This window comes from Anaerococcus kampingae, assembly GCF_046365475.1.
In the GTDB taxonomy this organism is placed as follows: domain Bacteria; phylum Bacillota; class Clostridia; order Tissierellales; family Peptoniphilaceae; genus Anaerococcus; species Anaerococcus kampingae.
The window spans coordinates 1-57,671 of record NZ_JBGMEF010000001.1; the positions used below are offsets into that span (position 1 = coordinate 1).

Here is a 57,671-nt window from a genome sequence, read left to right on the forward strand (position 1 = left end):
GGCTAGATCTTAGCCCCTATTCGATTGTCAATTGTAAAAAAATGATAAAATAAATTTATGTTTATTGGTTATTTAATAAATAATAATAAAATACGTTTTGTTTTACACCTAAGATGTGATTAAATATAAGTTAAGAGATATTTAAAAATGAAGAAGACATGGATTCTATCAAGCAGGTTTTTAAATAAATTTAGCTAGATTTATGCCTAGGGATGTTCGTAAGTAAGTAGCTTACGAGGATCCCTAGCTTTGTCTTGTAAAAAAACACTTAGATAAAAATCAATAAAATTTAGGCTGATACCAAACTAATAAGGCATGTGAAAGATGTTGAAATAAACGCTTTTTCCTTGATTAAAGAGCCTAAAAATTATATAATAAGTGTAAGATAATATGATTTTAAATATAAGGAATATATATAGATGTAAAAGGAGTGTTTTGTGATAAAACTCAAAGAACAATTTATTAGAAATTATTTTTATAGACAAGAAGTCTTATCAAGGAAGGGAGGGTTTTATGAAAGGAAAGCTTAGCACATTTGCTAGAAAAACCTTCGCCCTAGTCATAGCCATATCCATGTCATTTCCGACAGGGGTTATAGCAGCAGGCGAAGAAACGAAGACCTACGACAAGGCCACGTCAATAATGGGCCTAAATGAAAAACCTAATGAAGAAATACACCAGACAGGACAGTCAGACAACACGGACAAGCTAGAAACTGATGCTTACATATTGCAAGCTAGGGCAAGCTTATCTGATGACTTAGAAAAGATATCCTATCAGGTTACAATTTCAAACAAGTACAAAGATACAAGTGATAAGGACCTAAGCCTAAAATTTACCCCAAATCCAAATTCAAATATTATAGATATTAGAGTTAAATCAGCTAAGGCCAAGATTGAAAACAAGCTAGCTGACATTGACATCAAAGAAAGGTCTAACAAAGGCGAGATATCAAGCCTAACAGTGGACACCAAAGCCTATGACGAAATAATCATGGAAGTGGAAGCAAATGTTAGAAAGGCAAAAGATGCCAGGACCTATGAGACCTTGATTGGTCTTGATGATGGAGAAAATAAGCTAGACTTAAACTACAGACTCATCACAAACAAAGAGACTGTAAGAGAAGAAAATCAAGACAAAGAAGTCATAAGCCTAGATTTAAACAAAGACCCTAGCCAAAATCTAAGGGGAGAAATCGAATCTGGCGAATTCTTAAGCTTCTTGCAGAGTGCAGATACTATAGTCTGGACAGACTATCTAGTAAATAGCAAGAGAGAATCTGAAAAGATTGCCTATGACCTAAAGCTAGATGACAAGCAAGATACTAAAAATACCAAAATCACCCTAGACTACTTTGAAAATAGCAAAGATGGATTCATCTTAAAAAAGGAATTCTCACAGGCAATAGACTATTCAAATAAGATAGAATTTGAAATTCCAGCTGGCTACATAGCCAAGCTAAGCCTAACAACAAGGGTGGACAAGAAAAACACAAAAACAAAATCTTACAGCCTAAATAATAGACAAGTCAAAAACCCTATATATATAGAAGGAAATAAAGAAACTTCTAACGACGACGATGAAGAAGGCGGGGAAGATAAGTTAGATGACCACACCCACAAAGATGCAAAGGTCACAACAAAAAATGAAGACGACAATAAAAAACAAGTAGAGAAAAAAGAAGAAAATAAAACTCAAACACAAATCACAGCTAAGGATTCATCCGGTAATGATATCCAAGTTATAGAAAAAGACAAAAAAGACGAGAAGAAAATTTCAGCCCTAGCCCTAAACAAAGACAGCCTAATCACTAGACTATCTGGCCAAGGCAAACTTACACAAGAATTAGAAACTGCAATAGAAAAACTTGCTAGTAATCTTGACTTATACAATGATGGAAAGATTACAGACAGAGAGCTAAAAGACTACACCAAGGCCCTAGCAGAAAAATACAATATCGAAAAAACTGACCTAAAAATTTACCTTGAATCAATCCTATCTGGAGTAAACAAAGAAAAAAATAAGGCAGCAAACCTAAACTACGATGAAATAATCACCTATGCCTATCCAGAAAATAAAGAAGCAAGTAAAAAAGAGTTAGTAGATAAGGAAACAAAACAAAAGGCCCAAGTAGAAAATAAGTCAGAAAACAAAAAAGTAGAGCCTAAAGAAGATGCTAAGGAAGAAACGAAAGAAACACCAAAACAAAACCCTACAGACAATACATCTTCTAAACTATCAAAAGAAAGAACAGACAAAGACCAAGCACTAAAGGCCTACAAAGAAGACCTAGCCAAGCTAAAAGAAGCTGCAAAAAAAGAAGAGCCAAAAGGCGGAATCATCGAAGGCATCAAGGGTCTATTCGGTCAAAGCGACCTAGCCAAGGCAGATAAGGAACTAAAGGCGGCCCTAGCCGATGATAAAAACGGCATAGAAGAAATCCAAAATCTCCTAGATAGCTTTGAGAGTAAATACAAACTCTCAAGAGCTGATCAAGCAAGATTAATGGAAAATAACAACGCCGCAATATTAGCCCTAGTAGAAAAAGATAGAAACAATAACTTCAGACCACATATCTTTGCGGATACAGGCTCAAATAAACTTAACCTAGAAGGAAAGAAATTCCATATTCTTACTCGCTTTGATACATCAAATGCGACCGGACCAATCCAACCTGGCCAATTCTTTAATATCCACTTAGACAAAGAGCTTACAGTAAAAGAGGGAACTAAGCTTGAACCTATCAAGTATAAGGGAGAGGTGATAGCAGAGCCAAAATACAACTCTAAATACAATATCATTGAATACAAGATAGTTAAGGAAATTAAAGAAAATACCCAATTCCCACTAAATATACCTGTAGACTACAATGCAGGAAATGTAGAACTTGATAAGGATGGGACCTTTACAGTTATAAACAAGGTATCAGGACTGGGACTAATTAATCCACCTAAGGACCTTCTTCCACAAAAGGTAGATGTAAATGGTAACCCAGCAGGCTCTATCATCGAGCCAGGCAGGAAAGATGTAACCCAAATCATCGAAGCTGCTGACTCAAACTACAAAATGGATATGGATGCATTTGCAAACCCAGTTATCAAAGATGGAGAGCTTCAAGGATATAACTGGACTGTAAGAATATCATCAGACACTGACCTAAGTGAATTAGGCTTTAAGGCAAACTTTACAACAGTGAAAGGATCTGGTCTTGGAGAAATCTCAAGCAATGACCCAAATATAAAATTAACTGACCAACTTGAAGGAGCCTTTGGTATCCACGATTCTAAACACCACGCTCCAGATAAAGGCCAAAGGGAAATCACCTATAATCTCTACACACCAGTCAAAGGTATGCAAGAAAAATACATGATGGATATTTCTGTCATCCTTACCAATAAGAAGGACAAGGAAGGTAAGCCTAAAGTAGGTGCCAAAAGAATAGTTATGAACGGTTGGCCACTTGATAAGGTAAAAGAAGCCACACCAACAAGAGCAGGTATGAACAACAGGACAACAATCCTTGGTGAATTTACAGCAGAAGATGCTGCTAGATGGACAGTAACAGATGCAGTATCAACTGGTGATGTAAATGAAGGCCTACCTCTTGAAACAAGAACTCTCGGTGGAAATCAAAAATATAATGACCCTGCAAATGGAAAAATTGGTATTTATGAAATAGATGCTGAGACTGGTATTATGAAAGATGTATCCCCTAAAGGTTATTCAAATGGATTTCCAGATGCAAAGCACTCTCCATCAAAAAAACAAGCTGTGGGTACTATAGTAGCATATCAATACGATACTAAAATTAAAGATCAAAATTCAAAAGAACCTCTTAGCTTAGCAGGAGTAGCAATTTCCAAATACCAAGATGTAAACGTAGAACAAAACTGGAACCTTGGAAGTGGTCTAAAAATGCCAGCTATGACCTTAAAGGCAGTAGCATCTCAAGACGAAAAAAATGTTCTAGGTGAAACTACAACTAATGAGTCAAAGGAAAACCCAGACCCAGCTAGTAGACGAGTAACCATACCAAATGTAAAAGTGTGGAATATTGCTGATGGTGGAGAGTTTTCTAAAAATGATCTAAAGATCAAACAAGTATTTCCAACTGGAAACACTTATAACGGAGACCCAATAAATTATTATGAAAATAATAATTTTTATGACTTTAACAAAAAAGGATACTACATCCACAACAAGGCAACAGTCCAAAAAATACCAAAATTTGCAAACTTCACCCTTATCAAAAAAGATGAAAAAGGAGATCCTCTACCAGGAGCATCCTTTAAGCTCCTAGGTCAGGGTGAGGCAGAAGTTGTTACAGATAAGGAAGGTAAGGCGCAGTTTTCAAATATAGCCCCTGGAACCTACACCCTTTTTGAAACCAAGGCTCCAAAAGGCTATAAACTTAATCAAGAAAGAACTACAGTAAGCGTAGATGATGATGGAAGAATATCTACAAGTGGTTCTAATGCAAAATTATCAATAGGAACCAATCCTACAGTCACAGTAGCAGATCCAACTTACCCTGACTACATGAATGCCATGCAATATGCTACAAAAGATAGTGATGGCAATGTTACAACTTATATCTTCCTAAAGGCTAATGCAGCAAGATCTGGTGGATCTACAAATAGGGACACCAGAATCAGTCTAAGGGTAAATGGTGGGGAAATAGCAAACCCAGATGACGTAAAGGTCTATGACGTAAACCCTGACTATTATAGGGATTCTGTAAGAGATGCCATGACCCAACAGACGGTTAATCAAGACCTTATAGACCAGCTTGGATCAAGTGTCCTAAACGCACCTAATAACAATAGGGTAATCAGGGGCACCCCAAATCATCCAGATCCTTATACAAAGCAAGTTGGTTACGAAGTTACCTTCCCTCAAGAAAGATTTGCAAGAGATTGGGGATTCTTGGTTGTAGCAAAATCAAAACCGTTAAATGGTGGCACAAATACCCTAACATATGACTGGTTCACTAGCCAAGATACTAGAGACAACGCTAAGTTACAAAACCAAACTGTTAATCCAACATCAATAGCAGAGGCATCAAAGGGGACAACAATTACAGTAACAAACGAAGCCTTTGAAACTCGACCAGTAGAAATAAGAAAAATTGACAAGAAAGAAAATCCTGTAGTCGGAGCAACCTTTGAAATAAAAGATGAAAACGACCAGGTAATTTCTACAGTCACATCACAGCCAGCTGATAAGGAAGGCAAAAATGCAGGTCTCGCATCCTTTGGAAAACTTCCGGAAGGAAAATACACTATAGAAGAAATTGCTGCCCCAGAAGGCTATGTTAAATCAGATGTAATATTCGAAGTGACAGTAGATGATTCTAAGCAAGTAACCTATAAGCCTAAATTTAAAGATGGATCAGGATCACCTGTAAATGGTGAGGACTACTTGATAACAGATGAAGAGCAAGCTCAAGAAGAAGCTACTGCTAAGATCAAAAATGTAAGTCAATCTTTAGTAATAAACGAAGGTGACTCAGGAGATATAGGTGTTAGACCACAAGTATGGGAAGCCTACAGGCTAGAGTCCCTTAAGTACAACGCTACAATAGACCTTGAACAATCTTCACCAGGCCAAAGATTTTCTATCCAATTTGATAAGAATTTAGACTTTACCCAATACTTCGGAGAATTTCCAAAGCTAAATATAGGTGGAAGAGATGTAGCAGATCCATACTTTGACTACACAACCAACAAATTGACCTATGTATTTAACGATAATTCAATAGGTGGAAAGACCCAAGCCAAAATTGAACTTAAGGGTATTATCCCATCTAAATATTTTGCACAAAACGATGGAACCTATCCATTTACAGTAACCGTAGCACCAGGTCAAAAAGGTGTTACAGGTCAACAAACTATTACAACAGATGTACCAGCAGACTACGAGCAATACGACTACGATGGTAAAAACGCCCAAGTACCACAGTCCTACTACTTTAGGGATGTATACCAAGGCGATGATGGCAACTGGTATGTGGCAGTACTTGCTTATTACAACCCAGTTCATGTTAGATCAACAGGCCAAAAAGAGCTTAAGTTCAACTGGCTGTCAACCAACTACCAAGGAGCAACTAAGAACTTCTTTACATGGGAAGGTAATGGTAATAAGCCAGCCTTCTCCCTAAGAGATGTTAAGATTTATCGTACTTCACCAAATATGGGCAAAATAAAAGCAGGAAACTTTGAAAAAAGAGTCAACTACAACATGCCCCTATCCTACGGTGTAAGGCCAAGCCAAGACCCGGCTAAGTACAACTTGGTATATTCAAAGGCAATTGACCCAAGATATGCTGTAAATAATGATAGACAAGGATCAATCACCCTTAACTACGACCCAGGTCAAATCCAAGACTTTGGTGTCATCACAAAAAATGCACCACTAAAAATCAAGATGCCAGCAATTGATGACAGAAGCAAGGATGGTTATATCATAGAGCAGACCTTTAAGATTGATGACCTTTATAAGTTCAACAACCTATGGAGAGTCTTCTGTATGACAAACAATGACTTTAAGTCATCCTTCATAACCAGAGCCAACTACAACAAGGCAACAGGTGACCAGGCAGGTGGCGAGCTACCTAAATTCTTTAGCCAAAAGGTAGCCCTAATCAATAAGAAATACACACCAGGTTCATTTAAAATCAAAAAACTTGATGAATCTGATAGGAGTAAAACTTTACAAGGAGCATCCTTTAGATTGACAGATGAAAATAAGAATGTTATTTATAGGACATCTGGCAGTGATGGTATAGTAGAATTTTCTAAATTAAAACCAGGTATCTATACTCTTCAGGAAGAAAAGGCTCCAGCTGAGCATATCAAGTCCGACAAGACTTGGAGAGTAAACGTCGGTATTGATGGTTTTGTAACAATAATAGAAATAGGTCTTGGATCAACAGGAGAATCCCTAGTTGGAAAAGATACTATAGTATTAGAAGTTACAAATAAACCAGTTGCTACAAAGTTTACAGTTTACAAGAAAGACAATGAAAATATCCCATTACAAGGAGCGAAATTTAAGATAACAACAACTGATGGCACAGAAGTTACCACAGGAACATCTGATAAAAACGGTCTAGTTTCATTTGGTAAAAAACTTGAAAAAGGAACTTATTTATTAGAAGAAGAAACTGCACCATCAGGTTTCAAGAAACTTGACAAGAAGTGGGTAATAGAAATAGGTTCTGATAGCAAAGCAAGAGTCTATAACTATATAGAGGGACCTGAAACAGGAACTGATGCAAATGTAAATAAGTCTATCCTAGGAGTAGAAGGAACTAAATGGGTAGAAGTTGCAAAAAGACCTCTTACAGGTTGGGTCTTAGGAGATAACAGGCAAACAGGTTACTACAACAACTGGCCACAACCATTCAAACTTGGTACAAGAATTGTAGGTAAAAATACTGATCAAAAATATGTAATTCAAAGATATGTAATAAACCCAGAAGCTGATACAGTAACTTTAAATAATGCATCCATCCATAGAGAAAAACCACAATTTAATAATATGAATTGGTATGCTGGAAACGAAGCTTACAAGATTTTTGAACTTGATAAGGCAGTAGATGGAAATGTAGAAGATATCAGACTTGAAAACTATAGTTTGACAGATATTACAAAGGATACAAGTAAAGTCAGTGTAAAAAGCCAAGTTATTACTGGTCAACCAAGACTCTACTTGGACTTTAAAGGCAGACAAATTACAAAACCTATAGTAATAGATGTTAAAATACCATACACATCAGAAGACGGTGGAGTAGGTACAGGAATGGACCTATATACAAATAAGGGTTCATATTGGAAATCTGACTACTACGATATGGCAAACCAAATCGTAGAAGGAGATACTGTAGTAACCAAAGGTGAAGGGGGAAATATCAAGGGAGCCTATATATCAGAAGGATCACTTGATGTTAACAACGAAAAAATCGTCCAAGAATTCTCCTTCCAAAAGGTAGACGACGGTGGAAACCAAACAGATGCTATAACAGGTGCAACCTTTAGCCTAAAGGGACCTAAGAAGTCAGATGATGACCCAGGTAAGGAAGTTTGGAAGAAATCTGGCAAAGACGGTATGGTCAAATTCGACAACCTAACCCCAGGTATCTACAAGCTAACAGAGTCAGGAGCCCCACAAGGTTATGAGAAATCCAACACCGATTGGACAGTAACAGTAACCAAAGATGGAAAAATCTATATCAAAGATAATAACCCAGGATCCACAGTCCCAGACCAAGGAGCGGTTTGGCAAAAGGTAAAGGCTGGTACAAGTGGTAATAAGCAAGCAAATTCAGAAGTTCAAGGAACACCTGTTGCAAATAGACTTGATACCAGGATCACCGAAGTAAACAAAAAAGAAAATAAGTTTAGGCAAGTTTTCATAATAAATAAACAGCCAGAAGAGCTTAAAAACGCCTACTTCGATATCCATTCACAACCGAACGATAGACCAATTAATAAACAAAATACAAGTGTAGTATCACTTGTAAAAGTAGGAAGTGGATCTACACCGGATAATTTAAACAGTTCAGGAGCGGCTGTAGAATATGACGTAGCAGAGTTTGATGGAGACAATGGTCAAAAAAGAATCAGAATCACACCAAAAAATCTTGCAGGAAACCAAGCCTTAGCCCTCACCATAGAGTCAACCCTCGGTAACTCTGGAAGTATAGGTACAGGAATAGACTTTGTAAACTATAACGGCTACAACAAATACTGGATGGCAGAATCCTATGATGACTTTAGCAAGATTCAATTAGAAGAAGGCACATCTACTAGGTCTGCTGATAAAAACGCCAGAACCTATGTAGGAAATACAGATGCCTCAGGCAGACAAACAGTAATGTATGCAAATCCAACATCAAAACCAGTCCTATACTCAAATAGTGGACTAATGGAAAGATCTCTTGGAATTAATAAACTAGAATCTGAAACTACACTAAGTAGAACCAAAGCTCCAATGAGATTTAGGTCAAGAAGCATAAACACCTTCGCAGATGGCTTAGAAATAGGAGATAATCTAGCAGGTAATGCTCTAAGAGCTGGTAATGGTTGGGAAACAGTTGTTCCTGATAAATCAGAAGGAAGAGCAAAAATAGCACACAGCAATTCTTATATGGAAACTAAAGTATCTGAGATTAATAAAGATGCTGATAGATTTAAGCAGTTATTCCTATTTAAACCAAAGAGTGGCGTAAACTTTAGTGGTTTAATAGAAATTCATAGGCAACCGGAACCTGGTAATGAGTTTAGACTAAACAATGGACCAAGAAACATTATCTCAACCATAAATTTCTACGAAGTTGATGCTGGTTCTACATTGGATAATATAAGAGGTAAAAAACCTATTAATATAACTGCAAATCAATTTATACCATCAGGTAAACCTATGAGAGTTAAAGCAACTCTTCCAGCAGGAAAAACAATATTGGTAGAAGTTGAAACACCTTATGCAAAAGACAAAACAATTGGTCTAGGAGCTGATTATCAATATGATACAAAATCAGGAAGCGGTCCGTGGGGAACTAAAGATTACAATACCTGGGCAGGTGACTCTTATTCTAATGAAGATGGAGTTAATAAAAATAAATCACAAGAACCACAAATAACTTTCAAAGAAAGGAAAGAAGAAACTAAAATTCCATTTGGAAAACAAACAGTTTACTCTGACCAATACCCAGAAGGTTCAAGTCAAGTTATCCAACAAGGTAAAGATGGTAAGGAAGTAAAAACCTATAGACAAAAATTTGTTAATGATAAATTTGAAAGTGAAGAGCTAATTGACACTCAAAGAACTGAGCCTATTCCAGAAATAACAACAATAGGAACAAAAAAACAGCAACAGACTTATTCAGTTTGGGTTAATAGTACAAAACTAAGCGCTAGTCCAAACTCAAATGTTGCTCCTGGAACACCAGTTGAAGTAACAGTAACACCAGGACCTAACGAAGAGTTAGACACCTTAACTTATAGTGATGGCACAAATACTGTTAATATTGATAAAAATACAAAGACATTTACAATGCCTTCATCAAATGTAACAGTAAATGCCACATTTAAAGTAAAACAACAAGTTAAATCTTTCTACGTAGGTAGCGAAAACCATGGTTGGGGAAGCGTAAGCGTTGACCCTACAGAATCTAGAAATAAATATGCTAAAGTAGGAGAAAAAGTTACATTTACTCTAAATCCTTACCCTGGCAATACTGCCACAGGAGCTACAGTTACCAAGAACCTAGGCGGATTACTGGATGGTGTTGTCTTTGACCCAACAACTAACAAGGGTTACTTCATCATGCCGGATATAAGCCCATCAGATGCAGTTACTGTACGTGGAGTATTTAAAGAACTCCCTGCAGGAACAAGGTATGAAACAAAACAAATAGAAGAAACTCTAAAACACGAGGTTGAAACAACTGTAGACGAAAGTCTTGCACCAGGTGAAAAAGTTGTAGACCAAAAAGGTTCTGACGGTAGGGTAACATATAACTATAAGATAACTATAGAAAAAGGTACAGAAGCTGATGCGGCTTATCCAGCAGACTGGCCACAAAACTTATTAGCTACTTTCCAAGGAATGAAACAAACTGGAGAAAGAATAGCAGCCTACAATAGGACAGAAGTTGAAGGTTCTAGGATAAACCCAACTGTAGAAAAAGTACGTGTAGGAAAATCTGACGACCCAATTGATAAGTTTGTTCCATCAGATGAAGATAAGCTAATCAAAGATGGAGATACTCAAGAACTTGTTAAAATTACCAACAAAAAAGCTGGTATTAGTCCTAAGATTCTAAAGAGATCTCCGGGTGGTAAAGTCCTTCCAGGTGCGACCTTTACACTTAACAAGATGACTGATAGCACCTACTCGAAAGTCGACACAGGCTTTGGAACCCTACCAGCCATATCTAATGAAAAGGGTGATGTAACCTTTAAGGATGCAGGTGGTAATGAAGTTAAGCTTCAAAAAGGTTACTACGTTCTAAAAGAAACAAAAGCCCCAACAGGCTACAAGAAAAGTGCAGCTGATTGGAAGATTGAGGTCAAGGATGACGGCGGTAGAATGTATGCCGAATACCAAGGACCAGAATCAAGCCCATCAAGCTTTATAAATGATAATAAGAAGTCAAATGCAGGATATTCAGCTGATAATGCTGGTATCAAGTATAAGTCAAGGCTCACCTTTATTGATACAGAGTCTAAGACCTATATCCAAAGAATCTATATAGACACAAGAGCATATTCTGGAACAGATCCTCTAAACCTTCAAATCACACCGAAGTATAAGAGGGAAGAAATAGATGCTCCAGGAAAAGCTCCGGTAACTATAAAAGATGGTGTAAAGACAGCTTATTTCACAGCTTATAAATTATCAAATCCAAAAGATTTCACAAATATGAATGACACTGAACTTGATAAGATTTTAAGAACCTACGATCTTTCAAATGATAATATGTCTATGATAAAGACAGCTAGATGGAGACCATTTGACTGGGGCTTTGATGAAGACCAACTAAACCTAGACAAGGGTGTCTATATAGTAGATGTAGAAGGATTCTATGATGATGTAATAATCACAGGTAAGTCTGATAAGAAGGATAAGTATGATATCCCACAAGATGACTTAGGTAAGATTGACCTTCACGTAGACTTCTACAGTGGAGCAAGACACTTTAAGCAAATAGTATTTGATAAAGATCAAAATAAATTTGTTTATAAAGCCTTTAAGGGTGCTTCTTACCAAGGTGGCGCTGCTGCTCTAAGACAAAGATATGAAGACAAACTTGTCGCAGCTGGTTACTCAAAAGAAGAGGCTAAGAAAAAAGCGGATGAGTGGTCAGGTAAAAAAGATGAGGGAGCAAAATATGCTAATTACGTTGGCAAAGAAGTTGAATTAAATGGTACTAAGTACAAGACTGGTATTATAGATCCAGAGCTTGGCAAGCCAGCTGTCCATGCAGATACAAGAGTCGACCTAAACCCACTTTATAACTCAAAGGGCCACAAAGAAATACCAAGGGAAGGTCTTGAGTTTATAAATGAAGAAGAAACCTTCAACATTACCTTCTCGAAACACGGTCGTAAAAATCCGAAAGACGACATCAACAGTGGAGCGGTAACAAACAACAGACTAGAAGGTGCAGTCTTTAAGCTTCAAGTTCGTGGACCAGGTGGTGAATACGAAGACATACCAGGTACAACTGTAGCATCAGCCTTCAACGGCTACTTCGGATTTAGGGGACTAAAACCAGGTCGTTATAGACTAATGGAAGTAAAGGCTCCAGAAGGCTACAAGGCAATCAAAGACCCTGTACTTCACTTTACAATATCCTATGAAAAACCTAAAACTGACGTACAAACTGGTGAAATCACAAAAGGTAGGGGTGTAGTAACTCTCGAGTATGACGAAGGTAATGGTATCTTCGAATATGCTCCAGATAATCCAAAGATTACTCCAGAAGAAGGTAAGCTAGTCGATTATGTAACTAGTGCCACTGCCAAGAACATGGGTAAGATTATAAACGAAGTTCCTGGTAAAGGTAGTGTTAAGATTAAAAAATTTGATGACAATGGATCTACACTTGAAGGAGCAGAATTTAAGCTAGTAAGAACTAGTAAAGATGGAAAAGTAAACGAAAAAGATGTTACATTAACATCTACAAGTAAGAATATAGTAGAGAAAGTAAAAACTACTGTAGGTTCAAATGATACTACAGTAGTAAATACTACTGAAACAAAAGCTTTAACTACAATCAATCCAATAAAAGTAGAAGCTAAAGAAATTTCAGGTACTACAATAGGTAATTCAAAAGTTACATTAACTCTACCAGGTAATTCAACATTAGAAGCAATATCTGATAATACTGGTAAGTTTGTTGCAAAATTACCTGACGGAGTAACTCTTGCGAATGGTAACGAAATAACAGCATCAATCAATGAACAGGGTGTTGTAGTCTTTGATAACCTCCCAATAGGTCAATACGAATTAGAAGAAACAAAAGCTCCAAAAGGCTACCAAAACAAGGGTAAAAAATGGAGATTTACAGTCGGTGGTGTGGGACTAGATCCATACATCAATGACAGTGATGTCGGAGATAGAGATATTTCTAAGAGTATAGAAATGAAATCAGTTATGTCAGTTCTAAGACCTGACGGAGATGATGGTACAGAAAATGAAGGAAACAAGAAGATTCACCCACACAAGGGTCACGCTCTTGAATTTAAAAATACCTTCAAGATAAAAGATACCACATCTATAAAAGCTGGTGACTATTTCACAATCAAGCTTAGTGATAATATCGACCTTGAAGGAATAATGAGAGAAAAATCTCAAAACCTTGATTTATTCGCAGATGGAGTCGGTACAATTGCCAAGGCTAAGTATGATAAGGAAGCAGGAACCCTAACCTATGTCTTCACATCTTATGCTGACCAATACAACAAGACAGATTTTGCAAATACTATCACAGCCCATATCAACCTATATAAGGTTCAAAACTCAAGTGCAAATGAAGAAGTTGGAATGGGAATAAAGGATACAGAATTTAAGAAAAATAAGATTGCTGTAGACTATGAACTTAATATGGCAGAGATTTATGGTCTAAATATGACATCAAAGATAGTAAGCTTTGATAGGGAAAGCGGAGAATTTGTTCAATACTTCTATATCAATAGAGATATGAATCAATCAAAGGACCCTGTTACATTTAGGTACAAGCCAAGTGAAGATGTCAAAAACCTAAGAGTAGATGTTATAAACCTAAAACAAAATGGTTATAACTACTACGATTACACCACTCGTCAGAGATCAACAACTCAGGATTTTGTAAATCGAGATATGCCAGAATCCTTTGGTGTAAATGAATCAAGTGACAACCTCAACTGGCACAGCTGGTATGGTTATTACCAACCAAAGGCTGATGAAAATGTAGATATAACCCTAAGACCATATAACCAGTATGACTCCTTTATTCTAAAGGTAACAGGTCAGGTAAATAAGAAAGATATCGCATCCTACGATACCTATGCAAAACTATTTAATAAAGTTTACACTTACGATTATTATGGTAATGTTACAAATATATATGAACAACCATATGTAGAAAGAACAAATGGGGTTCGTATCTTTGAAAACAAGACCTCAGCAAGTGCTAAGCTTGAAATAGATGCAATCAACCCTAAGAATGAAATAAACTTCAAAAAAATCGACCAAGAAGGTAAAATCCTTCCAGAAGCTAAGTTTAAACTTGTTAAATATTATGAAAAACCAAGTGACGGTAAAAACTGGATAGAAGTTCAAGGTTCAGAAAGAACTTCTAACAAGGAAGGCCTAGTTAAGTATGAAGAACTAGAAGCTGGTAAATATGCCCTAATAGAAACCGAAGCCCCTGAAGGCTACGGAAAAATAGAAGGACATATAGTAGAATTTACCGTAGGCGAAGATGGAGTAATAACAAGAGAAGTCCTTAAGGAAAAACCAGTAGATACTGCTAATGGGTCTATGCTATCAAGCTTGGCAAGTTCATTCGGATCAGCGCTTAATGCTCTAACAGGATCTGACAATACTGAAAAAGTAATAGAACCTGTAAGCAAAGAGCCAATCGATGTTGTAAACTACAAGGAAATCGAGTTTGAAAAAGTTGATGCAAATAATCACGAGACCAAACTTGAAGGTGCAGTCTTTGAAGTTCATTACAAGGAAACTGAAAAAGCAGACTATAAAGCTCTTAAGGTTAAAAAGACTGTTGAAGGCGAGGAAAAAGAAGTAACCATGACAGTTACATCTGGCAAAGATGGTAAGTTCAAACTTCCTATCTCCAAAGACGGCTACTATGCCCTTGTAGAAACCAAGGCGCCAGATGGTTATACCAAGGTACCAGGCAAGATTAGAGAGTTTAAGCTAGAAAATGGCAAGGTTAAAATTCTTGAAAAAGACCCAATAAAGGCAAGCCATAAGACAAGCTCTAAGGGTAAGATTTCAAGTGAGATTATATCTGTAGATTTGAAGAATAATACGTTCAAACAGAGAATAATCATCAACCCTAAACATGAAGAAATGTCCATCCCATCTAATCAGTCATATATCCGTATCAAGGAAAATGACTGGAAGATAACACCTAAATACAAAGAAGCTCTAAAGAAACAATCTGGTATAGGTGGATTAGTCAATGTAGCTGTTCTTAAAAAAGAAGGAGGTAAAACTCTAGCAGACTTAAAGGAAAATGACTTTAAGAAATTTGATGCAATAAGCTTTTCAACCGCTGGCAATATCACAGGTTCAAGATATGGACTAAAAGAAATGCTTGGCAAAGAAGATGTACAAGATACATCAATAACCACAACAGATTCTATAGTTATGGAATTTACTGGTAAGCTTGATGAAAATAATACAACAGGCACAGCTGATCAACTATTTGAATTAGTCTTTGACTCAGGAATAGATGATTCTGTAAATGATAAGCTAGATGTTAAGGCTATAGCAGAAAATAAACCAATCTATGCAGACCATGATTCAAAAGCCCCAATCCAAGTAGAAAATAAAAAGGCAGAATACCCATTCACAAAGAGTGTGGGAACAGCAATTTTCACAGCTATCGGATTGTTCTTCATGGTTCTTGGAGGGTATTACTACTCTAGGAAGAAAAACAAAGGATTAGAAATTGGAAACAATTTATAGTCTGAAATAAAAAAATATTTTTACTGACTCCAGTCTGGTGCCTGCCAGATGGGGTCAGTTTTTTGTTGGGGGCTTTGATGAATGGGAGATTTAAAATAGGGGGATTTGAATTTATGGGATTCCTCCTCACTGCGTTCGTCGGAATGACGTTAAGAAGATGAGAATATTGTTATTCCGATAGAAAAGCCCTAGGCTTTGACGAGGAATCACATGGTTAAGAGATTTATTTGAACACAAAAAAAGCCGTCAGGATCATTTCACACCTCCTGGCGGCTTTTAAATTTCTTATTTATTTTTATTTACTTTCTTCAAAAATTTTTCCTTTATCTCATCTACTCCATCGACTCTTAGGGCGAGTATTATGGCTAGGTAAATAGCTCCTGCTAGGGCTATAGTAACCATGAGCCAGAGATTGCCTGGTCTTAGTTTGTAGAAGAAATTAGCAAATATTCCAAGAGCCCCTCCTGCGATAGATATTTTGCCTATATTTTTCATTATATATTTCATATCAAGTCTTCCAAAGTATTTGACATACATAAGACTTGCAAGGCCTACTAGGACAAATTGGCTGAAGGTTGTGGCCATTGCTAGCCCCATTAGGCCATATCTCATTCCTAGGACATAATCTAGGATTACATTGCAGATTAGCTGGCAGAAGGAGATTATGGTTGGGATTTTAGTGTTTTGCATGGAGAAAAATGATAGGTACAAGAGATCTGCTATGGCTGGTCCTATAAGATAAATCGTGTAGGCAAAGAGGACGTCTGCTGTTCTTATCATATCCTCATAGGAGAAGGCCCCTCTCATGTAGACGAAGGATATTATTGGCCTAGATAAGACCATAAGGCCTACCAAGGATGGGATGAAAAGGATCATGATTTTGACCATGGTCTTTGATGTTATATCTTTCATGCCATCCAGGTCCTTATTTGCAGCTAGTCTTCCTACTATAGGATAGGCTGTGATTTGGAAGGGTACGATGAAGGTTGATGAGACTATCCTTAGAATTTTTAAGGCGTAGTTTATAACTGATACCCCGCCATCGTTTGCTACGATAGATGCAAAGGACTGGTCTACTATGGTTGAAATGTAGACTGCTGCCATGGAAAAAATCGTAGGTATGGATAGGACTATGAGCCTTCTTACATCTTCTGATATTTCAAATTTGACCCTGGTTCTTTTAAAGCCTACCGCCTTTATCCTTGCTGGAAAGATTATAAATTGGAGGAAGTAGGCTAAAAATATGCCCACTGCCATTATATAAATATTTCCCTTTGACAGAGCCACTGTGATAGCTAGGATCACATTGAGGATGAGGAGGGGAAGGGCTGGGGTTATGAAGTCTCCCTTAACTTGCAAATATGATGAGAAGATGGCTGCGTAGATATTTGGGTACATGGTAAGTATTACTGCCCTCATAAATAGGCTTGCTATCTTTAATTTGTCCCCATCATAGCCTATGGCAAAGATTTTGACCACGTAAGGTGCAAAGACTAGGCCAAGGATGGTGATGACTGTGCACAAAAATAGGGAGAAATTTAAGAGGTCATTGGTAAATTCATCTCCTGCCGACTCACCTCTTTCCTTGCTGACCCTGGAATAGGTAGGGATATAGGTTTTGGATAGGGCGTAGGTTATGACTGAAAATATGAGGGTTGCTGCCGTTGTAGATGTGTTGAAGGCATCTGTTATGGCGCTTGTCCCATAAAAGAAGGAGAAGATCATTTCCCTGACGAAGGAGAATAGCTTGCCCACTAGGTTTAGGACCATCAAAATCAGCGTATTATTCATATTTCCCCCTTCTTTTTTTAGTAAAAGATAGATAAGCAAATCCCTGCTTATCTATCATTCTTTGTCTTATTTTTTTCATCTAATTATCTAAGAATCTCTTCAAGAATTCCTTTGTCCTTTCGTTTTTAGGATTTTCGAAGATTTCTTTTGCACTTGCTTCTTCTAGGATGATTCCCTTATCCATAAAGAGAACCCTGTCTGATACATCTCTTGCAAAATCCATCTCGTGAGTTACTACTACCATAGTCATACCACTTTTTGCAAGACTTGTCATTACATCTAATACTTCTCCTACAGTTTCTGGGTCTAGAGCACTGGTTGGCTCATCGAAAAGTAGGATTTCTGGGTTCATACAGAGAGCACGGGCTATGGCCACTCTTTGCTGCTGACCACCTGATATCTGGCTTGGTTTGGCATTTATATACTTATCCATGCCTACAGATGCTAGATATTTCATGGCTGTTGCTCTTGCTCTTTCCTTGTCTATTTTTAGGACCTTTTCTTGGCCTATCATGCAATTTTCTAGGATATTTTTGTTGGCAAAAAGGTTGAAGTTTTGAAATACCATGCCCACCTGGCTTCTGTACTTTCTCCTGTCAAAGGAGTGGTCGAGGATATTAGAACCTTCATAGATAATCTCCCCGCTTGTAGGCTCTTCTAGGAGGTTTAAGCACCTTAGGAGGGTGGACTTACCAGATCCTGACGAGCCGATTATTGTCACAACCTCACCCTTGTTGACTTCTAGGTTGATATCCTTTAGGACTAGGTTGTCACCAAATTTTTTCTCTAAATTATTTACTTGAATTATTGACATTTGTTGCTCCTGTTGATGATTCTAGGATAAAGTCCCTATCATTAAATCTTCTTTCTATTAGAAGGAGGATTCTTGTGATTGTAAAGGTTAGTACTAGGTAAATTACCGCTGTTATGAGGTAAGTTGGGAAGTATTGGTAGGTTGATCCTGCTACAGATTTTGACATGAAGAATAATTCTGTCACAGAGATTACGTTTAGAACTGAAGTATCCTTGATGTTTATAACAAATTCATTACCAAGAGATGGCAAGATTGTCTTGATTGTCTGTGGCAAGATTATGTGGACCATGGCCTGAGAATTGCTCATGCCTATTGCCTTGCAGGCTTCAAATTGGCCGGCATTTACCGCATTTATTCCACCACGTACTACCTCAGATAGGTAGGCACCCGTATTGATTGATACTATGAGGATGGCTGCAAACATGGTTGAAAGGTCTATATCAAAATATTGTTTTAGACCGTAGAAGATGATTACAGATTGAACCATCATTGGTGTACCCCTAAAGACTTCTACATAGATTGAAAGTAGGGCATTGATGAATTTGTGGAAATAATAGCCGATTGGGTTGGTCTTTTTATTTACATCTATCCTTCTTATTACTGCCACTACTAGGCCTATGATAAAGCCAAGTATTGTTGAAATTATAGCGATTAGGAGGGTATTTACAACACCATTTAGGAAGAGGTCCTTATATTGGTTCCAAATATCCTTCACTTCCTCAAGGAAGGTTTTGTGTACTTCTTCTGCTGTGGTTATTTTTACCATTTCGGTCATGATTTCATCTTGGACCTTGTCTATGTCTAAGTCCTTGAGGTAGGCATTGATTTCTTCTGTCATAGGAGAGCCCTTGGCAAGGCCTACTGCAACTGTTGTGTCATCATCTGATGTCTTGAAGTTTTTATCATCGTCAAATTTGATATAGGTAAGCTTTGGATTGGATGAAATAGCTGATTGAGCACCGGCTTCTTCTGATACATAGCCATCGAGGGTGCCAGCATTGGTTGCAGCTATCATTGTAGGGAAGGAATCCATTGGCTCTTGCTTGTCCACTCCCTCCATTTGGTCGACTACATCGGCATGGAAGGTGCCAAGCTGGCCTGTAATTTTAGCTCCCTTAAAGTCATTTATAGACTTAGCATCCTTGTATTTTGAATCTTTTGGCACTACGACTACCATCTTTGCCCTATAGTAAGGTAGAGAGAAGTCGATTTGCTTGCGTCTTTCATCTGTTGGGCTCATACCAGCAAGGATTGCGTCGATTTTACCGCTTGTAAGGGCTGGAATTAGACCGTCCCATTCGATTTTGTAGATTTCAAGCTTCTTGCCCAAGTGTTCTGCAATTTTTTCTGCAAATCTCACATCGTAGCCGTTGGCATATTCTCCAGGCGAATTTGCTACTGGATAGCCGCCATTTTCGTCATTAACTTCTGAAAAGTTGTATGGGGCATAGTTTACCTCCATGCCAACTCTTAGCACATCCTCACTTGCAAAGCTGCTTCCTACAGGCATAAGTAGGATGGCTGCTAGCAAGGATAAGAAAAATCTCTTCATAATAAATCCTTTCATAATAATTTTTTGTACCATCAAAAAAGCCCCTATTATCCGTCTTGGATAATAAGGGCGAAAATCGCGTTACCACCTTAATTTATGTATTTTTCACAAAATACACCTCTGAAAGTACAAACATACTCCTTTGCTATAACGTGCAAAACTCGTTCCTGGATCACAATCCCCAAGAAGACTCCAAGTTTTTATTCATAAAAGCATCCGATACCCCTTCCCAGCTTGCAGGGCTCTCTTAAATCTTCCTCTCTTACTACTCGTCTTTTCAAAGTCTTTACACTATATTACATTAAATCCATATAAATGTCAAGGACACTTTATAAAGACTTACAAAAATTTTAATGGAAATTAATGGAGGATATAATATAATTACTTGTGAAGCTATAAGCTTTTTGCGTTTAAGAAAGGAAATTTTATGACAAATAGAAAAATGAACTTTGATAAGTTTAGAATACAAACTCAGCCAGGTACTGAGATTAAAAAGATAATTGCTGTTATGAGTGGTAAGGGAGGAGTAGGTAAATCATCTATTTCTAGCCAATTAGCCACACTTTTACAAAACAAGGGCCATAAGGTAGGCATCCTTGATGCCGATATCACAGGCCCATCCATAGCAGAGGCCTTTGGTATAAATGAGCCAGCTAGAGGAACTAAGGAAGGGATTATGAGTCCTGCCAAGGCAGATAATGGGATTAAGCTCATTTCTACCAACATGATCTTGGCAAATAAGACAGACCCAGTTGTGTGGCGCTCTTCAATTTTAACAAATGTTTTGAAACAATTTTATACTGATGTAAATTGGGGAGAGATTGACTATCTAATAGTAGATATGCCACCAGGAACAGGCGATGTCCCACTTACAGTCTTCCAATCCTTGCCAATTGATGGGGTAGTAGCTGTTGCAACTCCTCAGGGTCTTGTGGAAATGGTTGTTGAAAAATCAATTAAGATGGCAAAGATGATGGGTAAAAATATCCTAGGAATCGTAGAAAATATGTCCTATTTCAAATGCCCTGATTGCGGAAGCAACCATGCCATCTTTGGCAAGTCAAATATCGAAGAAGTAGCCCAAAAATATGACATAGACACCCTAGTCAAGCTACCAATTGACCCATCTATTGCAGAAAAAATTGACCAAGGTATGGCAACAGAGATTGAAAATACCCTTCTTAACCCAATTATAGAAAAAATCGAGGCGCTTTAATTATGAAAAAGAAAATTTTAAGCCTTGTGGCAGCCTGTTCTATATTTTTGACAAGCACTGCCTTTGCGACAAGTTTTAATAAGTCAAATGACGACATCATCTACGGTGTGGCCCTAAATGACCAACAAAGAAAAATCGTAGACAATGCTATCGGAATAAATACAGATGATTACAATGTGGGAACTGTAAATGGAGCTGACCTTAAAAAATACCTAGGTTATGGGACGGCAGATTCAAACATGATTTCATCAGTTACAGTCAAAAGACTTCCTAAAGGATCAGGTATTAAGGTAAATATCAAAACTCCAGGCAATATTTCTCAAATCACAGAGGCCCAATACACCAATGCTGCCATCACAGCAGGCATAACAGATGCAGAAATAAACGTGGCAAGCCCAAAGCCTGTCACAGGAGAATCAGCCCTAGTTGGGGTCTATAAGTCCGAAGAATATCACGGTCAAGAAATTGATGTGGAAAGAACAAAGACTGCCCAAGAAGAGCTAGCGACTGTAATAGAAGTGGCCAAGGAAAATGAGGGCAAGGATGGCTTTGATTCCAAGGACCTAGATAAGGCAGTAATTGAAGTAAAACAAAGGCTAGCCGACTATAAGGAAAAAAATGGCGAGACAGCTTCAAATGATCAGATTGCAATCTTTATCAAGGATGCCCTAAATAATGTAAATATGGGAGATATATTATCAAATAATAATATCAATCTTTTGGTAAATTATTTTAATAACTACCAATCTACTTCTGCCATAGATAGTAAGGAAGTAAGGGATAATCTTCTAAAACTAGGCAAGGACTTAGGATCTAAGGCAAGCAAATTCTACACTGATAACAAAGACACCATAGATAAGTTTGCAAAAGACAATAAAGAAAACATAGAAAAAATCGCCAAAGACGCCAAAGACTCAGGCCTGCTTGATAAGATAATAGCCTTTATTAGGGATATTATAAATTCAATCATGGGCGGAGATTCACAAGATCAATCAAATAATTAAGCATTTAAAAAACAGACTTTTGTTAATTCAAAAGTCTGTTTTTAGCTTTATTCTACTATTCTTCTGATAGAAATTGGATTTCTTATTGGGCTTATGATTATGCCGTATTTTGGAGATGAGGCATGGACCATGTTGCCGTAGCCATCTGCAATACCAACGTGGGTGATATTATTTAGGCTTGTTCCAAAGAAGACCAAATCTCCTGCCTTTTCTTCTCCAAATGGAATTTCCACACCGTATCTTTGCTGGCTTTGAGCAAAGTGTGGTAGGCCTACTCCTATAGTCTCATAGATTTTTTGGGTGAAACCTGAGCAGTCTATACCATTGTTAAGGTCGCTTCCGCCAAATACATAAGGGTTGCCTAAGAATTTGACCCCATATGAATAAAGGTCGATTCCTGTCTGGCTTCCTTGCATGTGGACTGTGACTTGTGGGAGATTTTCTGTAGCTTGGTAGCTTTCGTTATTTGCTAGGCTATAAACTGGTCCCTGGCTAAAGATTGGGGCTTCGGTGTAGGTTTTGGAGTGGTTGAGCTTGTAATAATAATTATAAAGTTCATCTATTATCTCCTGGCTCCTAAAGGATAGGGCTAGGTCTTTAAAATGCATGTAGCCGATTTTCTCGCCAGCATTTGCCTCGCCATCACCGACTGTGACAAGCTCTGGGCTTGCGTTCTTGCCGATTGTTTCGACAGGTACATCGATATTATTGGCTGATCCTGTAAGCATCCTATAAAGCAGGTCCTTGTCATTTTTCCTTTCTACATTTAGGAATTCATTGTCAAAGCGGCCTTGCTCATAAGAGACTTTTACATAGTCTCCAATATTTACAAATTCAAGGATTGTAACCTTGCTTCCTTCTTTTAGGGTGTAGGATGTGAGGTTTTCTGAATCATCCTTAGGGTCTTTTTTAATCTCAGCATCATTTATTAGGGAAGTGTGGTTTAGCTTATAAAAATTATTTTTATTTACAAAACCTGTCTTGCCCTTATATTCTATTTTATAGTAATTATCATCCTCGCTAAGCATGTTGTGGATATCAGTAGCTTCAATTGTATCTGTCGCATTTAGATTGCCATCTATTTCTTCATAGAAGGATGCAAATGAGCCTACTTCTTTGTTAAGCATGACACTATCTGCATAGGCTGGCCTTACAAAGGCGATTGAAGCTAGGATTCCTAGGCCTAGGAGAGTAAACTTTCTATTTTTAATCATTCTTACTCCAGTCTAATCTATTATAATTTTATATAATATTTAAGGATTAGTCAAGTTTATAGGAGTTAAAAAGCTCGTAGGCAAAGTCTACTAGATTTTTGGAATAATCATTTCTAAGATAATCTGGATCTAAGTGGTTAATCCTAACCCTGTCTAGGCCGTCAGAATCTTTAAAAAACTTGGCAAGCCTCATAGCCCTATCAAAGTCATCATCCTCATTTATAAAGTCTTTTATGACTTCATCCATTATCTTATCATCCTTGGCATGGGCTGCGATTACTGCTTGGAGGATTCTTTTATCCTTTGGATCAGCGTAGGAATATTCTATAGATTCTTTGGCTGCCCTCATCCCATGTTCAGTGTCCCAACCATCATTGACCCTTCTTGTATCGTGAAGGCTGGCTGCATTTCTTAAAACATCCATATCAGCATCATTAAGACCATAGTGGAAGCCCAAAATATGGACAAAGAGTATTACCCTTTCGATGTGGTCTCTGCCGTGGATGTGGGATTTAAAAAGTATATCGTAATTTAACCTGTCATAGCTATCTTTAAGCATGTCAAAATAAGAAGAATTTATGAAATCATCATAGAAATCATAGGCTCTAATCCATTCTTCATTTTCTAATATATCTATAATTCGCATAAGAGGCTCCTTTATTTTATATTCTGTTATATCATTATACCCAATTTTACGCCTTTTAAGGCGAAATATGGGTGGATTTTATAAAAAGTGTGAAAGGGGTATAAATATAAGAGTAAGGAAAATTACAATAAGATTTGTAGGAGGTCTTATGTTTTTTGATAGAAATGAAATAGATGTAAGAATCAGAAGAGCAATCATAAAAAGCGAGAAATTTATCGGACAAGGAGAGGTTGCAACATACATACCAGAGCTAGCAAATGTTGACCCTGATAGCTTCGCCCTAGCCATCACATCCATAACAGGAGATACCTTCCTTTATGGAGAGGTTGATAAGATATTTTCTCTCCAATCTATATCCAAAATCCTGGACCTTTTGGTAGCCCTTCATGACAATAAATTAGAAGATGTTTATAATAAGGTAGGCAGTGAGCCAACCAGGTATGAATTTAATTCCCTAGTGCCAATTACAGACAAACCAGCCAACCCCTTCATAAATGCAGGGGCCATCACAACCACATCCATGATAATGGGATCAACCATTGATGAACGCTTTAAAAGGTTGATGGACTTTTATAATATGATAGCAGGATCAGAAACATCAGTATTTTTAAAGGATGTATATGAATCAGAGATGGAAACATCTGATAGGAACAAGGCCATAAGCTACTACCTGAAGAGTAAGGGGATCTTTGATGCCGACCCAAGCGAGGTCTTAGATTTATATATAAGGTCTTGCTCCATAGGCACAGACATAGAAAGCCTATCCCACTTTGGGGCAGTTCTAGCCAATAGGGGCTACGGAATAGATAAAATCCAAGACCTAATCCCAGAATCAATTGTATCCATAATAGTAAGTCAGATGGCATCATGCGGTATGTATGAAAACTCTGGATCCTACCTTATGAATGTAGGTATCCCATCAAAATCAGGTGTAAGCGGGGCAATTCTTGGTATAGTCCCAGGAGTCTGCGGCATAGCAGTCTACTCACCAAGACTAGATAAGACAGGCAACTCAGTAAGGGGTAAGGAATTATTAAAAATCTTATCCTACGAACTAAATTTAAATATATTTGTAAAATAGGAGGAAAAAATGCCAACACTTTCATTAGCACTTTATCTAATAGGACTCATCGCCCTATATTTTGTAAAATTGCCAGCCTATGTATTAATAATACTTGCCATAGCAGTCTTCGCCCTAACCCTAGTTAAGCCAGAAAGAAAGGCCAAGGGTAAGGTCCTAGATTTAAAATTAACCCTAATAGGAGCAGCAATCTATGGAGTGACAATATTAATCTTATATTTTGTTAGAACTAAGCTAAATATAGTAGACCCAAACGCAGACATAAGTAGCCTAATAAAGATAATCTTTAACGGTATAGGTATCTATTCTATAGTAAATTTCCTTGAAGCTAGGAAGCTTTTTGAAAAATAGAATAATTTAGATAATAAAAATTAAGAATCTCGGGTTAATTCCGGGATTCTTTCCTTTAAAATTAAAATCTAAAGTATAATTATATCCAAGGAGCAAGTTATGACTAAAAACCAAGACTTTGGAAAGCTTTTAAAAGATATCAGGATAGGAAAAAGATTAAGGCAAGAGGATGTAGAATATCTTACAGGCATAAGCGTAAGAAGCCTATCTAGACTTGAAAATGGTAATATAAAGAGCCTAGGAGCAGATTCCCTTATCTTACTTTCGCAGGCTTATGAAGAAGATTTACTTGATATATATTATAAAAATCATTTTGAAACAGACTACCTTTATGAAGAAATATTAAATAAATTGGGAGTAGCAAGCATCTTTATCGAAAGAAACGAAGCAGAAATCCTATCAAAGAAACTTTCTACAGTTGAAAATGATAATAAGTTAATGATGGGAAAAGAAAAAAACATTAAACTTTTAAGACTATTTATGGATAGGGTACTGAATAAGGAATTTGATAAATTCGATTTTAAAGAAAGATATGAAGAGATTACATCAACAATATACAATAATTCTAATATTATTGATAGGAAGTATTCCACCATAGAAATGAGGATTTTAGTAAATATATGTAATGATTTTAAAGAATATAAATCATTTAACAATTATGAAATTTTAGAAAAAATATCTAAAGATTGCAATAATCATACTGTTAAAATGTTGATTTTTAATTCTATTATAAATAGACTTTATGTTGATTTCAGAAGCAAAGAAGCTCTAAGTTTAATTAATATAGCTATCAATGAAGCATCATTAAAAAAAGATGTAGAAGCTTTATCATTATTTTATTATGATAAATTTATATGTGAATATGATTTAGGATATAACACCTATGAAGAATCAATAAATTTGGCTAAATGGAGTGCCAAATTATCCGGCTTTGAGAGGTTAAATGAGATGATTGAATTTAAAAGTTATAATTTAATGCTAGATTAGCTTATCAATTGAATAAACTTCTATAATATCATCTTCTCTGTCACCAGATAGGTTGCTTGGTAAAATCAGTACAATTAATAATAGTGTAATATAAAAAGTTTTGAAAAATTTGTTCATAATAAATCCTTTCATAAAATCTAAACTAATTATATAATATTCATAAAATTTGTACAGGACACATGTGTCCTGTACAAATTTTTAAATTACAGTTATATTTATATATAAATCGATTTATTATTTACATTGTTATGAAAGGAGATAGAGTCCGTATAATTGAGTAAAAAAGAAAATGTCATTTTATAACCAAAATATTAAAATACATCTGCTAAATTGTATATTAGAAAGAAATAGTAAATATTGTACTAGTAAATTTTGCATAATATTTTGGAATGGATTGATGTAATAGAATATTGAAATAGATAATATAATATATAAAATTGAAGTTTTAATTTAAAGAAAGGAAAATTTTACATGAAGATTTTATTTAAAGGTCTAAGACAAGGTGCTATAACTATTAAAAGTTGCGGTACTAAAAGAACGCAGCAAACTAAAATAAGTATAATGTAAAAAATTAGAGAATTGGCATAATATTAAGATAGAAATATATACTCATATATAAAAAGAAATTAATAAATAATGCCAATTCTCTGTAAGAAATTATGCATATACACTATTTTGGAGAAGGCGCTCTTTTATTTGACAATAATAAAAAGATATATGTCGGTAAAAATGAGTTAAACGCTATTAATAATAAAATAAAAAAATATAAATCATTGAATAGAGAAAATATAAAATCTAATGATAAGTTAATATTGAATACAGAGAGTATTGAAGAAAGTGGAAGACAGGGATTTTACTATCCTGAATTAATAAATCTATTTATTACTAATAAATGCCCTCAAAATTGCATTCATTGTTTTAATGATTCTGATATGAATGCTAATGAGATGGAATTTAAAGATATTATAAGAATAATCAATATGATAAATAAGAAAACACCACAAATTACTTTAACCGGTGGTGAGCCTTTAGTACATAAAGATTTTTTAAATATTGTAGATAGTATAAATGGTTTTGATTATAAATCAATAGTTACGTCTCTTAATATATCAAATATAGATATTGTAAAATCATTAGAAAATTTTAATGAAATACAGATATCTATATATGGACATGACAGATTTTCTCATGATAATTTTACTAAAAATGTTGGGGCCTTTGATCGAGTTTGGAAAAATATTAAAAAGTTATCGTCTACAAATACTAATATAACGATTTCGAGTATGAATAACGAGCCTAATAAATTAGAAGATATAGTAAAATTGGCTATTGATAGCGGTGTAAAAAAAATACAATTTGGTGAATTAGTTAATATGGGTAGAGCAAAAATCAATGAAAATAAATTATGCTTTAAAAAAATAGAGCCTAGAATTATATTTAATTTAAAGTCTAAATATAGAAATTATATAGATATTATATATGATGAAGGGTGCTTAACGAACTCTATTTCAGTATCCTGTGGTGCTGGAATATCAAAGTTAGATATAGATTCCAATGGGTTTATTTATCCTTGTATTCTAAGTAACCAAAAGAGTAGCTTAAATATTTTAGATTATGATAACTTTTTTGAAAATAACATTTTTAATTATTTAGATGGTGTCTATTTTGAGAATATATTTTGTAAGGGTCTTGAAAATAATCCTTATGCAATTTTAAATTAACTCACTGGGGAAATTATGAATTATAAAAATAAAAATATTAAAATTATTTCACTTATATATATATTCATATCCATAATGCTAGCTATTTTAGTCTCTGTACAACCATATATACTTAAAAATATAATAGATAATTATAGAAATATATCTGTAACTAAAAATAACATTATAAAATATGGCGTGTCTATATTAGGAATTATTATATTTGAATATATTACAAAGATATTATTGATAAAATTAACAGTTAATATGAAAAGAATCATGATATCACAAATTATAGGTTTCGTTGAACAGGATGAAACTCTATTTAAAAATAATGATTATGTCGCCGATATAAATGTGGATATTAATAATAATGTTGAGGATTTTATTAAAGATTATTATATTAATAAGTTAGATATAATAATTCTTTTAGTTAATATGCTTATTTATAGCTTTGCGATAATAAATTTAGACTTTGTTCTTATATTGCTTATATTGATTCCAAATATATTAACTTTGAGTATACCTTATATTTTTAAATCTAGAGTTGAACTATACAAAAATGAAAATATAGAAAAAAACAAACTTTTTAATAGTATTATTTTAGATTATACTTTGGGGATAAATGTTATTAGAAATATGTTAGCTACTTTTGAATTTAAAAAAGTGGTAAATAAGACTATGAACGACAATTTATATACCGAAAGTAAATTTGGGTATTTAGAAAGTAGCTTGGAGATATTGATTGGGTGTATATCTTATATAGGTCTATTTATACTAATATGTTATGGCTCCGTATCTATATATTATAGGAGTATGACTTTAGGTGCATTTATAGCAGCAATACAATTTTCGGATATAATAATTTCCCCTTTAATTAGATTAATTACCTCTATAAATATACTCAGTTCAGGTAGAGCGTCATATAAAACTTTAGTAAAAAGATATTATGAAAAAGCAAAAGAAGAAACAAATTCAAAAAAATCATATCATGATCATGATTTTAATAACATTGAAATAAATAATCTTCAGTTTTCATATTATGATAGTTTAAATGTTGATTTAAGTAATATTATAATTAATAAATCTAATAAAATATTGATTAAAGGAAATAGTGGCTCTGGAAAATCAACGCTTTTAAGAATTATTACTGGGAAAATCAAAAATTATAATGGGGATATATATATAAACGGACATAATTTAAAAGAATTAGATAATGCTTATATCAATCGATATTTTTCAATTATACCTCAATTTCAGTATATATTTAATACTAGTGTAGATAATAACATAGCTCTTTATTCGTCAATAGATTTTAATGATTTTAGAAATGTATTTGATTTATTTCAATATGATAAAATATCAAAAAAAGATCCAACTTCTCAATCTCTTTCAGGAGGAGAAAAACAAAGAATTGCATTATTAAGAGCAATTATAAGAAATAAAGATATTTTGATTGTTGATGAAGGGCTTAATCAAGTGCAGAAAGAATTAAGGAATGAAATATTGGAGTTTTTACTAAATGATAAAAATTTGACTTTTATCTATGTAAGCCACGATATAGATGATTATATTGACAGATTTGATTTAGTTATAGACATGAACAAAGGAATGTGTGATGTATGAAAATTTAAAAGATAAGAAACCGATTGATACTATTAGAGATATTAAAATGATATTTAAAAAGTTAAATGTTGAACTTGAAGAAAATTGGTTGAATCCTATTGATGGTGTATATTCATTAAATCTTAGGATTATAGGTACAAATCTAGTTTCTAATGGTAAAGGTATAAATCCAGATTTAGCACTGGCTAGTGCTTATGCTGAAATGCTTGAGAGAGTTCAAGAGGGTATACCTTTTAGGCTCCTAGATAGTTTTAACTTATTTAAAAATGTAAATGTTAATTCAGTGATAATAGATGATGAAAAAGTAATTCAAGAATATATATTAAGTTATTTATATAATTATGATATTTTATCTGAATCAGGAATAGAAGTATTTTTAAAACATTTTATGGATCTAATATATCAAATGCCTGTACAAGAAATTATTAGCTACAAAACTTTTGAAGGAAGTAATATAAAATTACCAGGACTATTTGTTGATACATTTTATGGATCTAATGGTATAGCTGCAGGAAATACAAAATATGAATCCCTAAATCAAGCTATTTTCGAAATCATCGAAAGATATACTATCAAAAAAATATTGAATCGTGAAATGACAAAATTTTCAGATATTACTGAATTTATAAGAGATAATTATAATGATTTAAGTTTTAGAATCTCAGACTTAGAAGAATATGGTTTAAGTATTAAAATCATAGATACTAGTTTTGAATATGGTTTACCAACAATAATTGTTCTATTAATAGACAAGCATAAAAAAAGATACTTTGCAAGTTGTGGATGTCACGCAAATTTAAAAATTGCAATAGAAAGATCAGTTACTGAAATTTTTCAAGGTAGGACGATAGATGATTTGAAATCAACTATGACAAGTTTAAGTGCTAGTGTAAATGATAAATTTGAAGAAAATTATAATTCTATATTTATAAATGGTGAAGGAGCATACCCACATATTTTATTTAATTTTGAGTCAATGCATACTTATCCTGGGGATGTATGGGATAAATTATCTAATTTAAAATCTAATAAATGTATATGGGAATTTATTAGTAATATCCTATATAAACTAGGATATGAAATTATGGTAGCTAATCATTCTAAAACAGGATTTTTTACTTATCAAATAATTGTACCGGAAATGAGTGAAGTTACTAATTATTCTAACTACGAATTTATAAAAGACTTTAATGATACTATAAAAGTAAAAAAAATTTTATGTAAAAATAAAAATACAATAGATGATAACGAGGTCGAATTATTAATTTCCTATTTTACAAAATATAAATTTAAGAAAGAGTATGTGTTAAGCGAATTTATTATACTACCTATAGAAAATGATAAATTGACTAGCCTTGATGGGATAAATATTGATTTATTACTATCAGTTTGTTATGCATATAAAGAAAATTATGTAAAAGCTAGGGATGTTTTAAAATCCTATTATGAAGAAATTAGTAAATATTGTTATGATCCGCATATACTAAATTATTATGACATAGCTATTAATATCTATAATCTTAAAAGCCAGGATTATAATGATATAGAAATTACGAATATTTTGAAAAATTTTTACAGTATAGAAGAAATAAAAGAAGTAATTAAGGATTTAATTAAGGATAAATTATTTTTAAATATACCCTATATTCCATGTGTATGTTCATCTTTTTGTGATAAAAAGTGTCATTTATATAAGGAATGTAATATTAAAAATTATATAGATGTGTATAAAAAAATAAATTCTTGTTGTTAAATGATTAATCACGTGAATAATTTATTTTTTATAGTATTTATCATGTCTTAATAATACTTGCCATCGCAGTCTTTGGAATAACCCTAGTTAATCCAGAAAGAAAGGCAAAAGCCAAGGCACTATATTTAAAATTAACCCTAATAGGGGCCGCAATCTATTGGCTAACAATATTAATTTTACACTTCATTAGAACAAAGCTAAATATAATAAATCCAAACGCCGATATAAGTAGCTTTATAAAGATAATCTTCAACGGTATAGGTATCTATTCTATAGTAAACTTCCTAGAAGCTAGAAAAATACTTGAAAAATAGAATATTTTAAACAATGTAAAAATCGTCCCTCATAATAAAATATGAGTTGGACGATTTTTTTAAGATTATTTATTAGCTCTAAATTGCCTTACACTTAGGTATTCGTAGAAGAATATGGCAAAGAGGATTATATAAAATCCTATGAATGATAGGAAAGGGCTGGTGGGGCTTTTTAAGCCAAATATCTTTGTGATTAGGTTTAGGTAGATACTTGATAAAAATCCTCCTAGGTTTACTCCTACAAAGATGAAATTATTTATAAGCCTTGCTGATGAGCCTCTTACAAATCTTGATACTTCTGCTAGGATATATGGGGTGCAGAGGCTTTGGCAGAAGGCTAAGAGGGCCATGCCTGCTAGGTAGACTAGGAGATTTTCTCCAAAAGAGCCTAGGCTTATGTTAGTTAGGATGTAGATTACTAGGCCTAGAAGCAGGGTTTTGGACCTGAGTTTTCTATTTATATAGCCAAAGAGAAAGCCTGAGATCATGCCTGCTATGGGTAAGATTAGCATATACATATTTAGGTTTGCATCAGGACTTAGGCTTAGGCTTGCCACCTTGGCAAATCTAATTGATACTGCTGTTGTATTCATTATCATGATGCCTGCAAAGATTATATAAAAAATCATCTGGGCATTGATATGGAGTTTTTCATCTGATTCTTCTAGGTCCACTTCTTCTACTGTTTGGGAGAAAAATCCTAGAATAAGAAAGGCCAAGCTGTAGGTTAAAAAGGCATAGGTCCAAGACTTAGCTCCCCAAATTCCCGCTATAAAGACTAGGATCATCTGGCCTATGTATTCAAAGGAGTTTCTGATGCCGTGAAGGCTAGCTGCTTCATCTCCTTCATAAAAGGCATTGATGAGGTTGGGTGAGTGGCCATTATAAAAGCCCACTCCCATTCCTAGGATTAGCCTTGAGGCAAAGACTCCAGCATAGGATTTGAAAAATAGGGGAATTAGGCCAGATATACTCACAAAGAAAAGGCCGACTTGGACGGCTCTTTTCATCCCGATTTTCCTTGTTATTTTTTCATTTAATAAAATTAGTATTATTGTAGAAAAGGATGCTAGAGTTACTAGAAACTCTGCAGATGTAAGGGGGATGGCTAGATCATCAGATAATTTGATGAGCGAGCCGCTTATTACGCTATTTACAGATATAAAAAGGGCTAATGATAAAATCCCAGTCTTCCTAAAAATATCTTTTCTATTTGTATTCATCATTCACCTCAAAGATAAGAAATCATCTTAATCATACCAAGTATTTTAAAAAAGGTAAAGGCTAATACATTAGCTAAAAAAAGAGGGCAAGGCCCTCAAATTTTTATCTAGCATCCACATCCTTATATGACTGGTCTTTATCAAATTTCTTTGCCACATAAGGACAGGTTGGAATTATTTTTAAATTTTCATCTCTGGCATAAGCTACTACAAGGTCGACTAATTTGCCGGCAAGACCACGACCGCCATAGGCTGCATCCACTTCGGTGTGGTAGATATCAAGCTTATTTGCTTCTATCTTGTAATCGCATTTGCCAATTAGCTTATCTCCATCATAGACTTCTGACCTAGATTCTTTTTCGTTTAATGTGTATTTTATTTTATCCATATCATCACCTCGCTTTACTTATACCCATTTGTCATTATATTATGGTAAATTATTGTTAAAAGTGGTAAATTATTAGTAAGCAGATTTATTTTGCAGATTGGAGATTTTATGAAGAGAGAATATAAATTTTCGTCTATATTTTTAGTTAGACTTATATCCGTGCTAGCTTTGGGCCCAATAGCGGCTATTTTTGGCACAATCCTTGCTGATAAACCAGTTTTAGCTTTATTAATGAACATAATCATGTCTATTTTTGGCTTTGCCTTTAGCTTTGCCATAGCAGGTGGCCTTCTTAGAAATAGGATGGGCAAGGTGGGTGATTATCTAAATCAGATAAATTACATAAATTTCAGGGTGATAACTGTTGCCTTTATTATTGCGCTGGCAAGCAGTATTTTAAATTTTTTGATCCAATACACTGGTGGAACTCTTATAGGACAAGCCTTGGTGAATCCATCAAATAATGCTGTATTTACCATAGGGGCCTTCCTATTACCCTTTGTTGTCATAGTAATTATTGCAATTCTTGGACTTTTGACAGCCTATTCAAATCTTTATCTGGCTGATAATTATGATTTAGATGAGTCAGTCTTTACATCGATTAAAAATATTTTTGTCATTGGCAAGAAACTCATGGCTAGGTCCCTAGTAATTTATGCAATTTTTATAATAGGTCCTTCTGTTTTATTTACAGCATTTACCTTTGCATCTCTGGGTCTTAGTGGTTCAATCGTAATTTTTGGCATCGGTCTTGTTATATTTATCATTTGGATGGTAATAGCTATGATTTTATGCGATGTGAGATTTTCAGATGCTTATTTGGATTATAAAGATGAAATTAATTAAATTTTGGCTGTTACTTTTGTAGCAGCTTTTTTTATATTCCAAATTCAAGGCTATTTGTGGTATACTTTTTATAAAGGAAATTGTGAGGTGAATGATGGAAAATAATTTTGATAAGTACTCTGTCGTTTTGGATGGAGTCAGTAAGTTTTATAATGATGAAGAGATTTTAAAGTCTGTCGACCTTGAGCTAGAAAAGGGTAAATTTTATACCCTACTTGGCCCATCTGGTTGCGGCAAGACTACTATTTTAAATTTGATAGCTGGCTTTATTGAGCCTAATTCGGGCAAGGTCTATATAAATGGCCAGGATGTGGGCGATGTGCCTGCAAGCAAGAGGACTGTTAATACAGTTTTTCAAAATTATTCACTCTTTCCTCATATGAATGTTTTTGACAATGTGGCCTTTGGCCTTGAGATTAAAAAGACTGATAAGAATGTTATAAGAGAAGAGGTAAAAAAGGCACTTGAGATGGTTGAGCTTGCTGGTTTTGAAAAGCGTGAGGTAAGCCAGATGTCTGGTGGTCAAAAGCAGAGGGTGGCTATTGCCCGTGCCCTTGTCAATAAGCCTGATGTGCTTTTATTAGATGAGCCCTTATCGGCCCTTGATATGAAGCTTAGAAAATCTATGCAGGTCCTTCTTCGTGATATCCAGTGGGAGCTGGGTATTACCTTTGTTTTTGTAACCCACGACCAGGAAGAGGCCCTAGCTATGAGCGATTGGATTTTTGTCATGGATAAGGGCAAAATTGTCCAACAAGGCCCTCCTACAGACATATATGATGAGCCAATCAACCGCTATGTAGCCCAATTTATCGGAGAATCAAACATACTTAAGGCTAAGATGATCGATGACTACAAGGTAGAATTTGCTGGCAAGGTTTTTGATTGTTCTGATGCCGGTATTCCAAAGGGAGAAGCTGTAGAAGTAGTTATTAGGCCTGAAGATATAAGGGTGGTTGACATAAGTGAAGCTGATATAAGGGTAAATATTGACAATATCCTCTTTAGGGGTGTTTTTAATGAGCTTATCTGCTTTGATAAGGATGAGTTTAGGTGGAAAATCCACTCAACCAAGGTCTTTGAAGAGGGCGATGATATCGGAATAGCGATTGATCCGGAAAATATCCATGTTATGCGTTATAACGAGAGCGAGGATGACTTTGACAAGAGGATGGAAGAATTTTCGATTGGAGATGTAGATGGCTAAAAAATACCAAAAGCTAAGCTTTATCTACTATTTGTGGATTTTGATTTTTATCATTGCGCCAATCCTATTGCTTTTTTACCAATCATTTTTTGATATATATGGCAATTTCACTTTTGATAACTATATAGCTTATTTTTCTAATAAAAATTATATAATAATGACCCTAAATTCCTTTTTGACGGCCTTTTTGATAACAGCCTTCACACTTTTGTGGGCCTATCCTTTTTCATATTTTTTATCAAAGGCCAAGCACAAGGATTTAATTCTGCTTTTGGTAATCCTACCAACCTGGATTAACCTAGTCCTAAAGGCCTATGCCTTTATAGGTCTTTTTAACAAAAATGGGGCTATAGCAGGATTTTTGGGTCTTGCAAGCGAGGGTATTTTATTTACAAATCCTGCCTTTATCTTGGTTGCATCATACGTAGAGCTTCCTTTTATGATTCTTCCTATCTTTAGGTCAATTGACTCTATTCCAAAAGAATATGTCATTGCCAGCGAAGATTTGGGGGCCAGCAAGTTTCAAACCTTTAGGAGGATAATCTTACCTCTATCAATGGATGGGGTCTTATCAGGTGTCCAAGCAGTTTTCATACCTTCCTTATCCTTATTTTTGATAACAAGGATAATTGGAGGAAATAAGATTATAACCCTAGGTACGGCTGTCGAACAACACTACCTAGTTACCCAAAACTGGGGGATGGGTTCTACCATTGGCCTGGTCTTGATTGTTATGATGTTTTTAGTAATTAGCTTTCTAAATAAGAAGGGGGGAGATTATGAAAAATAAGAAGTTTTCTTTGGCAAATATTTATTTGATATTTATTTTCATAATAATGTATCTGCCCCTAGCCTATTTAATTTTTTACTCCTTCAATAGTGGGGGAAATATGAATAGCTTTGAGGGTTTTACAATGGAGCATTACCTGGCGGTTTTTGAGGATAAGAGACTTATAAATATTGTCCTAAATACCATAATCCTTGCCCTCCTTTCATCAGTGATTGCAACTGTGATTGGGACCTTGGGAGCCATTTCTATTTATTATATGAGAAGCAAGAAGCTTAAGCAGAGGGTTTTGGGCCTTAATTCAGTACTCATGGTTTTTCCTGATGTAATGATGGGGGCAAGTTTCCTAATACTATTTAGCTTTCTTTTAAAAATCCCTATGGGTTTTTATTCGGTGCTTCTATCCCACATTGCCTTTTCTATACCAATCGTAGTCCTTATGGTTTTGCCAAGGCTATATAACCTAAATGCCGACATGATGAGGGCTGCAGAAGACTTGGGGGCAAATGATATGATTATCTTAAATAAGATAATTCTACCAAATATAGCAAGTGGTGTATTTGCAGGATTTTTTATGGCCCTTACCTATTCGCTGGATGACTTTGCAGTGACATTTTTCGTGACTGGGTCTGGCTTTACGACTCTTTCTGTAGAGATTTATTCTAGGGTAAGGACTGGTATTTCGCTTGAGATAAACGCCCTATCAGCCCTTATCTTTGTCATATCACTTTTAATGGTCATAGGCTACTATGTAATACAAAGTAGAGAAAGAAAGGCGGGTGCTTATGAATAAGGTATATAGATTTATATTGGCAGTCCTTTCCATGTGCCTGGCCTTATTTATCGGACAAAAAAGGCTAAATGCCAATAGCCATGGGTCAGATTCTAAAAATATATATTTTTACAACTGGGGTGGTTATGTAGACCCACAAGTCCTAAGAGATTTTGAAGAAGAAACTGGTTATCACGTAATCTATGAGACCTTTGACTCAAATGAGGCTATGATGGCGAAAATCGAGCAGGGAAAAACATCTTATGACCTGGCCTTTCCATCTGAATACACTGTGGAGATGATGAAGGCCAAGGGTCTTTTAAAAAAGCTTGATCATAGCAAAATTAAGGGTCTTGATAATATCGATGAGAGATTTCTAAACTTAGCTTATGACCCAAATAATGAGTATTCGATTCCATATTTTTGGGGATCTTTTGGCATAGTTTATAATAATAAAAAATACCAGGCAGAGGATGTCGACTCTTGGGCAAAGCTATTTGACCCTAAGTTTGAAGGGGAAATTTTATCCTTTGATGGAGCTAGGGAGACTCTTGGAATTGGCCTTTGGAAAGATGGACTTTCAGCCAATACCACTGATGAAACAGTCTTAAGGAAAACCAAGAATGAACTAGTAGATTTTATGGCTAATGTCAAGGCTATCCTTGCTGATGAGATAAGGATGTACTTGGCCCTAGAAGAGGCTGATATAGGGATCACCTTCTCTGGAGAGGCTGAAATTGCCCAAGAGGCAAACCCAAACCTATCTTATATAATCCCAAAAGAAGGCTCTAACATATGGTTTGATACTATTGTTATACCAAAGACAAGCAAAAATACTGAAGGTGCCTATGCCTTGATTTCCTATCTTTTAAGGCCGGATGTTGCGGCAAGAAATGCTGAATATGTTTCTTATGCTACACCAAATAAAAAAGCCCTAGACTTACTTGATCCTGAATTAAGGGCAAATACAACTCTATATCCAAGCGATGAAGATATAGAAAAGCTTGAAATTTTTAAGGATCTAGGTAAGGAGATGACCATTCTTTATAATGACCTATATTTAGACTTAAAAATAGCTCCACAAGCAGATTAGAAACTCCCCTCGCGGGAGTTTTGCTATTTATAAGTGGCTTTTGGGTATAATGTTAGAGAAATAAGAAAGGATTTGAAATGACAAATATAATTAGAGATGAAATCTTAACTAATGAAGAAAAGATGATAGAAGACAGAAGATATATGCACGCCCATCCTGAATTATCAATGAAGGAAACAGAAACAACTAAGTTTATAAGAAAAGAACTTGAGGCCCTTGGCTTTGTCCCAGTGGCAATCGAGCCTACAGGCCTTATGGTAGAGATAAATCCAGAAAGCACTGGTAAAACTGTCCTCTTAAGGGCTGATATAGATGCTCTTCCTATTGCAGAAACAAATGACTTTGAATATAAGAGTCAAAACCCAGGTGTAAGCCATGCCTGTGGTCATGATATCCACGCAGCCATGCTTTTAAATGCTCTAAAGGTACTGGTTAAGATGAAAGATGAGCTTAAGGGCAGGGTAAGGATAATTTTCCAACCAGGAGAAGAAACTGGAGAAGGCGGTAGGGCTGTGGTAAGCCAGGGCTTTACAAAAGATGTAGACTCTGCCTTTGCAATCCACATCCATACAGGATGGGATTTGGGCAAGGCAGCAACAGGCTATGGAGAAGTTATGGCCAATAACACCTTCTTTAAGGTCGAATTTAAGGGCAAATCTGCCCACTCATCAACCCCTTACCAAGGAAATGACGCCATGATGATGCTTGCAAATTTCATAAATGCAGCCTATGGAATCTCTGCAAGAAAGATAGATAATGTCTTTGACCCAGTCGTCCTAAACCTAGGAGTAGTTGAAGGTGGATCTGCAGCAAATGCAGTTCCTGCTGACATAAGAGTCGAGGGATCTTTTAGGTCATTTTCTAATAAGGCAGTAGACTTTATGGTAAAAGAATTGGAAAAGGCAGCAAGGCTTTCAGCAGAGCTTTATGATGGAAGTGCAGTCTTTGACTACAATATGGGTGCAGGAGCAGTCATAAATGAAGAAAAATCCACAGACCTTTCTGTAGAGATTGCAAAAGATATCTTTGGCGAAGACAATGTTTCAACCGACCTAAAATTATCAGGTAGCGAAGACTTTGGTTTTTACCTATCAGGCTATAAGGATGTACCGGGAGTTGACGGAACTTATATGTTTATAGGGGGAAGGGACCCAGAAAATCCAAAAACCCACCCACAAAACCACGCCCAAGATTTCAATCCGGATGAAAGGGCCATGAAATATGGGGCAGAGCTTCTAGCAAGATATGCCTATGAATATCTAAATAAATAATAGATTTTATATATTAGAAATGTTAAAATAATAAGTATAATACAAGAATGTGATTTATTTTGCGATTTCTAAGGAGAAATGATGAAGATTGTAATATTAGGAGCCGGCAAAGTCGGCTCTTTTGTAACCAGTGACCTTTCAAGCGAAGGCCACGATATAGTAGTAATAGATAATGATAAGGCTGTCCTGGATGACCTTTTGGCAACAAATGATGTAATGGGGCTTTTGGGAGATGGTAGGGATGTTGATATCCTAATTGAGGCAGGTGTTAAGGACTGCGATCTTTTTATAGCCATAACCCTATCTGATGATGTAAACTTAATTGCATCAACCCTTGCCAAGAAGCTTGGCGCCAAAAATATAATAATAAGATTAAGGGAAACCCAATATGTTAAGCATAAAAAGATGATTGCCCAGATGACAGATGCTAAATCAATCATAAATCCTGAATACATAGCAGCTAAGGATATACAAAGAACCCTTAAATATTCCCACGCCCTAAATGTTGAAGGCTTCTTTAAAGACAGGGCCTTAATGATGGAGTTAGTTATAGATGAGGGTTCAGACCTTGATGGGAGAAAAATATCAGACCTTATCTCCTATTCAGAAAATTACCACACCTTGATAGGAATAATAAATTCAGATGGGGATGTAAGAATACCTCACGGTGATGACATCCTTAAGGCCAATGACAAGATTTATGTGATTGGCGAGAAGCAGGCTGTAGATAGCTTTTATAGGCACGAACAAAAGGGAGCCTACGATATAAAAAATGTAATGGTCATAGGTGCTGGAAATGTTTCAAAATATCTAGTTGGCCTTTTGCTACAAAGAGGTTTTAAGGTAAGTGTAGTTGAAATTGACAGGAAAAAGGCAGAAGAGATTAGCCAGATGCACTCAGGGGCCGTGGTAATAAATGCCGACGGATCTTCTCCTGAGCTTCTTGAAGAGCTAAGGATAAATGACTACGATGCTCTCATTGCTCTAACAGGAATAGATGAGGAAAATATATTGATTTCACTCCTAGCCCAAAGATATGGTCTTGATAAGGTAATTGCCAAGGTCAATAGGACCAAGCTTTTAAAGATGACAGGAATTCTTGATATAGACACCACCTTTGCTCCAAAGATGGCTGCAAGTGATGTAATAAACAGGTTTGTAAGAAGTAAGGGCAATGCCAGAGGCCAATCAATTTCTTCTCTTTATAGGCTAGAAGATGAAAAGGTTGAAGTCATAGAATTTAAAGCTATTGAGCATTCCAAAATCCTTGATGTAAGTCTTAAGGATTTAAAAATCAGAGATGATAGCCTAGTTCTTGCTATAGAGCATAGGGAAAGGGATGGCGAAATAGAAGTGCCTAATGGTTCTTCTAAGATTAGCCTGGGAGATTCAGTCCTTGTGGCAACAACAAGCCATGACTTTAAGGTCTTAGATGATATATTGGAGGAGAAATGAATCTTAAGATAATAAACCACCTTCTAGGCAGGCTCCTCCAGGTCTTGGCCTTTTTGATGGCCGTTCCCTTGCTAGTAGCCTTCATTTACAACGAGAGCCTAAGAGATAAGCTTAATTTCATAATACCGATTATATTCTCCTTAATAACAGGATCTATCCTTGTAAAATTAGGGGATGACAGGGGCCATATCTACACAAGAGAGGCCATGTTTATAACAGCCTTTTGCTGGATAATATTTTCAGTAATAGGGTCCATTCCCCTTTACCTCACGCCTACAAATTATCACTCTATAGTAGATGCCATCTTTGAAATGGCAAGTGGTTTTACAACCTGCGGGGCATCTGTAGCCCTAGATGTAGAAAGACTTCCCCATTCTATAATATTTTGGCGAAGCCTATCCCACCTTATCGGTGGTATGGGAATTTTAGTCTTTACTCTTGCGATTTTACCAAAGACAAATACTGAGTCAGCATCTCTTCTAAGGCAAGAAATGCCAGGTCCATCTTTTGGTAAGATTACACCAAAGCTAAGCCAAACAGCTAGGGTCCTCTATATAATTTATTTGGCCATGACAGGTGTGACAGTAATATTTTTGCTCTTTGGTGGTATGAATTTATTTGATTCTTTAATCTATGCCATGGGAGCTGCTGGAACTGGTGGCTTTGGCAATAAGGGCCTATCAATAGGCTACTATGATTCAAGATATATAGAAATTGTTTTAACCATTGCTATGATTTTGTTTGGGGTGAATTTCAACTTATATTATTTCGCCTTGATAAGGTCAGCAAGAGATAGTTTTAAATCAGAAGAGCTCTACTGGTATTTGGGAATAATTGCAGTGGCTACAGGACTTATATTTATAAATATAAAAGACCTTTACGGTGACCCAGTTTATTCTGGCGTCCAATCCATCTTTACCGTATCGTCGATAATAACAACGACAGGTTATGTGTCGGTAGACTATGGGTCCTGGCCATTTTTCTCAAGAAACTTGATAGTCTTATTAATGCTAATAGGAGCATCTGCAGGATCAACTGCTGGTGGCTTTAAGGTATCAAGACTTGTAATCCTTGTAAAATCGTCCATCAACCAAGTAAGAAAGGTAATCAACCCTAGGAGGGTGATTGTAAATAAGATGGATGGTAAGAAAATTGACGAGGACCTAGAGGAATCTATAAATAAGTATTTGGTAATCTATATACTTTTATTTGTCCTATTTATGTTTATAATAAGTATAGAAATAGAAGATTTTGAAGCAGCCTTTGCTGCGGTAGCCACAACCTTTAACAACGTAGGCCCAGGTCTTAGGGACTTTGGACCAATCACATCTTTTGCGGCAATGAGCGATTCATCAAAGATAACCCTAACCATTGCCATGCTATTTGGAAGGCTTGAGATTTATCCAATGCTAATAATATTTTCACCTTTTACCTATAAAAATATCAGAAACAAGTAAAAGATGTTGACAAAATAGCAGTAAAAGAGTATTATATATCAGTCGACTCAGACCTCTTTGAAGTTCGAGTAAGTCGCTTATCCTGGAAGCGATAGACAAATGCCAGGACGAGTACAGCCGCTAGCTATTTGGGCGGTGTCTAAATGCAAGTAGCCGAAAAATACACAGGAGGAATGAATGAAATATCAAAAGACATGGACTGCAAGCCCATCAAACATCGAAAGAAAATGGTATGTTGTTGATGCTGAAGGCATGGTGCTAGGTAGATTAGCTAGCCAAGTTGCAGCAATACTAAGAGGAAAGAACAAACCAACCTTTACTCCACACTTTGATACTGGAGATTACGTAATCGTAATAAACGCAGACAAGGTAATTCTTACAGGAAACAAAGAAGATCAAAAAGAATACAAGAGATATTCTGGATATTCATCAGGTCTTAAAATTACAAAATTCAAAGACATGAAGAATACTTACCCAGAAAGAATTGTAGAACACGCAATCGTAGGCATGCTTCCACACAACAAACTTGGTCGTGCAATGGCTAAGAAATTAAGAGTATATGCAGGAAGCGAACATGGTCACGAAGCACAATTCCCAGAAACTTTGGATCTAAAGTAAGGAGTAAAATATGGCAGAAAATATAATTCAATCAACAGGTAGAAGAAAAACCTCTGTTGCAAGAGTAACAATGGTACCAGGTTCTGGTAACATTCTAGTAAACGGCAGAGACTTAGACGAATATTTCAACTTTGAATCTCTAAGAATTATAGCAAGATCTCCACTTGCATTAACAGAAAATCTTACAAGCTATGATATAAGAGTTAATGTAAATGGTGGTGGATACAATGGTCAAGCAGGAGCTATAAGACACGCTATAGCAAGAGCACTTCTTGAAGCAAATCCTGACTATAGAATAGCCCTAAAAAGAGCAGGCTTCTTAACACGTGATTCACGTAAGAAAGAAAGAAAGAAAGCTGGTCTTAAAAAGGCAAGAAAATCTTCACAATTCTCAAAGAGATAAGAATTTTATATACAAGCTCAAGAAATTTTTCTTGGGCTTTTTATTTGCCTAAAATTTAGTACAATTAATTAATGAGTAATAAAATTTTTACTTAAAAATAGAGGTGTAATTTATGAATAAGATAAACTATGACAGGGTCATGGAGGATATAATTAAAAAAATTGATGAAGAAGGAAGAAGGCCTAGGCTTTTGCTTCAGGTTTGTTGTGGGCCTTGTTCTACCCAAGTTATTGAAAGGCTTAGGGATCATTTTGATATGGATCTTTATTTTTATAATCCAATGATCTATCCAAGGGCTGAGCTTGATAAGAGGGCGGAGAATTTGGAGAAGGTGGCTGAGAAATCTCACTTTGATGGTCGAGTAATTATTCCTGCTAATGACATGGAGGATTTTAAGTTTGTGGCAGAAAAGAGAAAGGATGATAGGGAGTTTGGGGATGCTTGCTACGATTGCTATGAGCTTAGGCTTGATAAGACTGCCCGCTATGCAAAAGATATGGGTTATGAATATTTTACAACTAGCCTTTCTATTTCTCCTTATAAAAATGCCCAGTGGCTTAATGAGATTGGGGCAAGGCTTGAAGAAGCTCTTGGCATTAAATATCTCTATGCTGATTTTAAGAAGAAGGATGGCTATAAGAAGTCTATAGAGCTTTCAAAAGAATATGATATTTATAGGCAAGAATATTGTGGTTGTATATTTTCTAAAAGGGAAGCAGAAGAAAAATTAAATTCTTGTTAAGTTTTTACTATTTAGGGTAAATATAAAATAGGAGAAAACTATGGATGACTTATTATTAATCAAAAAAATAAATCCAAATACTGATACAGATACGATTTATCCATATAGTTTCCAACTTGATGAGTTATTTACCAGGAAGGATGCGATGGATATTTTAAGTGCGCTTAAAAATAAAGGAATTTTACCAAGCGATGAATTTATGGTTAAAGATAAGACCTTCACAGTTGAAATTTACTCCAAAGACACAACAAAAGTAATAAAGGAGATTTTAGATAAGGATTTTAAGATATATGGGGTATATATATCTTATGAAGATTATCTAGAGAAAGGAAGAATAAATGAGTAAAGCATTAGAATTATTACATGAACAAATGAACTTTGAGTATGAGTCAGCATATGTATATAAGGCAATGGCTGCATATACAGATAGACTTGAAATGGATGGATTTACACATTGGTTTGATCACCAAGTAGCTGAAGAAATCGAACACGGTGAAAAAATGAAACACTTCCTACAAGAAGTAGGTTATGATGTAAGATACAAAGCTATACCAGAACCACAATATGATTATGAAAGCTTACTTGACGTATTTAAAGCAGCTTTAGCTCACGAACAAGAAGTTACAAGAAGAATTCATGAAATAGCTGAAGTAAGTAAAGAAGAAGATTTAAGAGTATTTTCATTCATCCAAGCCTTCATCGATGAACAAGTTGAAGAAGAAGATTCTGTTTCTAAGATTGTTACAAAACTTGAAAGAGCAAAAGACAATTGGGGAGCTCTATACATCCTTGATGGTCAAATGTTTGCTAGAGGTTAATAGTAATTATAAGCAGGGCGAGATTAGCTTGTCCTGTTTTTTATTTAAGAAATTTTAAATTTAAGAATCTTGAAATTAAAATTAAGATTGTGTATAATATCTTCAAAAGGAGAAATGTATGTTAAGCGCAACTTTAATAATTTTAAGTATAATATTAACTCTTGCATTTTGTATAATAGGATTATTCCTAGGCCTACCTATTTTATTGATAGGTCTTGTTATTGGAATATTTATTTTAATAATAAAGATCTTTGCAGAAGTCTTGTCATTGATTTTGCCTATCCTGCTTATAGGAGGATTGCTATACTTGTATAGAGTGTATAGGGAAAAAAGATCAATTTACGAATAAGAAAAGAGTTTGGATTTATTTCCAAACTCTTTTAAATTACTTAATTTTATAAATTTAATACAAAGTTTTCAATTGCTTCGCCTACAGCTCCCTTGCTATTATCTGCTTGGGTTACATAGTCTGCGCTTTGTTTTACTTGCAATCTTGCATTTCTTACTGCTATAGCAGTTCCTGCTTCTTCTAGCATGGCTACGTCGTTGTAGTTATCACCGATTGCCATTACATTTTTCATATCTACACCATAATGGTCAGCGACTTTTTTAAGAGCTATGGCCTTATTTACACCCTTAGCATTTATCTCCATGTACATATTTGATGAATAGGATATTTCAAGATTATAATCAGTTATTCTTGCTATATCGACTTCTAGGGCCTGAAGCTGGTTCATATTTGAATTCTTTATTATTGTTTTTAGAACTGTTTGGCCTTCTAGAAAGTCTATATTGTCCCCCTCTATAAGGTTTATGTGGCTTTCAGCAATGAGTGTTTCATCGCTTAGGTTTATACCATATTTTTTATCTAGGGTATAAAGATAGAATGTAAGCTTATTTTTATAAGCATATTCAAAAATCTTTTTAGCGTAGGAGAAGTCCATAGCTAGGACATCTATAATTTCTTTGGTCTTCACATTCATGATTACAGCACCGTTACAGCATATGACAAAGCGGTCATCTGCTATCACTCCGGCTTGGTCTGGTATATCAAATATTTCATAAGGGCCCCTTCCAGTTGCAAGCATGACTATTACTCCCTTATCTTGGGCAGCTTTGATAGCCTTTTTGTTTCTTTCTGGTACAAGGCGGTTATGATCTATTATTGTTTCATCAATATCAGATGCTATTAACTTAATCATAGTTTTATCCAAGAAGATTTTCCTTAAGATAGGTTATTATGTCGTCAGATTCATAGAGATATTTGCCATCGTGATAGAGGCAAGGTACTTGTCTTTTTCCACCTTCGTCTATTAGCTTAATCATGGCATCTCTATCTTCATTTATATTTACTAGGGGAATTTCTATATTATTTTCTTTCATGAAATCTTCAACTTTTTTGCAATATCTGCACACAGTTCCTACATATAATTTATAATCTTTCATGTTTACTCCTTTTTTGATAAAAAACTTTTAATTATCATCTCTTATGGTATATTATACTAGTAAAAAGAACGTTTTAAAGGTGGTAAAATGAAATCAAAAATAATGGCGCTTATTAGGTTTATCCTAATTTTGATAATATTAGCCTGCATAGCAATTTTAGGAAAAAGAGGTCTAGATTACTGGACTAATATGAAAAATAATAGATATATAGAAAACTTATCTAAAGAAGCAGAAGAAGACGTAGCTAGAGATGAAGGACAAAGCAGCAAAGATGGCAAAGAAAGTGACCCTCTTGCTAGACTTGAGAAAGTTCACCTAAGCCTACTTAAGAAATTAAAAGAGCAAAACTCAGATGTTATTGCTGTTATAGAAATTCCTGGCACAGGCATAAAATATCCGATTCTTCAAGGACCTGATAATGAATTCTATCTAAGAAAGGGCCTAAATAAGGAATATGACATAGCAGGTTCAATTTTTATGGATGTTTATAATTCAAGTGATATTACAGATGATAACTCTGTTATCTATGGTCACCATCTTGAGATTGACTCTATGTTTACACCTCTTGACCAATATAGAAAGCAAGAATTTGCAGAAAAGCACAGGACAATATATCTTACAACAGAAGATGGTCTTCGTGAATATTTGATATTTTCTGCCTATGGAATCCCATCAGATTATGACTATAGGACTTTAGATTTCACCTATACAGGGGATAAGGTACCATATTATAATAAATTAAGGTCAAACTCTGAGGTAAGCCTTGATACCAGGGCATTTAAGGAAGATGATACAATTATTACTCTTTCAACATGCCAATATGATTATGCAGATCAAAGGCTAGCAGTGCATGCACTTAGGATTAGATAATGAGATTTGAAACAAAAGATAAAAGAGAATTAAATATCGAAGAAACTTCCCTGGGCTTAAAACTTAGGGAAGATTCTTTTAATCCGACCCATATTTTTGAATGCGGTCAGTGTTTTAACTTCAAGCTTGAAGAAGATGGGTCTTATACGGCTGTTTTTTTAGGAAAAATCATAAATTTACTAGAATGCGATGGCTACACACTTATAAGAAATGTGAGCCTTGATGAATTTTATGAGATTTTTTATGATTACTTTGATCTTGGAACAGATTATGGATATATTAGGGATTTTCTTTCAAAAGATGATACCCTAAGGGATGCGTGCGACTATGGTTATGGAATTAGGATTTTAAATCAAGAATTATTTGAAACAACAATTTCTTTTATAATTTCTGCCAATAATCAAATACCAAGGATTAAAAAGGCAGTTAGGATAATTTCTGAAAGATATGGAGACTATCTTGGTGATTATATGGGATCTTCTTATTATTCCTTCCCAAGACCAGAAGTCTTGGCTCAGGTCGATCCACTAGAGCTTAGAGAACACGCTAGAGTAGGCTTTCGTGATGTAAGGATAGTTGAAACAGCTAAGGCCTTTGTGGATGGCTTTTTAAACTTTGAAGATGAGAAAAATCTTACAGATTTAGACCTTCACAAGAGGTTAAATGAGCTTCCAGGGATTGGACCAAAGGTTGCCGATTGTATAATGCTCTTTGCCTACCACAGGAGGGAGACCTTCCCTGTAGATGTGTGGATTAAAAGAGTCATGGAAACACTTTACATCGGCAAGGAAGTGCCTAAAAAGCAAGTGGATAACTATGCTAGGGAAATCTTTGGAGATCTTGCAGGCTATGCCCAACAATATTTATTTTATTATGGCAGGGAAAATGCTATAGGCAAATGAAAATAAGCTTAAAGTGATTTTGAAAAATTATAGTTGTGTGATTTTATAAAAATCCAAAGGCTTTAATATTAAAAATGAAAAAAGAGTTGAATTCTTAAGTGAATTTCAACTCTTTTTTATTGATAATTTTATAAGGCCTTTATTATTTCAAAAAGTTCTCTAGCTGATTTTAGTGGGCCATCTGTTTCCATGCCTTCTACACCTAGTTGGGTTCTTATGACTCCAACTTTTGTCTTATCCATAAATAGCTTTGAGAAATAGCCTTCGATTAGTTGGTCGCAAACTTTTTGTTTTTGGTAAGGGCCAAATGGATTTGCGAAGTAGGATTCTACAAGTCCTGTCTCTGTAGTTGTGCCCTTAGCAAACCTTGCTCCACGTTTAAATACCTTGATTGCATCTTCTTTGTTATCGAAAAATTCGATTGACTTATCATCTTCTTTGATCTTGTCATAGTTATTTGCGTAGAGGAAGAAGTCTACTTCATAGCCTGCCATGATTTGTGAATAATCGGCTACCGGCATGATTAGTCTTGCATTTACCTTATCTGGGTTCATGAAGATTGACCTATCTATTTGCTTAAAGGCATAGCCAGAATCTAGGTCATCTAGCCTTACGAAGGCACCGATTTCTGTACCGTAGGCCTTGACCTTGTCATCTTTCATTCTGAATGTGCCCATATCATCAAAGATTACTGTCATATCCTTTATATAGTCCTTGGCAAGGGTTCTGAAGGCTTCGATTGATTCGCTTTTTCCAGCTCCGCTATCGCCTAGGATTACAACATTGGCACTCTTGCCATTTTGTAAAACTACATTTACACCTGCACCGTGGATTGGGAGGTAGGATTTTTTCATTGAGATGATATTTGATAGGGTTAGGCACATTTTCTTAAGATAACCGAAGTAATCTTTCTTGTCTGAATAATTTACATAACCTATTAAAAGGCCTGACTTATCTTCGTAGAAGACGTTTTGGTCTTTAGAATTTTCTCCGCCAAATACATAGATAGCATCTGGTCTGTTATTTTGAATTTCCTCTTCATCGGCTAGGTCAAAAAGGTTTGATGCTGATATGCCGTGGGTAATGAGGTTTTGGTGGAAGTAAATGTAGATTAAATTATCCCCAACTCTTGCTGGATAGCACAAGAATTCGTCTGTATCTATATCAAGATTTGTTATTGGGTTATTTTCTACTTCTTCAAAGAAACCGTCCCTCTTATTTGATTTTGTATAGGTTATATAAGGAGTTTCGATCATTACCTTGGTTATGAAAGGAATTTCATTTAGGTAGGCATAATCTTTTGGATAGGCTATCTCGAAATTTTTAACTATCATTGAAGCATTGGCACCTGCTGGCACTTGTCTAAATACCTTTGGGCTTTTGCCTGTAACTGATACTTCTACCTTTCTGTAGATTTCAAGGATAAGGTCCTTAAATCTGATATTTGAAGAAAGGAAGTTTTCTACTTCTAAGCCCCTATCATAGTCAGATTGTTCGATAATTGAGTATCTTTCTAGCTTTCTCCAATAGTCGTAGACATCTTCTACGATTCTTGTTAGGGCTTCTCTTTCCTTGTTTAGGTCGTGGTACTTGTTGATTTTTTCGCTGATTTCATCAAGGCTCATAACTGTAAGAATCTTTGTTATGTCCCTAATTTCGCTTGCAAGAGCCTCTATATCTGATGACCTAAAAAATTTTTCTAGGTAGGTATAGATTCTTGTTCTATTTTCTTTGTGGTGATTTACAAAAGAGCAAATGACTTCAAAGAAGCCCTCGCTTTTTAGCAAGTCATCGGAGTTGTTGAAATAGGCCTTTGAAAAGTTAATAACGGCCTTGTTGTTAGATATATTTATTTCTTTTCTCATAGTTTCTCCTCTAAACTTATTTCTTTTCTTAGACTTTATTTTACTACTAATTTAAAGAAAAACTAATTGAATTAGAACCATATAGACAAAAGTGCCTACAGATATTGAGATAAAGAGCTTTTTAAATTTAGCATGGAGAATGATTACTGTAGCTGATGCTATTATTTCAGGAAGTCCGTAAGGGTAGGCCAAAACATTTATATTTCTTAAGGCAAAAACTACAAGTAGGGGCATGAGGGCAAAAGGTAAGTACTTGCCAAAATATTTGATTAAATCAGGTAAATCTTTTTTTGAAAAGAAGAAAAAAGGTGTTGACCTGATTAAAAAAGTAGTTAGGGCTGATGCAAAGACTATCATTAGTATTCTAGACATTTTTTTCCTCGATTCTTTCCCTGAGGCCATATAGGCTTAAAACAATCAAAAGTAGGGCTGGTATCATAAAATTATCTGGCTTAAATATCAAAAGTGCTACTATAGATAGGGCAAGTCCAATCTTAAGTGGTTTGTGATTTTTAGTTGCAAAATATTGCTCAACCAAGAGCACTAGGAAAAGTGCAGTTAGGACAAAGTCCATGCCCATGGTATTAAAAGTAATAAGATTGCCAAGTAGGGCGCCTATGTAAGTAGCGATAGCCCATACCAAATAATTTATAAGGCCAATTGCCAAGAAAAAATCACTTTTTTTGACATCTGCTGGTGGCTTAATAGAAGTATCAAGGGCGAAGGTTTCATCTGAAAGTGTTAATATAAAGAGAAACTTGCTCCTTGAACTCTTGTATTCTTTGATCATGCTTACCCCATAAAACATCATCCTTATGTTGACTGATAGGGTTAGGATAATAATTGCTATGATAGAAATATCAGTCTTAAGGAGGGGAAGGATTATAAATTGCATGCTACCAGCATAGATTGTCAGCGATAAAAATGGTGCAAAAAGTGGGTTGTAACCCTCTTGACTGACCATAATACCAAAGGTTATACCTAAAAACATATAGCCGATTATAACTGGTACTGTATAGGGCAAGGCCCTTTCAAAAGCTTTTTTCATAAAAATTCCTTTCTAATAAAATCTTTATTACCTAAAAATTATAAATATCATTACAGGTATTTTACTTAATTCTTAACAAATTCTCAATAGTTTACATAAAATTTAACACTTTATCCGAAAAAATATAAAAATGTTTGCTAAAAAGCTTATAAATCGTATAATATAGCAGGTTAAGTAGAATTCTAAGAAGAGGAGAAATCATGAAAGACTATGACATTATTGTAGTAGGTGCAGGAGCAGCAGGAGCTTTTTTGGCTTATGAATTAACTAAGCTTGATACAAAGAAAAAGGTCCTCATAATCGATGGTGGTAGAAAAGTAGAAAACAGGTCTTGTCCGATTACAGATGGCAAGGTTGACCACTGCATAGGATGTAAGCCATGTAACATCATGTATGGTTTTGGTGGTGCAGGCACCCTATCTGACGGCAAATACAACATAACAACCAATTTTGGCGGAGATTTACATAGGTATGTTGGAGAAAAAAAGGCCATGGAGCTTATGGAATATGTAGATAGTGTCCTAATGGATTTTGACGGAGGAGATGACCTTGAGTTATATTCCACAGACAAAAACAACCTTAAGACAATATGCCTAAGACATGACCTTCACTTATTAGATGCCAAGGTTCGCCACTTTGGTACTGATAGAAACAAGCTAATCCTTCAAAGAATCTTTGACTATGTAAAAGATAAGATAGACTTTGAATTTTCAACCATGGTCACCGATGTAGACTATGAAGATGAAAAATATATAGTTAAAACTAATAAGGGAGAAACTTTCAGGTCTGATGATATAGTCCTTGCTGCAGGTAGGTCTGGATCTAAGTGGATAGGTGAGGTTTGTGATAAATTCAATATCAAATCTAAGAGAAATAGGGTTGATATAGGCCTTAGGATAGAAGTGCCAGCAGAAGTATTTAAGCATATAACAGATGATGTTTATGAAGCAAAGATAATGTATCAAACCAAGCAATATAATGACGTTGTAAGGACATTTTGTATGAACCCTTACGGTCATGTTGTAACAGAAAACACTAATGGAATCCTAACTGTAAATGGCCATTCCTTTACAGATCCTAAGTTACAATCAGCAAACACAAACTTTGCCCTTCTGGTTACAAATAGGTTTACAGAGCCATTTGAAGACTCAAATGAATATGGTGAATCAATAGCTAGGCTTTCAAACATGCTAGGTGGGGGAGTTTTGATGCAAAGATTTGGTGACCTAATTAAGGGTCGTCGTTCATCAGAAAGAAGAATGGCCAAGTCCTTTACCAAGCCAACCATGCAGGCAACACCAGGAGATTTATCTCTAGTAATGCCAAAGAGACAGCTTGATGATATAATCGAGATGATCTACCAGCTAGATAAGATAGCACCAGGTATGGCAAATGATGATACCTTATTATATGGAATCGAAGTTAAATTCTACAACTCAGAAGTAGAAGTAGATGATAAATTTGAATCAACCCAAAAAGGCCTATATTGTATAGGTGATGGTTCAGGAGCAACCCACTCTCTATCCCAAGCATCAGCTTGTGGAATAGAAGTTGCAAGAGTTTTAGCCTAATGAAATACATCTACCAAGAGATAAGAAAAGCGGATGGCATAATTTTAAGGGGTGTGATAAACACCCCTGATGATTTTGATGCCAACAAGAAATACCCAACAGCCATCTTCTTTCACGGTTTTGGGGGTGATAGGAATGGGTCAACAGACTTTAGAATCCAACATTCAAAATATCTTACAGATAGAGGCTTTGTCACAATCAGATTTGATTTTTCAGGTTCTGGTGAATCAGACGGAAGCTTTTATGATATGACTGTATCAAGAGAGCTTGAAGAAGCAGAAATGATAAATGACTTTGCAAAGCTTAAATATTTTGTTGACAAGGATAAGATTTTCTGGATAGGTCATTCCCTAGGTGGAGTAATATCAACACTTCTAGCCTATAAACTAAAGCCAAAAGCCCTAGTACTTTTAGCTCCAGCAAGCGATATGAACGATAAGGACTATCTAAAGGTCATGGCAAAGACAGTGTTTGAGGGAGAAGCCCTAAGTCAGAGCAAGATAAAGGCTGACCAATCTTTCGATGAGCTTGTAGCAAGCATAAGGGATGCTGATATTGGAGGAAAGAGAATTCATATCAATTTCCTCTTGGACTTTATACTAAAGGATATCTATGGCAAGGCCAAAGAATATGAAGGTAAGGTACAAATCCTAAGAGGAAATAAGGATGCCTTGGTATTTAGGGATGCAAATGAGAAATTGCAAAAAGCCTTTAAATATGCGACCTATGAAGAAATCAACCAAGCAGACCACTCCTTTACCAATGAAGATGTGAGAAACATCGTCTTTTCCAAGACTTATGAGTTTTTGAAAAATTTAATTTAGAAATCAGCCACTTTTGTGGCTTTTCTTGTGTCAAAAAAGATGAAAAGCTTTAAAAAACTGTTATAATAAAACTATGGAAAAAATACTAATTACCACAAGCTTCGGCCTTGAAAGCCTAGTCAAATTTCAACTAAGAGATTTAGGCTATGAAGATTTTGAAGTAAGTGATGGGATGATTGTCTTAAATGGCAAGATTAGCGACTTAGGAAAACTAAATATAAATTTAAGGCATGCAGACAGGATCTTTCTAGAAATAGGATCATTCATTGCAAGAGATTTTGAAGAACTCTTTGAGGGAGTAAATAAAATTTCTTGGCAAAATATCTTAAATAAGGACAGCAATTTTATAGTAAATGCAAGGACCTACAAGTCTAAGCTATTTTCTTTAAGGTCAATCCAATCTATAAGCGAAAAGGCCATAATAGATAAGTTAAGGGCCTTTTATAAGGTCAAACATTTTGAAAAATCAGCCGAAAGAGTCAAAATCGAGATAATGCTAGATAGGGATAGGGCAAGTATCTGCCTTGATACATCTGGAGAGGGTCTTCATAAGAGAGGATATAGAGAAGATTCGGTAAAGGCACCCCTCAGGGAAAATATTGCGGCAGCCCTTGTAGACCTATCTTTTTATAAGCCAGAAAGATTTTTATTCGATGGCTTTTGTGGGTCGGGGACAATCCTTATAGAAGCTGCAAGGATAGCTAGAAATATAGCCCCTGGCATAGATAGGGACTTTGACTTTAATAAATTTAAATTTATAGGGCCTGAAGTTTATCAAGATGCTAAAAAAGAAGCCTTAGCAAGGATAGATTATTCTAAAAAGCTAAATATCTTAGGCTCAGACATATCAGGCAGGGCCATAAGTCTTGCCAAGCAAAATGCCATAAATGCCGGTGTAGAAGAAGATATATCTTTTATAACAAGAGATATTTCATCTGTGGCACTTAAGGATGATTACGGTATATTTATATCCAATCCACCCTACGGACTTAGGCTATCTGACATAAATATGGACGAAATTTATAAAAAGATAAACAACAAGCTAGCAAGGCTTGACACCTGGTCTTTATATTTTATAAGCGCAGATGATAAGTTTGATAGGAAATTTAAGAGGAAATTATCTAGAAAAAGAAAGTTATATAATGGTGGCCAAAAGGTAGATTTCTACCAATATTATGGCAAAAAACCAAGCAAGGAGGACTTTTGACAGACGAAAGAAACAACAAGAAGTCTAGAGGACTTTTAATAGGCTTACTTGTAATAATAGGATTATATTTAATAGTAACAGTGGTCTTTGCTTTTATAGCCCTTCCAAATACCTTTGTAAATGGTAGGGACATATCATATGCATCCAAAGAAGAAGCTTTAAAAAAACCAGCTGAAAGCTTTTCTATAAATATCAAAGGCAGGGATGAAAGAGCTACAACAATCAACCTTAAAGATGTAGATTATAAGGCATCAATCCCAGAATCAGCATCTATTGACCAAAACCCATTCAAATGGCCACTAGCCTTTGCAAAAGTTGCGAATGATGAATTTACTTTTGATTATAATATAAAATATGATGAGAAAAAATTAGAAAAACTCGTAAGTACATCTGCCCTTATGACAAATGTTACAAAGCCAGAAAATGCAAGTTTAAAATACAACGACGGGGCCTTTACAATAATACCAGAAGTAATGGGAAATATGATCGACCCTAACAAACTTGATGCAAAAATAAAGGATGCTATTTATTCTCACAAGGAAGAAATAGTCCTAGATGATAGTGATTATATCAATCCTCAAGTTAAAAATAATTCAAAAGAATTAGAAAAATTATTAGCAGATGGAAAGACAATAGAGGGTTTAAAAGTAAAATTCAACTTCAATGGATTTGACATAAAGCTTGAAGGACAAGAACTTGTCGATATGTTTGATACAAATGGAACAAGCTTTGAATTAAACTATGATAGACTTGCTAAATTTATTGAAGAAGTAGCTGATAAAACCAATACCTATGGCAAAAACAGAACATTTTCTGCAACTGGCATAGGAAAGATTACTGTAAATCCAGGAGTTTACGGTTTTATCTTAGACCAAGCAGCAACAATAGATAAGGTATATGAACTAATCAACACTAGAAAATCTGGAGAGATAGAACCAGTTTATCAAAGGGCTGGCTATGCTAGATATGAAGATGGTGGAGATTTAGGCGATAGCTATATAGAAGTAGACCTATCAAGACAATATATGTGGTATTATCAAGATGGAAACATAGTTTTAGAAACATCAATAGTATCAGGTCTACCTACATCCACTACCTGGGCAACCAACGTAGGTGTAGGTTCAATCCAATCTAAACAAAGAAATACAACCCTCAAGGGTGCAGATATGAATGGTGGAAGGTATGCAACCCCAGTATCTTATTGGATGCCAATAGGATGGGATGGAGAAGGATTCCACGATGCTCCATGGAGAGGCGGTTTTGGTGGTGGAATTTATTTTTCAAACGGCAGCCACGGTTGTCTAAATATGCCACCAGCAATGGCAGCCAAGCTATTTGAAATGGTACCATTTGGCCTACCGGTAGTTGTATATGAATCAAGCACAAGCAACAGTCCAGCTATGTCTTATTAGGAAGAAAGATGATAAAAATTGAAAATGTGACCTATACCTACCCAGGTATAGACGAAGAAACAGAAGGAAAGACAGCTTTGGATAATATATCCATTGATATAGAAAAGGGGGACTTTGTAGCAATTTTGGGCCACAACGGCTCAGGCAAGTCCACCCTTGGCAAGCTCTTGAATGCTCAAATTTCGCCAAGTGCAGGCACAATAAGTATCGATGGGATAGTCAGTAATGAAGAAAACCAGTGGGAGATAAGAAAAAAATGCTCAATGGTATTTCAAAACCCTGATAACCAAATGGTTGCCACAACTGTCGAAGAAGAAGTTGCCTTTGGGCCAGAAAATTTAAGGGTAGAGCATCCTGAACTTAGGCAAAGGGTTGATAAGGCCATCGACCTAGTTGGTATGAGTGCCTTTAAGAAAAGAAACCCATCCAACCTCTCAGGTGGCCAAAAGCAGAGGGTATCAATTGCAGGTGTTATTGCCATGCTATCAGATTATATAATCTTTGATGAACCAACAGCCATGCTTGATCCCCAAGGTCGTAAGGATGTAATTGAGTTAATCCAAAGCTTAAATAAAGATTACAAAAAAACTATAATCTACGTTACCCATTACATGGAAGAGGCTGTCCTTGCCGATAAGATAGTAGTCCTAGATTCGGGCAAAAAGGCCCTAGAGGGCACAAGCAGAGAAGTCTTCTCCCAAGTAGATAAGATGAAAGAGCTAGGCCTAGCAGTGCCACAAGTGACAGAAGTAGCTTACGGACTTTCAAAAAAAGGGGTCAAATTTGATAGACTACCCCTTACAGCTGAGGAGTTTTTGGAAAGCATATGAAAATAGAAATAAAGGATGTTGATTATATCTATAACGAGGGCCTGCCAAATGAGGTATATGCCCTAAAAGATATCAACCTAGAGATAAATAGCAAAGAAATAATAGGCCTTATAGGTCAAACGGGCTCAGGTAAGTCAACCCTAGTCCAACTTTTAAATGGTCTTTTGATCCCAAGTCATGGAGATGTCATAATAGATGGAATAAATTCTAAGGAAAAGGCAAAGAGAAAGGCTGCCAGATTTAAGGTTGGCCTAGTCTTCCAATATCCAGAAAACCAGCTATTTGAAGAAACCATAGCCAAAGATATTGCCTTTGGTCCTAAAAATATGGGCCTTAAGGAAGATGAGATTGACAAGAGAGTTAGATCTGCCATGGCTAAGGTAGGCCTTGATTATGAGACCTATAAGGATGTATCACCTTTTGAAATATCAGGTGGTCAGCAAAGAAGGGTTGCCGTCGCAGGAATCCTTTCGATGAATCCAAAGGTCCTTGTTCTAGATGAGCTTACAGCAGGACTTGACCCTATAGGACGAGATGAGATATTTTCTGAAATCCTAGATATATACAATAATGACGATGAGCTTTCGATAGTATTAGTTAGCCATTCTATGGAAGATGTGGCAGAATATGTTGATAGGGTAATTGTTATGAACAAGGGAGAAGTTTACTCAGATAAGTCAACTTTTGAGACCTTCACCCAAGTAGACCTAGAATCAATCGGACTTGATGTACCTCAAATTACAAAATTTATGAGGGCCTACAAGAAGAAAAATCCAGATGTAGATGATAAAATTTACACAGTTGATAAGGCGATAGAAGAACTTTACAAGCACTTAGGAGCTAAGAATGGCTAATATTA

45 protein-coding genes and 1 other annotated feature (1 of these 46 running past the window's edge) are annotated in these 57,671 nt (G+C 35.5%); of the genes, 32 read left to right on the plus strand and 13 right to left on the minus strand.

What is annotated here, in order from left to right; all coding sequences use genetic code 11:
- Nucleotides 1–513: 513 nt before the first annotated feature.
- Nucleotides 514–15,708, plus strand: a complete 15,195-nt coding sequence (locus ACCQ42_RS00005) for a SpaA isopeptide-forming pilin-related protein (protein WP_410034995.1) — start codon at nucleotides 514–516, stop codon at nucleotides 15,706–15,708.
- 285 nt (nucleotides 15,709–15,993) lie between these two features.
- On the opposite strand, the gene murJ is transcribed toward ACCQ42_RS00005, so the two are convergent.
- From murJ to ACCQ42_RS00020, 3 genes are all read right to left on the minus strand, one after another.
- On the minus strand, nucleotides 15,994–17,499 hold the full coding sequence (gene murJ, locus ACCQ42_RS00010) for a murein biosynthesis integral membrane protein MurJ (protein WP_410034996.1): 1,506 nt from the start codon (nucleotides 17,497–17,499) through the stop codon (nucleotides 15,994–15,996).
- 79 nt (nucleotides 17,500–17,578) lie between these two features.
- Nucleotides 17,579–18,313 carry an amino acid ABC transporter ATP-binding protein gene (locus ACCQ42_RS00015; RefSeq protein ID WP_410034997.1) on the minus strand — a complete coding sequence of 245 codons (735 nt, stop codon included), beginning with the start codon at nucleotides 18,311–18,313 and terminating at the stop codon, nucleotides 17,579–17,581.
- Entirely contained in the window at nucleotides 18,291–19,865 is a 1,575-nt protein-coding gene (locus ACCQ42_RS00020) for an ABC transporter substrate-binding protein/permease (RefSeq protein WP_410035038.1), read from the minus strand. Before ACCQ42_RS00020 ends, ACCQ42_RS00015 begins: the two co-directional genes overlap by 23 nt.
- A 62-nt stretch (nucleotides 19,866–19,927) precedes the next feature.
- Nucleotides 19,928–20,155: a binding site (T-box leader), on the minus strand.
- 137 nt (nucleotides 20,156–20,292) lie between these two features.
- On the opposite strand from ACCQ42_RS00020, the gene ACCQ42_RS00025 reads away from it, so the two are divergent.
- Nucleotides 20,293–21,081: an Mrp/NBP35 family ATP-binding protein gene (locus ACCQ42_RS00025; protein WP_106460860.1), complete on the plus strand. Its 789-nt coding sequence runs from the start codon at nucleotides 20,293–20,295 to the stop codon at nucleotides 21,079–21,081.
- Nucleotides 21,082–21,083: 2 nt separating this feature from the next.
- Nucleotides 21,084–22,085: a DUF1002 domain-containing protein gene (locus ACCQ42_RS00030; RefSeq protein ID WP_410034998.1), complete on the plus strand. Its 1,002-nt coding sequence runs from the start codon at nucleotides 21,084–21,086 to the stop codon at nucleotides 22,083–22,085.
- A 47-nt stretch (nucleotides 22,086–22,132) separates the two neighbouring features.
- Here the strand turns inward: ACCQ42_RS00030 and ACCQ42_RS00035 are convergent, their stop codons facing one another.
- Together ACCQ42_RS00035 and ACCQ42_RS00040 are read right to left on the minus strand one after the other, a co-directional pair.
- The gene (locus ACCQ42_RS00035) at nucleotides 22,133–23,299 is read right to left on the minus strand and encodes a C40 family peptidase (protein ID WP_410034999.1); all 1,167 of its coding nucleotides are present in this window, start codon (nucleotides 23,297–23,299) and stop codon (nucleotides 22,133–22,135) included.
- A 46-nt stretch (nucleotides 23,300–23,345) separates the two neighbouring features.
- A complete protein-coding gene (locus ACCQ42_RS00040; RefSeq protein ID WP_410035000.1) occupies nucleotides 23,346–23,945 on the minus strand; it encodes a hypothetical protein in 600 nt (199 codons plus the stop codon).
- A gap of 148 nt (nucleotides 23,946–24,093) precedes the next feature.
- Between ACCQ42_RS00040 and glsA the strand changes: the two genes are divergently transcribed.
- The 3 genes from glsA to ACCQ42_RS00055 all read left to right on the plus strand — a co-directional run bounded on the left by glsA (nucleotide 24,094) and on the right by ACCQ42_RS00055 (nucleotide 26,364).
- On the plus strand, nucleotides 24,094–25,026 hold the full coding sequence (gene glsA / locus ACCQ42_RS00045; protein ID WP_410035001.1) for a glutaminase A: 933 nt from the start codon (nucleotides 24,094–24,096) through the stop codon (nucleotides 25,024–25,026).
- Nucleotides 25,027–25,035: 9 nt separating this feature from the next.
- Nucleotides 25,036–25,377, plus strand: a complete 342-nt coding sequence (locus tag ACCQ42_RS00050; protein ID WP_106460857.1) for a hypothetical protein — start codon at nucleotides 25,036–25,038, stop codon at nucleotides 25,375–25,377.
- 99 nt (nucleotides 25,378–25,476) lie between these two features.
- A complete protein-coding gene (locus tag ACCQ42_RS00055; RefSeq protein ID WP_265212207.1) occupies nucleotides 25,477–26,364 on the plus strand; it encodes a helix-turn-helix domain-containing protein in 888 nt (295 codons plus the stop codon).
- On the opposite strand, the gene ACCQ42_RS00060 is transcribed toward ACCQ42_RS00055, so the two are convergent.
- Complete coding sequence (locus ACCQ42_RS00060; protein ID WP_265212206.1) at nucleotides 26,356–26,481, minus strand: hypothetical protein; 126 nt, start codon at nucleotides 26,479–26,481, stop codon at nucleotides 26,356–26,358. The genes ACCQ42_RS00055 and ACCQ42_RS00060 overlap by 9 nt on opposite strands.
- Nucleotides 26,482–27,023: 542 nt before the next feature.
- On the opposite strand from ACCQ42_RS00060, the gene ACCQ42_RS00065 reads away from it, so the two are divergent.
- The 3 genes from ACCQ42_RS00065 to ACCQ42_RS00075 are packed head-to-tail and all read left to right on the plus strand — an operon-like array spanning nucleotide 27,024 to nucleotide 31,443.
- Nucleotides 27,024–28,085 carry a radical SAM protein gene (locus ACCQ42_RS00065; RefSeq protein ID WP_265212205.1) on the plus strand — a complete coding sequence of 354 codons (1,062 nt, stop codon included), beginning with the start codon at nucleotides 27,024–27,026 and terminating at the stop codon, nucleotides 28,083–28,085.
- A 15-nt stretch (nucleotides 28,086–28,100) separates the two neighbouring features.
- Nucleotides 28,101–29,690, plus strand: coding sequence for an ATP-binding cassette domain-containing protein (locus tag ACCQ42_RS00070; protein WP_265212204.1), 1,590 nt, complete (start codon nucleotides 28,101–28,103; stop codon nucleotides 29,688–29,690).
- Nucleotides 29,683–31,443 carry a YcaO-like family protein gene (locus tag ACCQ42_RS00075; RefSeq protein ID WP_410035002.1) on the plus strand — a complete coding sequence of 587 codons (1,761 nt, stop codon included), beginning with the start codon at nucleotides 29,683–29,685 and terminating at the stop codon, nucleotides 31,441–31,443. The genes ACCQ42_RS00070 and ACCQ42_RS00075 overlap by 8 nt, the downstream gene beginning before the upstream one ends.
- A 379-nt stretch (nucleotides 31,444–31,822) precedes the next feature.
- On the opposite strand, the gene ACCQ42_RS00080 is transcribed toward ACCQ42_RS00075, so the two are convergent.
- The gene (locus ACCQ42_RS00080) at nucleotides 31,823–32,980 is read right to left on the minus strand and encodes an MFS transporter (RefSeq protein ID WP_410035003.1); all 1,158 of its coding nucleotides are present in this window, start codon (nucleotides 32,978–32,980) and stop codon (nucleotides 31,823–31,825) included.
- A 103-nt stretch (nucleotides 32,981–33,083) separates the two neighbouring features.
- Complete coding sequence (locus ACCQ42_RS00085; RefSeq protein WP_234025841.1) at nucleotides 33,084–33,368, minus strand: GNAT family N-acetyltransferase; 285 nt, start codon at nucleotides 33,366–33,368, stop codon at nucleotides 33,084–33,086.
- Nucleotides 33,369–33,476: 108 nt separating this feature from the next.
- Between ACCQ42_RS00085 and ACCQ42_RS00090 the strand changes: the two genes are divergently transcribed.
- The 14 genes from ACCQ42_RS00090 (at nucleotide 33,477) to ACCQ42_RS00155 (ending at nucleotide 45,186) form a co-directional block, all read left to right on the plus strand.
- Nucleotides 33,477–34,214 (plus strand): hypothetical protein, encoded by a 738-nt coding sequence (locus tag ACCQ42_RS00090; protein WP_106460844.1) that lies wholly within the window; start codon nucleotides 33,477–33,479, stop codon nucleotides 34,212–34,214.
- Between the two features lie 94 nt (nucleotides 34,215–34,308).
- Nucleotides 34,309–35,421, plus strand: a complete 1,113-nt coding sequence (locus ACCQ42_RS00095; protein WP_410035004.1) for an ABC transporter ATP-binding protein — start codon at nucleotides 34,309–34,311, stop codon at nucleotides 35,419–35,421.
- The gene (locus tag ACCQ42_RS00100; protein WP_106460842.1) at nucleotides 35,414–36,211 is read left to right on the plus strand and encodes an ABC transporter permease; all 798 of its coding nucleotides are present in this window, start codon (nucleotides 35,414–35,416) and stop codon (nucleotides 36,209–36,211) included. The genes ACCQ42_RS00095 and ACCQ42_RS00100 overlap by 8 nt, the downstream gene beginning before the upstream one ends.
- Nucleotides 36,201–37,001 carry an ABC transporter permease gene (locus tag ACCQ42_RS00105; RefSeq protein ID WP_297688244.1) on the plus strand — a complete coding sequence of 267 codons (801 nt, stop codon included), beginning with the start codon at nucleotides 36,201–36,203 and terminating at the stop codon, nucleotides 36,999–37,001. Before ACCQ42_RS00100 ends, ACCQ42_RS00105 begins: the two co-directional genes overlap by 11 nt.
- Entirely contained in the window at nucleotides 36,994–38,073 is a 1,080-nt protein-coding gene (locus tag ACCQ42_RS00110; RefSeq protein WP_410035005.1) for an ABC transporter substrate-binding protein, read from the plus strand. The genes ACCQ42_RS00105 and ACCQ42_RS00110 overlap by 8 nt, the downstream gene beginning before the upstream one ends.
- A 77-nt stretch (nucleotides 38,074–38,150) precedes the next feature.
- The gene (locus ACCQ42_RS00115) at nucleotides 38,151–39,344 is read left to right on the plus strand and encodes a M20 metallopeptidase family protein (protein WP_410035006.1); all 1,194 of its coding nucleotides are present in this window, start codon (nucleotides 38,151–38,153) and stop codon (nucleotides 39,342–39,344) included.
- An 81-nt stretch (nucleotides 39,345–39,425) separates the two neighbouring features.
- Nucleotides 39,426–40,799, plus strand: a complete 1,374-nt coding sequence (gene trkA / locus ACCQ42_RS00120) for a Trk system potassium transporter TrkA (protein ID WP_106460838.1) — start codon at nucleotides 39,426–39,428, stop codon at nucleotides 40,797–40,799.
- On the plus strand, nucleotides 40,796–42,256 hold the full coding sequence (locus ACCQ42_RS00125) for a TrkH family potassium uptake protein (protein WP_410035007.1): 1,461 nt from the start codon (nucleotides 40,796–40,798) through the stop codon (nucleotides 42,254–42,256). The genes trkA and ACCQ42_RS00125 overlap by 4 nt, the downstream gene beginning before the upstream one ends.
- Nucleotides 42,257–42,433: 177 nt before the next feature.
- Entirely contained in the window at nucleotides 42,434–42,874 is a 441-nt protein-coding gene (gene rplM / locus ACCQ42_RS00130) for a 50S ribosomal protein L13 (protein ID WP_410035008.1), read from the plus strand.
- 10 nt (nucleotides 42,875–42,884) lie between these two features.
- Nucleotides 42,885–43,277, plus strand: coding sequence for a 30S ribosomal protein S9 (gene rpsI, locus ACCQ42_RS00135; protein WP_106460835.1), 393 nt, complete (start codon nucleotides 42,885–42,887; stop codon nucleotides 43,275–43,277).
- Between the two features lie 112 nt (nucleotides 43,278–43,389).
- A complete protein-coding gene (locus ACCQ42_RS00140; protein ID WP_265212180.1) occupies nucleotides 43,390–44,019 on the plus strand; it encodes an epoxyqueuosine reductase QueH in 630 nt (209 codons plus the stop codon).
- A gap of 40 nt (nucleotides 44,020–44,059) precedes the next feature.
- A complete protein-coding gene (locus ACCQ42_RS00145; RefSeq protein ID WP_106460833.1) occupies nucleotides 44,060–44,365 on the plus strand; it encodes a hypothetical protein in 306 nt (101 codons plus the stop codon).
- Nucleotides 44,358–44,837 carry a ferritin gene (locus tag ACCQ42_RS00150; protein ID WP_265212178.1) on the plus strand — a complete coding sequence of 160 codons (480 nt, stop codon included), beginning with the start codon at nucleotides 44,358–44,360 and terminating at the stop codon, nucleotides 44,835–44,837. The genes ACCQ42_RS00145 and ACCQ42_RS00150 overlap by 8 nt, the downstream gene beginning before the upstream one ends.
- 118 nt (nucleotides 44,838–44,955) lie before the next feature.
- Nucleotides 44,956–45,186, plus strand: coding sequence for a hypothetical protein (locus tag ACCQ42_RS00155; protein WP_265212177.1), 231 nt, complete (start codon nucleotides 44,956–44,958; stop codon nucleotides 45,184–45,186).
- A gap of 46 nt (nucleotides 45,187–45,232) precedes the next feature.
- Here ACCQ42_RS00155 and ACCQ42_RS00160 read toward each other — a convergent pair whose 3' ends face one another.
- Complete coding sequence (locus ACCQ42_RS00160) at nucleotides 45,233–46,039, minus strand: Cof-type HAD-IIB family hydrolase (protein ID WP_265212176.1); 807 nt, start codon at nucleotides 46,037–46,039, stop codon at nucleotides 45,233–45,235.
- 4 nt (nucleotides 46,040–46,043) lie between these two features.
- Nucleotides 46,044–46,283: a glutaredoxin family protein gene (locus tag ACCQ42_RS00165; protein WP_265212174.1), complete on the minus strand. Its 240-nt coding sequence runs from the start codon at nucleotides 46,281–46,283 to the stop codon at nucleotides 46,044–46,046.
- 87 nt (nucleotides 46,284–46,370) lie between these two features.
- Here ACCQ42_RS00165 and srtB point away from each other — a divergent pair, with 87 nt between their 5' ends.
- Together srtB and ACCQ42_RS00175 are read left to right on the plus strand one after the other, a co-directional pair.
- A complete protein-coding gene (gene srtB, locus ACCQ42_RS00170; protein ID WP_265212172.1) occupies nucleotides 46,371–47,153 on the plus strand; it encodes a class B sortase in 783 nt (260 codons plus the stop codon).
- Nucleotides 47,150–48,055: a DNA-3-methyladenine glycosylase family protein gene (locus ACCQ42_RS00175; protein ID WP_311531501.1), complete on the plus strand. Its 906-nt coding sequence runs from the start codon at nucleotides 47,150–47,152 to the stop codon at nucleotides 48,053–48,055. Before srtB ends, ACCQ42_RS00175 begins: the two co-directional genes overlap by 4 nt.
- A 128-nt stretch (nucleotides 48,056–48,183) precedes the next feature.
- Here ACCQ42_RS00175 and ACCQ42_RS00180 read toward each other — a convergent pair whose 3' ends face one another.
- The 3 genes from ACCQ42_RS00180 to ACCQ42_RS00190 are packed head-to-tail and all read right to left on the minus strand — an operon-like array spanning nucleotide 48,184 to nucleotide 50,968.
- Nucleotides 48,184–49,920, minus strand: coding sequence for a phosphoenolpyruvate carboxykinase (locus ACCQ42_RS00180; RefSeq protein ID WP_265212170.1), 1,737 nt, complete (start codon nucleotides 49,918–49,920; stop codon nucleotides 48,184–48,186).
- Between the two features lie 51 nt (nucleotides 49,921–49,971).
- A complete protein-coding gene (locus tag ACCQ42_RS00185; protein ID WP_106460826.1) occupies nucleotides 49,972–50,292 on the minus strand; it encodes a branched-chain amino acid transporter permease in 321 nt (106 codons plus the stop codon).
- The gene (locus ACCQ42_RS00190; RefSeq protein WP_410035009.1) at nucleotides 50,285–50,968 is read right to left on the minus strand and encodes an AzlC family ABC transporter permease; all 684 of its coding nucleotides are present in this window, start codon (nucleotides 50,966–50,968) and stop codon (nucleotides 50,285–50,287) included. The genes ACCQ42_RS00185 and ACCQ42_RS00190 overlap by 8 nt, the downstream gene beginning before the upstream one ends.
- 200 nt (nucleotides 50,969–51,168) lie before the next feature.
- Here ACCQ42_RS00190 and ACCQ42_RS00195 point away from each other — a divergent pair, with 200 nt between their 5' ends.
- From ACCQ42_RS00195 to ACCQ42_RS00225, 7 genes are all read left to right on the plus strand, one after another.
- On the plus strand, nucleotides 51,169–52,539 hold the full coding sequence (locus ACCQ42_RS00195) for an NAD(P)/FAD-dependent oxidoreductase (protein ID WP_265235939.1): 1,371 nt from the start codon (nucleotides 51,169–51,171) through the stop codon (nucleotides 52,537–52,539).
- Nucleotides 52,539–53,363 (plus strand): alpha/beta hydrolase, encoded by an 825-nt coding sequence (locus tag ACCQ42_RS00200; RefSeq protein WP_410035010.1) that lies wholly within the window; start codon nucleotides 52,539–52,541, stop codon nucleotides 53,361–53,363. Before ACCQ42_RS00195 ends, ACCQ42_RS00200 begins: the two co-directional genes overlap by 1 nt.
- A 73-nt stretch (nucleotides 53,364–53,436) precedes the next feature.
- Nucleotides 53,437–54,570 carry a THUMP domain-containing class I SAM-dependent RNA methyltransferase gene (locus tag ACCQ42_RS00205; protein WP_410035011.1) on the plus strand — a complete coding sequence of 378 codons (1,134 nt, stop codon included), beginning with the start codon at nucleotides 53,437–53,439 and terminating at the stop codon, nucleotides 54,568–54,570.
- The gene (locus ACCQ42_RS00210; protein ID WP_410035012.1) at nucleotides 54,567–55,982 is read left to right on the plus strand and encodes a L,D-transpeptidase family protein; all 1,416 of its coding nucleotides are present in this window, start codon (nucleotides 54,567–54,569) and stop codon (nucleotides 55,980–55,982) included. The genes ACCQ42_RS00205 and ACCQ42_RS00210 overlap by 4 nt, the downstream gene beginning before the upstream one ends.
- A gap of 8 nt (nucleotides 55,983–55,990) precedes the next feature.
- Nucleotides 55,991–56,812, plus strand: coding sequence for an energy-coupling factor transporter ATPase (locus tag ACCQ42_RS00215; protein ID WP_410035013.1), 822 nt, complete (start codon nucleotides 55,991–55,993; stop codon nucleotides 56,810–56,812).
- The gene (locus ACCQ42_RS00220) at nucleotides 56,809–57,666 is read left to right on the plus strand and encodes an energy-coupling factor transporter ATPase (RefSeq protein WP_106460820.1); all 858 of its coding nucleotides are present in this window, start codon (nucleotides 56,809–56,811) and stop codon (nucleotides 57,664–57,666) included. The genes ACCQ42_RS00215 and ACCQ42_RS00220 overlap by 4 nt, the downstream gene beginning before the upstream one ends.
- A protein-coding gene (locus tag ACCQ42_RS00225) for an energy-coupling factor transporter transmembrane component T family protein (protein ID WP_265235933.1) crosses the window boundary here: on the plus strand, nucleotides 57,659–57,671 show its 5' portion. It continues 785 nt past the right edge of the window; only the first 13 of its 798 coding nucleotides appear in the window; its start codon is at nucleotides 57,659–57,661; its stop codon lies beyond the right edge, outside the window. Before ACCQ42_RS00220 ends, ACCQ42_RS00225 begins: the two co-directional genes overlap by 8 nt.

Excerpts from the sequence above, each read along its gene's own strand:
- ACCQ42_RS00040 (WP_410035000.1), bottom strand. The coding sequence starts at position 23,945 with ATGCGAATTATAGATATATTAGAAAATGAAGAATGGATTAGAGCCTAT.
- ACCQ42_RS00060 (WP_265212206.1), bottom strand. The coding sequence starts at position 26,481 with ATGAACAAATTTTTCAAAACTTTTTATATTACACTATTATTAATTGTA.
- ACCQ42_RS00095 (WP_410035004.1), top strand. The coding sequence starts at position 34,309 with ATGGAAAATAATTTTGATAAGTACTCTGTCGTTTTGGATGGAGTCAGT.
- ACCQ42_RS00025 (WP_106460860.1), top strand. The coding sequence starts at position 20,293 with ATGACAAATAGAAAAATGAACTTTGATAAGTTTAGAATACAAACTCAG.
- ACCQ42_RS00180 (WP_265212170.1), bottom strand. The coding sequence starts at position 49,920 with ATGAGAAAAGAAATAAATATATCTAACAACAAGGCCGTTATTAACTTT.
- ACCQ42_RS00005 (WP_410034995.1), top strand. The coding sequence starts at position 514 with ATGAAAGGAAAGCTTAGCACATTTGCTAGAAAAACCTTCGCCCTAGTC.
- ACCQ42_RS00015 (WP_410034997.1), bottom strand. The coding sequence starts at position 18,313 with ATGTCAATAATTCAAGTAAATAATTTAGAGAAAAAATTTGGTGACAAC.
- ACCQ42_RS00150 (WP_265212178.1), top strand. The coding sequence starts at position 44,358 with ATGAGTAAAGCATTAGAATTATTACATGAACAAATGAACTTTGAGTAT.
- ACCQ42_RS00165 (WP_265212174.1), bottom strand. The coding sequence starts at position 46,283 with ATGAAAGATTATAAATTATATGTAGGAACTGTGTGCAGATATTGCAAA.
- ACCQ42_RS00055 (WP_265212207.1), top strand. The coding sequence starts at position 25,477 with ATGACTAAAAACCAAGACTTTGGAAAGCTTTTAAAAGATATCAGGATA.
- ACCQ42_RS00030 (WP_410034998.1), top strand. The coding sequence starts at position 21,084 with ATGAAAAAGAAAATTTTAAGCCTTGTGGCAGCCTGTTCTATATTTTTG.
- ACCQ42_RS00090 (WP_106460844.1), top strand. The coding sequence starts at position 33,477 with ATGAAGAGAGAATATAAATTTTCGTCTATATTTTTAGTTAGACTTATA.
- ACCQ42_RS00220 (WP_106460820.1), top strand. The coding sequence starts at position 56,809 with ATGAAAATAGAAATAAAGGATGTTGATTATATCTATAACGAGGGCCTG.
- ACCQ42_RS00195 (WP_265235939.1), top strand. The coding sequence starts at position 51,169 with ATGAAAGACTATGACATTATTGTAGTAGGTGCAGGAGCAGCAGGAGCT.
- ACCQ42_RS00085 (WP_234025841.1), bottom strand. The coding sequence starts at position 33,368 with ATGGATAAAATAAAATACACATTAAACGAAAAAGAATCTAGGTCAGAA.
- rplM (WP_410035008.1), top strand. The coding sequence starts at position 42,434 with ATGAAATATCAAAAGACATGGACTGCAAGCCCATCAAACATCGAAAGA.
- ACCQ42_RS00215 (WP_410035013.1), top strand. The coding sequence starts at position 55,991 with ATGATAAAAATTGAAAATGTGACCTATACCTACCCAGGTATAGACGAA.
- ACCQ42_RS00070 (WP_265212204.1), top strand. The coding sequence starts at position 28,101 with ATGAATTATAAAAATAAAAATATTAAAATTATTTCACTTATATATATA.
- trkA (WP_106460838.1), top strand. The coding sequence starts at position 39,426 with ATGAAGATTGTAATATTAGGAGCCGGCAAAGTCGGCTCTTTTGTAACC.
- ACCQ42_RS00065 (WP_265212205.1), top strand. The coding sequence starts at position 27,024 with ATGCATATACACTATTTTGGAGAAGGCGCTCTTTTATTTGACAATAAT.
- ACCQ42_RS00035 (WP_410034999.1), bottom strand. The coding sequence starts at position 23,299 with ATGATTAAAAATAGAAAGTTTACTCTCCTAGGCCTAGGAATCCTAGCT.
- ACCQ42_RS00200 (WP_410035010.1), top strand. The coding sequence starts at position 52,539 with ATGAAATACATCTACCAAGAGATAAGAAAAGCGGATGGCATAATTTTA.
- ACCQ42_RS00080 (WP_410035003.1), bottom strand. The coding sequence starts at position 32,980 with ATGAATACAAATAGAAAAGATATTTTTAGGAAGACTGGGATTTTATCA.
- ACCQ42_RS00190 (WP_410035009.1), bottom strand. The coding sequence starts at position 50,968 with ATGAAAAAAGCTTTTGAAAGGGCCTTGCCCTATACAGTACCAGTTATA.
- ACCQ42_RS00125 (WP_410035007.1), top strand. The coding sequence starts at position 40,796 with ATGAATCTTAAGATAATAAACCACCTTCTAGGCAGGCTCCTCCAGGTC.
- ACCQ42_RS00205 (WP_410035011.1), top strand. The coding sequence starts at position 53,437 with ATGGAAAAAATACTAATTACCACAAGCTTCGGCCTTGAAAGCCTAGTC.
- ACCQ42_RS00105 (WP_297688244.1), top strand. The coding sequence starts at position 36,201 with ATGAAAAATAAGAAGTTTTCTTTGGCAAATATTTATTTGATATTTATT.
- ACCQ42_RS00145 (WP_106460833.1), top strand. The coding sequence starts at position 44,060 with ATGGATGACTTATTATTAATCAAAAAAATAAATCCAAATACTGATACA.
- ACCQ42_RS00155 (WP_265212177.1), top strand. The coding sequence starts at position 44,956 with ATGTTAAGCGCAACTTTAATAATTTTAAGTATAATATTAACTCTTGCA.
- ACCQ42_RS00185 (WP_106460826.1), bottom strand. The coding sequence starts at position 50,292 with ATGTCTAGAATACTAATGATAGTCTTTGCATCAGCCCTAACTACTTTT.
- srtB (WP_265212172.1), top strand. The coding sequence starts at position 46,371 with ATGAAATCAAAAATAATGGCGCTTATTAGGTTTATCCTAATTTTGATA.
- ACCQ42_RS00050 (WP_106460857.1), top strand. The coding sequence starts at position 25,036 with ATGCCAACACTTTCATTAGCACTTTATCTAATAGGACTCATCGCCCTA.
- ACCQ42_RS00160 (WP_265212176.1), bottom strand. The coding sequence starts at position 46,039 with ATGATTAAGTTAATAGCATCTGATATTGATGAAACAATAATAGATCAT.
- ACCQ42_RS00115 (WP_410035006.1), top strand. The coding sequence starts at position 38,151 with ATGACAAATATAATTAGAGATGAAATCTTAACTAATGAAGAAAAGATG.
- glsA (WP_410035001.1), top strand. The coding sequence starts at position 24,094 with ATGTTTTTTGATAGAAATGAAATAGATGTAAGAATCAGAAGAGCAATC.
- ACCQ42_RS00140 (WP_265212180.1), top strand. The coding sequence starts at position 43,390 with ATGAATAAGATAAACTATGACAGGGTCATGGAGGATATAATTAAAAAA.
- ACCQ42_RS00020 (WP_410035038.1), bottom strand. The coding sequence starts at position 19,865 with ATGAAGAGATTTTTCTTATCCTTGCTAGCAGCCATCCTACTTATGCCT.
- ACCQ42_RS00110 (WP_410035005.1), top strand. The coding sequence starts at position 36,994 with ATGAATAAGGTATATAGATTTATATTGGCAGTCCTTTCCATGTGCCTG.
- murJ (WP_410034996.1), bottom strand. The coding sequence starts at position 17,499 with ATGAATAATACGCTGATTTTGATGGTCCTAAACCTAGTGGGCAAGCTA.
- ACCQ42_RS00075 (WP_410035002.1), top strand. The coding sequence starts at position 29,683 with ATGTATGAAAATTTAAAAGATAAGAAACCGATTGATACTATTAGAGAT.
- rpsI (WP_106460835.1), top strand. The coding sequence starts at position 42,885 with ATGGCAGAAAATATAATTCAATCAACAGGTAGAAGAAAAACCTCTGTT.
- ACCQ42_RS00100 (WP_106460842.1), top strand. The coding sequence starts at position 35,414 with ATGGCTAAAAAATACCAAAAGCTAAGCTTTATCTACTATTTGTGGATT.